The organism is Paraburkholderia sp. RL18-085-BIA-A, from assembly GCF_046027075.1.
GTDB lineage: Bacteria > Pseudomonadota > Gammaproteobacteria > Burkholderiales > Burkholderiaceae > Paraburkholderia.
Genome location: NZ_JARESU010000049.1, coordinates 1 through 57,671, shown reverse-complemented (window position 1 = coordinate 57,671; position 57,671 = coordinate 1). Strand labels below are relative to the sequence as shown.

The 57,671-nt window shown below is 64.8% G+C and carries 47 protein-coding genes; 25 read left to right on the top strand and 22 right to left on the bottom strand.

Annotated elements, in window-relative coordinates:
- The first annotated feature begins 384 nt into the window (after nucleotides 1-384).
- Together P0D89_RS27810 and tkt are read left to right on the top strand one after the other, a co-directional pair.
- Entirely contained in the window at nucleotides 385-930 is a 546-nt protein-coding gene (locus tag P0D89_RS27810; RefSeq protein ID WP_408357805.1) for a cupin, read from the top strand.
- Nucleotides 931-1,252: 322 nt separating this feature from the next.
- Complete coding sequence (gene tkt / locus P0D89_RS27805; protein ID WP_408377531.1) at nucleotides 1,253-3,334, top strand: transketolase; 2,082 nt, start codon at nucleotides 1,253-1,255, stop codon at nucleotides 3,332-3,334.
- A 98-nt stretch (nucleotides 3,335-3,432) separates the two neighbouring features.
- On the opposite strand, the gene P0D89_RS27800 is transcribed toward tkt, so the two are convergent.
- From P0D89_RS27800 to P0D89_RS27780, 5 genes are all read right to left on the bottom strand, one after another.
- The gene (locus tag P0D89_RS27800) at nucleotides 3,433-4,527 is read right to left on the bottom strand and encodes a hypothetical protein (protein WP_408357807.1); all 1,095 of its coding nucleotides are present in this window, start codon (nucleotides 4,525-4,527) and stop codon (nucleotides 3,433-3,435) included.
- Between the two features lie 242 nt (nucleotides 4,528-4,769).
- Nucleotides 4,770-5,861, bottom strand: coding sequence for a cell division protein ZapE (gene zapE, locus P0D89_RS27795; protein ID WP_408377529.1), 1,092 nt, complete (start codon nucleotides 5,859-5,861; stop codon nucleotides 4,770-4,772).
- A 137-nt stretch (nucleotides 5,862-5,998) separates the two neighbouring features.
- A complete protein-coding gene (locus P0D89_RS27790; RefSeq protein WP_408377528.1) occupies nucleotides 5,999-8,329 on the bottom strand; it encodes a hybrid sensor histidine kinase/response regulator in 2,331 nt (776 codons plus the stop codon).
- Between the two features lie 4 nt (nucleotides 8,330-8,333).
- Complete coding sequence (locus tag P0D89_RS27785) at nucleotides 8,334-9,137, bottom strand: alpha/beta fold hydrolase (protein WP_408377527.1); 804 nt, start codon at nucleotides 9,135-9,137, stop codon at nucleotides 8,334-8,336.
- A gap of 166 nt (nucleotides 9,138-9,303) precedes the next feature.
- Nucleotides 9,304-10,206: a YihY/virulence factor BrkB family protein gene (locus P0D89_RS27780; RefSeq protein ID WP_408357811.1), complete on the bottom strand. Its 903-nt coding sequence runs from the start codon at nucleotides 10,204-10,206 to the stop codon at nucleotides 9,304-9,306.
- A 285-nt stretch (nucleotides 10,207-10,491) separates the two neighbouring features.
- Between P0D89_RS27780 and P0D89_RS27775 the strand changes: the two genes are divergently transcribed.
- From P0D89_RS27775 to P0D89_RS27765, 3 genes are all read left to right on the top strand, one after another.
- The gene (locus P0D89_RS27775) at nucleotides 10,492-11,592 is read left to right on the top strand and encodes a ligase-associated DNA damage response exonuclease (protein ID WP_408377525.1); all 1,101 of its coding nucleotides are present in this window, start codon (nucleotides 10,492-10,494) and stop codon (nucleotides 11,590-11,592) included.
- Complete coding sequence (locus tag P0D89_RS27770) at nucleotides 11,589-13,277, top strand: ATP-dependent DNA ligase (RefSeq protein ID WP_408377524.1); 1,689 nt, start codon at nucleotides 11,589-11,591, stop codon at nucleotides 13,275-13,277. The genes P0D89_RS27775 and P0D89_RS27770 overlap by 4 nt, the downstream gene beginning before the upstream one ends.
- Nucleotides 13,278-13,733: 456 nt before the next feature.
- Complete coding sequence (locus tag P0D89_RS27765; RefSeq protein ID WP_408357814.1) at nucleotides 13,734-14,195, top strand: response regulator; 462 nt, start codon at nucleotides 13,734-13,736, stop codon at nucleotides 14,193-14,195.
- Between the two features lie 412 nt (nucleotides 14,196-14,607).
- Here the strand turns inward: P0D89_RS27765 and P0D89_RS27760 are convergent, their stop codons facing one another.
- The gene (locus P0D89_RS27760; RefSeq protein WP_408357815.1) at nucleotides 14,608-15,015 is read right to left on the bottom strand and encodes a PRC-barrel domain-containing protein; all 408 of its coding nucleotides are present in this window, start codon (nucleotides 15,013-15,015) and stop codon (nucleotides 14,608-14,610) included.
- Nucleotides 15,016-15,377: 362 nt separating this feature from the next.
- On the opposite strand from P0D89_RS27760, the gene glgX reads away from it, so the two are divergent.
- From glgX to P0D89_RS27745, 3 genes are all read left to right on the top strand, one after another.
- Nucleotides 15,378-17,594, top strand: a complete 2,217-nt coding sequence (gene glgX / locus P0D89_RS27755) for a glycogen debranching protein GlgX (RefSeq protein WP_408377523.1) — start codon at nucleotides 15,378-15,380, stop codon at nucleotides 17,592-17,594.
- 187 nt (nucleotides 17,595-17,781) lie between these two features.
- Nucleotides 17,782-17,961 (top strand): DUF2934 domain-containing protein, encoded by a 180-nt coding sequence (locus P0D89_RS27750; protein ID WP_408357817.1) that lies wholly within the window; start codon nucleotides 17,782-17,784, stop codon nucleotides 17,959-17,961.
- 302 nt (nucleotides 17,962-18,263) lie between these two features.
- Nucleotides 18,264-20,270 carry an AI-2E family transporter gene (locus tag P0D89_RS27745; protein WP_408377521.1) on the top strand — a complete coding sequence of 669 codons (2,007 nt, stop codon included), beginning with the start codon at nucleotides 18,264-18,266 and terminating at the stop codon, nucleotides 20,268-20,270.
- Nucleotides 20,271-20,376: 106 nt separating this feature from the next.
- Here P0D89_RS27745 and P0D89_RS27740 read toward each other — a convergent pair whose 3' ends face one another.
- Nucleotides 20,377-20,559, bottom strand: a complete 183-nt coding sequence (locus tag P0D89_RS27740) for a hypothetical protein (RefSeq protein ID WP_408357819.1) — start codon at nucleotides 20,557-20,559, stop codon at nucleotides 20,377-20,379.
- A 93-nt stretch (nucleotides 20,560-20,652) separates the two neighbouring features.
- Entirely contained in the window at nucleotides 20,653-22,227 is a 1,575-nt protein-coding gene (locus P0D89_RS27735; RefSeq protein ID WP_408377520.1) for an FAD-dependent oxidoreductase, read from the bottom strand.
- A 346-nt stretch (nucleotides 22,228-22,573) separates the two neighbouring features.
- On the opposite strand from P0D89_RS27735, the gene P0D89_RS27730 reads away from it, so the two are divergent.
- The 4 genes from P0D89_RS27730 to P0D89_RS27715 all read left to right on the top strand — a co-directional run bounded on the left by P0D89_RS27730 (nucleotide 22,574) and on the right by P0D89_RS27715 (nucleotide 30,948).
- The gene (locus tag P0D89_RS27730) at nucleotides 22,574-24,727 is read left to right on the top strand and encodes a hybrid sensor histidine kinase/response regulator family protein (RefSeq protein WP_408377537.1); all 2,154 of its coding nucleotides are present in this window, start codon (nucleotides 22,574-22,576) and stop codon (nucleotides 24,725-24,727) included.
- A gap of 162 nt (nucleotides 24,728-24,889) precedes the next feature.
- Nucleotides 24,890-25,174, top strand: a complete 285-nt coding sequence (locus tag P0D89_RS27725; protein WP_408357821.1) for a hypothetical protein — start codon at nucleotides 24,890-24,892, stop codon at nucleotides 25,172-25,174.
- Nucleotides 25,175-25,542: 368 nt separating this feature from the next.
- Nucleotides 25,543-29,751 (top strand): CheR family methyltransferase, encoded by a 4,209-nt coding sequence (locus P0D89_RS27720; RefSeq protein WP_408377519.1) that lies wholly within the window; start codon nucleotides 25,543-25,545, stop codon nucleotides 29,749-29,751.
- A 174-nt stretch (nucleotides 29,752-29,925) separates the two neighbouring features.
- Nucleotides 29,926-30,948: an alpha/beta hydrolase gene (locus P0D89_RS27715; protein WP_408357823.1), complete on the top strand. Its 1,023-nt coding sequence runs from the start codon at nucleotides 29,926-29,928 to the stop codon at nucleotides 30,946-30,948.
- Between the two features lie 94 nt (nucleotides 30,949-31,042).
- Here P0D89_RS27715 and P0D89_RS27710 read toward each other — a convergent pair whose 3' ends face one another.
- The 3 genes from P0D89_RS27710 to P0D89_RS27700 all read right to left on the bottom strand — a co-directional run bounded on the left by P0D89_RS27710 (nucleotide 31,043) and on the right by P0D89_RS27700 (nucleotide 33,078).
- Nucleotides 31,043-32,062, bottom strand: coding sequence for a class I fructose-bisphosphate aldolase (locus P0D89_RS27710; RefSeq protein WP_408357824.1), 1,020 nt, complete (start codon nucleotides 32,060-32,062; stop codon nucleotides 31,043-31,045).
- 127 nt (nucleotides 32,063-32,189) lie between these two features.
- Nucleotides 32,190-32,609 (bottom strand): secondary thiamine-phosphate synthase enzyme YjbQ, encoded by a 420-nt coding sequence (locus P0D89_RS27705; RefSeq protein WP_149669422.1) that lies wholly within the window; start codon nucleotides 32,607-32,609, stop codon nucleotides 32,190-32,192.
- A 148-nt stretch (nucleotides 32,610-32,757) separates the two neighbouring features.
- On the bottom strand, nucleotides 32,758-33,078 hold the full coding sequence (locus tag P0D89_RS27700; RefSeq protein ID WP_408377518.1) for a thioredoxin family protein: 321 nt from the start codon (nucleotides 33,076-33,078) through the stop codon (nucleotides 32,758-32,760).
- Nucleotides 33,079-33,306: 228 nt separating this feature from the next.
- Here P0D89_RS27700 and P0D89_RS27695 point away from each other — a divergent pair, with 228 nt between their 5' ends.
- From P0D89_RS27695 to P0D89_RS27675, 5 genes are all read left to right on the top strand, one after another.
- Nucleotides 33,307-33,603, top strand: a complete 297-nt coding sequence (locus tag P0D89_RS27695; RefSeq protein ID WP_408377517.1) for a DUF2628 domain-containing protein — start codon at nucleotides 33,307-33,309, stop codon at nucleotides 33,601-33,603.
- Between the two features lie 198 nt (nucleotides 33,604-33,801).
- A complete protein-coding gene (locus P0D89_RS27690) occupies nucleotides 33,802-34,284 on the top strand; it encodes a hypothetical protein (protein WP_408357852.1) in 483 nt (160 codons plus the stop codon).
- A 194-nt stretch (nucleotides 34,285-34,478) separates the two neighbouring features.
- Nucleotides 34,479-35,825: a sugar efflux transporter gene (locus P0D89_RS27685; protein ID WP_408357827.1), complete on the top strand. Its 1,347-nt coding sequence runs from the start codon at nucleotides 34,479-34,481 to the stop codon at nucleotides 35,823-35,825.
- Between the two features lie 488 nt (nucleotides 35,826-36,313).
- Entirely contained in the window at nucleotides 36,314-37,351 is a 1,038-nt protein-coding gene (gene gnd / locus P0D89_RS27680; protein WP_408357828.1) for a phosphogluconate dehydrogenase (NAD(+)-dependent, decarboxylating), read from the top strand.
- A 54-nt stretch (nucleotides 37,352-37,405) separates the two neighbouring features.
- A complete protein-coding gene (locus P0D89_RS27675; protein ID WP_408377515.1) occupies nucleotides 37,406-38,104 on the top strand; it encodes an HAD family hydrolase in 699 nt (232 codons plus the stop codon).
- A 102-nt stretch (nucleotides 38,105-38,206) separates the two neighbouring features.
- Here the strand turns inward: P0D89_RS27675 and P0D89_RS27670 are convergent, their stop codons facing one another.
- Entirely contained in the window at nucleotides 38,207-38,746 is a 540-nt protein-coding gene (locus P0D89_RS27670) for an ankyrin repeat domain-containing protein (RefSeq protein ID WP_408377513.1), read from the bottom strand.
- A gap of 99 nt (nucleotides 38,747-38,845) precedes the next feature.
- Entirely contained in the window at nucleotides 38,846-38,971 is a 126-nt protein-coding gene (locus tag P0D89_RS27665) for a hypothetical protein (protein WP_408357831.1), read from the bottom strand.
- A gap of 451 nt (nucleotides 38,972-39,422) precedes the next feature.
- Between P0D89_RS27665 and P0D89_RS27660 the strand changes: the two genes are divergently transcribed.
- Nucleotides 39,423-41,816: a phosphoketolase family protein gene (locus tag P0D89_RS27660; RefSeq protein ID WP_408357832.1), complete on the top strand. Its 2,394-nt coding sequence runs from the start codon at nucleotides 39,423-39,425 to the stop codon at nucleotides 41,814-41,816.
- Between the two features lie 76 nt (nucleotides 41,817-41,892).
- Here the strand turns inward: P0D89_RS27660 and P0D89_RS27655 are convergent, their stop codons facing one another.
- Nucleotides 41,893-42,180: a BON domain-containing protein gene (locus tag P0D89_RS27655; protein WP_408357833.1), complete on the bottom strand. Its 288-nt coding sequence runs from the start codon at nucleotides 42,178-42,180 to the stop codon at nucleotides 41,893-41,895.
- A 93-nt stretch (nucleotides 42,181-42,273) separates the two neighbouring features.
- Nucleotides 42,274-42,549, bottom strand: coding sequence for a hypothetical protein (locus tag P0D89_RS27650; protein ID WP_408357834.1), 276 nt, complete (start codon nucleotides 42,547-42,549; stop codon nucleotides 42,274-42,276).
- A 136-nt stretch (nucleotides 42,550-42,685) separates the two neighbouring features.
- On the opposite strand from P0D89_RS27650, the gene P0D89_RS27645 reads away from it, so the two are divergent.
- Complete coding sequence (locus tag P0D89_RS27645) at nucleotides 42,686-43,081, top strand: PaaI family thioesterase (RefSeq protein ID WP_149669432.1); 396 nt, start codon at nucleotides 42,686-42,688, stop codon at nucleotides 43,079-43,081.
- 365 nt (nucleotides 43,082-43,446) lie between these two features.
- Entirely contained in the window at nucleotides 43,447-44,139 is a 693-nt protein-coding gene (locus P0D89_RS27640; protein ID WP_408377511.1) for a YceH family protein, read from the top strand.
- A gap of 156 nt (nucleotides 44,140-44,295) precedes the next feature.
- On the opposite strand, the gene P0D89_RS27635 is transcribed toward P0D89_RS27640, so the two are convergent.
- From P0D89_RS27635 to P0D89_RS27615, 5 genes are all read right to left on the bottom strand, one after another.
- On the bottom strand, nucleotides 44,296-44,814 hold the full coding sequence (locus P0D89_RS27635; RefSeq protein ID WP_408357836.1) for an SLATT domain-containing protein: 519 nt from the start codon (nucleotides 44,812-44,814) through the stop codon (nucleotides 44,296-44,298).
- 202 nt (nucleotides 44,815-45,016) lie between these two features.
- Nucleotides 45,017-45,922 carry an ABC transporter permease gene (locus P0D89_RS27630; RefSeq protein WP_408377509.1) on the bottom strand — a complete coding sequence of 302 codons (906 nt, stop codon included), beginning with the start codon at nucleotides 45,920-45,922 and terminating at the stop codon, nucleotides 45,017-45,019.
- A gap of 2 nt (nucleotides 45,923-45,924) precedes the next feature.
- Entirely contained in the window at nucleotides 45,925-46,839 is a 915-nt protein-coding gene (locus P0D89_RS27625) for an ABC transporter permease (RefSeq protein ID WP_408377507.1), read from the bottom strand.
- Between the two features lie 133 nt (nucleotides 46,840-46,972).
- Nucleotides 46,973-48,268 carry an ABC transporter substrate-binding protein gene (locus P0D89_RS27620; protein WP_408377506.1) on the bottom strand — a complete coding sequence of 432 codons (1,296 nt, stop codon included), beginning with the start codon at nucleotides 48,266-48,268 and terminating at the stop codon, nucleotides 46,973-46,975.
- Nucleotides 48,269-48,329: 61 nt separating this feature from the next.
- Nucleotides 48,330-49,388, bottom strand: a complete 1,059-nt coding sequence (locus tag P0D89_RS27615; protein ID WP_408357840.1) for an ABC transporter ATP-binding protein — start codon at nucleotides 49,386-49,388, stop codon at nucleotides 48,330-48,332.
- A gap of 318 nt (nucleotides 49,389-49,706) precedes the next feature.
- On the opposite strand from P0D89_RS27615, the gene P0D89_RS27610 reads away from it, so the two are divergent.
- From P0D89_RS27610 to P0D89_RS27600, 3 genes are read left to right on the top strand one after another with little or no spacing between them, the layout of a single operon-like run.
- Complete coding sequence (locus tag P0D89_RS27610; RefSeq protein WP_408377504.1) at nucleotides 49,707-50,672, top strand: polysaccharide deacetylase family protein; 966 nt, start codon at nucleotides 49,707-49,709, stop codon at nucleotides 50,670-50,672.
- A complete protein-coding gene (locus P0D89_RS27605; RefSeq protein WP_408377502.1) occupies nucleotides 50,669-51,424 on the top strand; it encodes a GntR family transcriptional regulator in 756 nt (251 codons plus the stop codon). Before P0D89_RS27610 ends, P0D89_RS27605 begins: the two co-directional genes overlap by 4 nt.
- Nucleotides 51,414-52,004, top strand: coding sequence for a flavin reductase family protein (locus P0D89_RS27600; RefSeq protein WP_408357843.1), 591 nt, complete (start codon nucleotides 51,414-51,416; stop codon nucleotides 52,002-52,004). The genes P0D89_RS27605 and P0D89_RS27600 overlap by 11 nt, the downstream gene beginning before the upstream one ends.
- A 122-nt stretch (nucleotides 52,005-52,126) precedes the next feature.
- Here the strand turns inward: P0D89_RS27600 and P0D89_RS27595 are convergent, their stop codons facing one another.
- Both P0D89_RS27595 and P0D89_RS27590 read right to left on the bottom strand, forming a co-directional pair.
- Nucleotides 52,127-53,713: a gamma-glutamyltransferase family protein gene (locus P0D89_RS27595; RefSeq protein WP_408357844.1), complete on the bottom strand. Its 1,587-nt coding sequence runs from the start codon at nucleotides 53,711-53,713 to the stop codon at nucleotides 52,127-52,129.
- A gap of 287 nt (nucleotides 53,714-54,000) precedes the next feature.
- A complete protein-coding gene (locus tag P0D89_RS27590; RefSeq protein ID WP_408357845.1) occupies nucleotides 54,001-55,044 on the bottom strand; it encodes a rod shape-determining protein in 1,044 nt (347 codons plus the stop codon).
- Between the two features lie 354 nt (nucleotides 55,045-55,398).
- Between P0D89_RS27590 and P0D89_RS27585 the strand changes: the two genes are divergently transcribed.
- Nucleotides 55,399-56,076 carry a heavy metal response regulator transcription factor gene (locus P0D89_RS27585; protein ID WP_408357846.1) on the top strand — a complete coding sequence of 226 codons (678 nt, stop codon included), beginning with the start codon at nucleotides 55,399-55,401 and terminating at the stop codon, nucleotides 56,074-56,076.
- Nucleotides 56,076-57,536 carry a heavy metal sensor histidine kinase gene (locus tag P0D89_RS27580; RefSeq protein WP_408377500.1) on the top strand — a complete coding sequence of 487 codons (1,461 nt, stop codon included), beginning with the start codon at nucleotides 56,076-56,078 and terminating at the stop codon, nucleotides 57,534-57,536. The genes P0D89_RS27585 and P0D89_RS27580 overlap by 1 nt, the downstream gene beginning before the upstream one ends.
- Nucleotides 57,537-57,671 lie beyond the last annotated feature (135 nt).

Here is a 57,671-nt window from a genome sequence, read left to right as displayed (position 1 = left end):
ACGCGCGGATGGCGGCCGAGTGTAGCACGGGGAGTGCGGCTTTGGGTTAGCTGCGCGTTGCCCGACACACCAGGCCGCGCATCGTCTTCAACGAGTTGGTCAGCGCTGGCCTCTCGGCGATGTCGCTGGTGTCGCGTTCGCTCCTGCCCAGGCGCGCTTTATGCGAGCACTACCGCTTTATGCAAGCACTACTTCGGTTGCACGAATTTTTTGCGCAGGTGGCCTGCAGCGCCCCATGTATTTCGCAACGACTACGGGACTTGCAAGGATCGGGCTGTCTTTGCAGCGATGAATCTGCCGCGCGCCTCGCCGCCCGCCTTCGTCCTCGACTCGCTTCCGCCTCGTCGCACTTCCCGCGAGCCTCAGAACGCACAGGAGCCAATCATGTTCAACGATACGAAACACGGATTCGACGCGGCCAAAACCGAGTACGAAGCATTGATGCTGGAACCGCACGACTGGGTGCCGAACAACCGCAAGTTGCCAGTGTTGATTTACCGGCGCGCATTGATGCCTGAGAGCGACGATCTGGCAGTTGCGTTCGAAATCCTGTTCGAGCGCAACGCCTGGCCGGCGCAGTGGCGCAACGGCATTTTCGACTACCACCACTTCCACGCGACCGCGCACGAAGTGCTCGGCGTCTCGGGTGGCTCTGCGCAGGTGATCGTCGGCGGCCCGGGCGGCAAAGTGCTGACGATATCGGCCGGCGACGCGCTGTTGCTGCCCGCCGGCACCGGCCACTGTCTGCAATCGTTCGAGCGGCAATTTCAGGTGGTAGCCGGATATCCGGAGGGGCAGCAATGGGACATTCGCCGCGAAGCGCTGTCGCCGCAGGAGTTGCAGGCGATGAACGCGCTGCCGTTCCCGGCGCTGGACCCGATTGACGGCAAGCATGGGCCGCTCGTCGAATACTGGTTGCATGCGGCTTGAGGCGGTTTTGCTGCGTGCTTCGACATGACCTTGGGTATGACCTTGAGTCGACCTCGATATGACGCGAGGCCACGCGCCGACCACGCCCGTAAAAACGACTCCCCATCACAAGCACTCTGAAAGTTCATTCGCCGTTCCAGCCGTTGCCGGGCCCCCGTACGCAACGTACCGTGCAGAGTTTCGCGCATCGGCGCATCATCGGTGAGTCTTGCTGCGGTTCCCGATGCGTTGTTCCACGCCAACACGGTCCGCCGTCGCGTTCGCTCAGAGCGTCAAGAGTGCGTGCCGGTCATCTTCCCAATCGCCGATCAAGGAGCGCTCCATGCAAAACGATCCCGCCCTCGACCAGTTGTGCATCAATACGATTCGCACGCTGTCGATGGACGCTGTGCAGAAGGCCAATTCCGGGCACCCCGGCACGCCGATGGCACTGGCCCCGGTCGCCTATCATCTGTGGCAAAACCATTTGCGCTATGACCCCGACGAGCCGCTGTGGCCGAACCGCGACCGCTTCGTGCTGTCGGTCGGGCATGCATCGATGCTGCTGTATTCGCTGCTGCATCTGGCCAACGTCAAGGCCGTCGATCACGACGGCAAGCCGACCGGCTCGCCCGCCGTGTCGCTCGACGACATCGAACATTTCCGACAGATCGAGAGCAACACACCGGGCCACCCCGAGTACCGGCTGACGTCCGGCGTCGAAACCACCACCGGCCCGCTCGGCCAGGGGCTCGGCAACAGCGTCGGCATGGCGATGGCCGCGCGCTGGTATGAGAGCCGTTTCAACCAGCCGGACGCGCCGCTGTTCGATTACCGCGTCTACGCGTTGTGCGGCGACGGCGACATGATGGAAGGCATCTCGCACGAAGCGGCGTCGCTGGCCGGTCATCTGAAGCTGTCGAACCTGATCTGGATCTACGACAGCAACCGCGTGACGATTGAAGGCCACACCGACCTCGCGTACAGCGACGACGTGGAAAGCCGTTTTCGCGGCTACAACTGGCACACGCTGCACGTGGACGACGCGAACGACGCCGCGGCGTTCGAAGCGGCCCTCGTGGAAGCGAAAGGCGTCAAGGACAGGCCGACGCTGATCGTGGTCCATAGCATCATCGGCTGGGGCGCGCCGCACAAGCAGGACACGTCGTCGGCGCACGGCGAAGCGCTCGGCGTCGAGGAAGTGGCGCTCGCCAAGAAGGCCTACGGCTGGCCCGAGGACAAATTCTTCTATGTGCCGGACGGCGTGCACGAACGTTTCGCGGCGGGCATCGGGGCGCGCGGCAAGGCGGCGCGTGTCGACTGGCAAGCGCGTTTCGACGCGTACACCAAACAGTACCCGGACCTCGCGCGTGAATTCGCGCAGATGGAAGCGCATGAATTGCCGGCTGGCTGGGACAGTGGCATTCCCACTTTCGACGCGGACCCGAAAGGTGTCGCGTCACGCGATTCGTCGGGCAAGGTGCTCAACGCGATCGCCGCGCGCGTGCCATGGATGATCGGCGGCGCGGCGGATCTCTCGCCGTCCACCAAGACCAATCTGAAGTTCGAAGGCGCGGGCAGCTTCGAAGCCGACAACTACGCGGGCCGCAATCTGCATTTCGGCATTCGCGAACATGGGATGGGCGCGGTGGTCAACGGGCTCGCGTTGTCGAATCTGCGGCCGTACGGCTCGACTTTCCTGATCTTCAGCGACTACATGAAGCCGCCTATCCGCCTGTCGGCGATCATGGAAGTGCCGTCCATCTGGGTGTTCACGCACGATTCGATCGGCGTCGGCGAAGACGGTCCGACTCATCAGCCGATCGAGCAACTGGCATCGCTGCGCGGCGTGCCGGGGCTGACCGTGCTGCGTCCGGGCGACGCGAACGAAGTGGCCGAGGCATGGCGTGTGGCACTGGCCGACCCGCGGCGGCCGTCGTGCATCGTCCTGTCACGCCAGGCGTTGCCGACACTCGACCGCAGCCGCTATGCCGCCGCGAGCGGCGTGCAGAAGGGTGCCTATGTGCTCGCCGATGCACCGGCCGGAGAGAAGCCGCAGGTGATCCTGATGGCGACGGGCAGCGAGCTGTCCATCTGCGTGGACGTCTACGAGAAGCTCAAGGGCGAGGGCATTGCGGCGCGCGTGGTGTCGATGCCGTCGTGGGATGTGTTCGAGCGCCAGGACGACGCGTACCAGGACTCGGTGTTGCCCGCGGACGTGGATGCGCGGGTCGCCGTCGAGCAGGCCGCGACGCTCGGCTGGGACCGCTATGTGGGCCGGCTCGGCGCGCAGGTGGTGATGCATACGTTTGGGGCATCCGCGCCGCTGGCCGATCTGAAGAAGAAATTCGGCTTCACGCCCGAGCATGTGTACGAAGCGGCGAAGCAGCAGATCGCGCGGGTGCAGTCGAAACGCGGCGCCTGATGGCTTGACGAGTGCGATGAAACAACCGGCGGCATTCAAGCCGCCGGTTGCCGGATTGTCCATTTGCCCGAGCGCCTGATTGCCGCCGACGCTCAGCCTCAGTTCGCCGGAATCGTCACCACCGGCGCCTTGCTGCTCGTATCGGCCTCGGCCAGCGCCATCACATTCTGCACGACCGTGAACGCGTATTTCGAGTCGAAGTCGTTGCGCTCGACCCAATACATCGACGGACCATAAGCAATCGATACATACGCATTATCGGGCGCCCGCTGGCCGGAATGAATGATGATCGTCGGCCGCGTCTCGCCGCCGATCAGACCCACGGTGGGCGTGGTCGACCCGTCGCCGATCCGCTCGACCGGCACTTGCACCTGCGCGCCGAGGTCGGTCAATATGCCGAGCACCGAGCGCGTCACCAGCGGAATCTTGTCGCCCTTGCGCGATGTCGACGAAGGCCCATACACCAGCTCGTAGGTCCGCGTATTCGACGACAGATGCAGCAGCTTGCGCACACGCGCCACGTCGGCTGCCGTTTTCGGCGACTCGCCGCTGGTGGTCGCGCCCATCACCAGAAAGACGCCCATCGGGCTACTCTTGCCGTCCTTGCCTTGCGCCTCGCGCGACTCGACGTTCAGCTCGCCGGCCAGTTGCAGACGCCGCAATGCGCGCAGCAATTCGAAGAAGCCGGGCGCGCCCGCGCTGTTCTCGCCGCCGAGCGCATTGCCGTTCTGCAAACCGCCCACCGACTGCGCGGTGATGCGCAGCAGCAGGTCGATCGGAATGCCGCCTTCGGCAAGCGGCATCACCAGCGACGGCGCGAGCGGCCGGATATACGCGGACGCGAACGCCTCGCCGGTGGTCGGCGTGAAGGTGAAGGTCGGGTGGTTCGAATAGGACACGCTGCCGGTCGCGAGCGCGTAGTTCGGCATGCTGCCCGAGCCGGCATTGAGGGTGGCGCCGCCGGTCGTGTCGAAGGTGTACGCGGCGATGATGCTGCTGACGGTCAGAAACGCGGGCGCGTCGCCGTAGCGCAGGCCGATCACGGCGGCGAGTATCGCGCGTTTCTTCGCATCGCCGAGGGCGCGCGCGTAGTCGACCTGGTCGGCCTTGAGGCGGGACGGTCCGACATGCACGCAGGCGCAGGTGAGGCACGCGGCCCACAATGCGGCGGCGACGGAAGCTGTTCTGATCATGGCAACGGAAAACGCGGACGGCAATCCGCTGAAGAATGGGCCCGCAACGGCGGTAGCAGGTCGCATTCCCGCGCAGCCCGCATGCCATCCGATTGGTCCGTTTCAGCCGATTAGCAGGCGGTTTGCGCTTTCAGTCGGCGAGTGAGTCGTCGCGCAGGATTTGCCGCTGCATTGCAAGATTTGCACGAGCGCGCGCGGTGCTACGCGTCGCGGACGCATGCGTGAAGTGTGACGAAGGGCAATCACGACCCGACCGTGCGTTTTTCCACGGCGTGGCCGTGATCTTCGAGCGTGCTGCGATATGCGCGCGACTGCATTTCAGCCAGCCGGCTCAACGTTCTCGACAGGTCATGCGCACCTTCGAGGCCGATCAAGGCCGTATCCAGCGGTTGATCGGACGCGATGAAGAGCGCGCGCTTGCGGTCGTAGAAGATGTCGATCAGCCACACGAGGCGCTGCAGCGTATGCGCGTGCGTGAGCCGCGCGGTGTGCAGATTGTCGAGAATCAGGCCGTGCCATTGTTCGGCGAGATCGAGGTAGTCGAGATGTGAGCGGCTCGCGACGCAGAGGCTTTCGAAGTCCGCCCACAGCAGGGCCGAGCCCGCCGCACGCGCCGCGAGTGGCCTGCCTGCCGCGCTCAGCGTGAGCGGCTCGACGGTCCCGCTGCCTTCATGGCGCGTGAAAATGTGCCGCAGCGCGTCGCGGCTCGACGTGTCGAGCGGCGCAAAGAAACGCTGCACCTCGGCCAGTTCGCCGCCAAAACGGTAGTCGCGCGCGCCGTCGAAATGAATCACGGTGAAGCGGCGTTTGATCTGCTCGATGGTCGGCAGGAAGCGCTCGTGAAACTCGGGGTTCGCCAGCAGCCCGTCCGGCGCGTAGTTCGACGTCAGCACGATGCGTGTGCCGAGGCCGATCGCGGTGTCTAGAAAGCGGCCCATCAGAAATGCGTCGGCGATATCGTGCACGTGGAATTCGTCGAAGCACAGCAGCTCGACTCCGTCGAGCCATTCACGCGATACCGCGCCGAGCCGGTCATCGCCACGCGGCGCGCTGACCAGGCGCCGGTTCATCTCGCGCAGGAATTCGTGGAAGTGCAGACGCCGTTTGCGGCAGTTCGCCAGCTCGAACGCCGTATCGACGATGAGGCTCTTGCCGCGTCCTGGCAATCCGTAGCAATAGACGCCTTGTTGCGCGAATGCGGCGCCCGGCTTCGCGTGTCGCGATCCGTTTGCGCCGAGGAGCGCGACGAGCGCCACGATCGCGTCGCGCTGACGCGCATCGGGCACGATGCCTCGCGCGGCCAGCTTGCGGGTGATGCGGGCTTCGTCAAGCATGGGTGAGCGTGCCGGTGCACGGCGCGAAGAGCGGAGCGCAGCTTGCGGCGGAGCGTGAGGTCAATGCGGCGGCGAGGTCGTAGAACATGACATGACGGCTGGCGAATATCGCGCCATTTTAGCAGCCACGTCCCCCGTCAAACCCGCTGCTGGCTCAACACCCGTTGCAGCTCGCGAGGATCGACCGGCTTGGTGAAGTGATGATCGAAGCCTGCGTCGACGGCGGTCTGCTTGTCCTGCTGCTGACCCCAGCCGGTGACGGCGATCAGCAGAATGCCGGTGTCGTGATGGGCGCGCCGGATGCGCCGCGCCACTTCGTAGCCGTTCAATTGCGGCAAGCCGATGTCGAGAATCACCGCTTGCGGCGCGAATTCACCGATCAGCGCGAGACCGGCGAGGCCGTCGCCGGCGGTGCGCACTTCGTGGCCCTCGAGTTCGAGCACCATGGCGAGGCTGTCGGCGGCGTCGGCGTTGTCGTCGACGATCACGATGCGCATGCCGGCCGCGTGCGGCAGTTCCGGCATCGCGCTGTGTGCGGGCTCGCCTGTCGTCGCCGACAGCGGCAGGCGAATCATGAATTCGCTGCCCGTGCCCGGCCCGCCGCTGAATGCCGCGACCGAGCCGCCGTGCAATTCCGCGAGCCCGCGCACCAGCGCGAGGCCGATGCCGAGGCCGCCTTGCGAGCGGTCCAGCGCCGGCGCGAGTTGCGAGAACATTTCGAACACACTGCCCAGATGCTCGCGCGGAATGCCGATGCCGGAATCCCGCACGACGATCACTGCCTCGTTGCCTTCGCGCTCCGCCGCCAGCGAGATGTTGCCGCCGGCCGGCGTGTACTTGGCGGCGTTGTTCAGCAGGTTCAGGATCATCTGCGACAGGCGCGTCGGATCGGCGTCGAGATAAAGCGGCTCGCGCGGCAGCGTCACGCTCAGATGATGCGACGACGCCTGCACGGTGGGGCGCGCGGCTTCCATCGCCGACTGCATCGCGCGCGCGAGTTCGAGCCGCTGCTTGCGCAACTCGAGCTTGCCCTGCGTGATGCGCGACACTTCCAGCAGGTCGTCGACCAGATGCGTCATGTGCTGCAGTTGGCGGTCGAACACGTCGCGCGACCAGTTCAGTTGCGCGTCCGCGAATTCCTTCAGACGCAGAATCTCGAGCACGTTGCGCATCGGCGCGAGCGGATTGCGCAGTTCGTGCGCGAGCGTGGCGAGAAATTCGTCCTTGCGCCGGTCGGCTTTCGAGAGTTCGAGATTCAGCCGCTTGAGTTGCTGCTCGGCGCGCCGTCGTTCAGTAGTGTCGCGGCTCACGCACACCGCGCCGTAGATGTCGCCGCGTGCGTTCGCGAGCGGCTTGACGACGGTATCGCACACGCCGCGCGTGCCGTCGCGCCGCACGAAGGTCAGCTCGCCGCGCCACGTGCCGTCGGCGGCGAGCGCGGCGAGCGCTTCGCGGCGAATGCGCAGCGCGTCTTCCGGCGGATGGAGGATCGACACCGGCTTGCCGAGAATCTCGCGCGTGCGATAGCCCAGCATGCGTTCGCCGCCGACGTTGAAGTCGGTGATGTTGCCGCGCAGATCGGTGATCACGATCGCGTCGCTCAAATGCTCGAAGATCGCCGCCTGGCGCAGCAGCACCGTCTGCGCTTCCTTGCGCTCGGTGATGTCGAGGCCGAGGCCGTAGACCGTCAGCGGCTCGCCGTTGCTGTCGTAGGTGGCGCGGCCGCGGCCTTCCATCCAGCACCAGTCGCCGCTCGCATGCATGAAGCGGAATTCGGCGACATAGTCGTCGCCGCTCGCCACCGCGCGATCGACCGCTTCGTTCAGGCCGATCAGATCGCCCGGATGAATCAGTTCGAAAAAGCCGCCTGCGGTGTGCGCGAAACGACCTTCCGCATAGCCGGCGAGCGCCTCCAGTTCGCGGCTCCACCAGAATTTGCCCGATGCCGGATCGTACGACCACGCACCCATGCGCGCGCCGCGCATCGCGAGACTCAGCACGTCGCGGCTTTCCTGCAACGCTTTTTGCGCCAGCTTGTGCGCGGCCACCGACGCTTCCGCGTTGCGACGCGCGAGCAGTAGTTCCTGTTCGTACTTGTGGCGGTCGGCGACGATCAGCACCGCCACTTCGAAGTAGCTCGCGTCGCCGTGACGGCGGCACACCGCGTTGAGCAGCATCGGCACCATGTGGCCGTCGCGGTGGATCATGTTCAGCTTCACCTCGGCCACCGAGCCCTGCATTTGCAGCAACGGCGCCCAGTGCGTCTGATAGAACACCTTGCCGCCGGCGCTCAACAGATCCTGGATAAGCTTGCCGCCCATCAAATCGGCCGCGCCGTAGCCGAGCCAGCCGCAGAAGGTCGCGTTCACGCGCTGGATGCGGCCGTTGGCGTCGGTGACGAGCAGGCCGCACGCGGCGTGCTCGTACAACGCGTCGGCTGACGGCAGCGGGCGGTCGGTGGAGGACATCGCGTTACAGGCTCAACTGTCCGAGAAAGGCGTTGATTGCCGCCGAACTGGCGCTGGGCGAACTCAGGTGCGGACAATGGCCGACGTTCTCGATTACATGCAGCGTGCTGAGTGGCATCGTTCGCCGCAGGTATTCGCCAACCGCGCACGGCGCGATGATGTCGTCGCTGCTTTGCAGGATCAGCGCGGGCGTGGTGTTGCGCGGGAGTATCGCGCGATGGTCGGAAAGGAACGTGACGCGCGCGAATTGCCCGGCGATCTCGGGATCGGTGCGGCAAAAACTGTTGGTCAGTTCGATGCCGAGTTCGCGCTGCGTCGGCGCGCCCATGATGACCGGCGCCATCGTACTCGACCAGCCGAGATAATTGCTTTCGAGCGTGCGCAGCAGATCTTCGATGTCGTCGCGCGTGAAGCCGCCGGTGTAGTCGCCGTCGTTCACATAACAGGGTGACGGGCCGACCATCACCTGGGCGGCGAACAGATGCGGCGCCTTCAGACTCGCGATCAGCCCGATCATGCCGCTGACCGAATGGCCGACGAACACGACGGGCTCGTCGGCCACCGCGCGGACGATTTCGACGAGGTCGTCGGCGTAGCCTTGCAGCGAGTCGTATTTGACGGTGTCGTAAGCGGACAGGTCCGACGAGCCGCTGCCGACGTGATCGAACAGCACCGTGCGGAACCCGGGATGAAACGACGGCGCGAGGTAGCGCCACATGGTCTGATCGCAGCCAAAGCCATGCGCGAACACCATGGTCCGTTTGCCGCTGCCGGAGATCCGTATGCTGTTGCGCTGGGTAATGCTCATTGTCGAGTCCTGATGTCTGCGGAAGCGATGCGCGGAATGCGGCGGGCCGACGTCCGGGGGAATGTTACCGCAGTCTCGTCGCCAGAAGGGGCGTGACGCGATCGTCAAGCGGTGCGCGTTATGCGTTGTCGGTGGCGTTGGTCGTTGCTTCGCTCGTTGCACGAGGTCAATCGGTTTTGATTTCCGGCTGGGGCGCGTGAATGGGCTCCTGGCCGAATCGTTCGTATTGCGAAATCACCTGCGCGCCGAACAGCAGCAGCGTAGCCAGCCATTCGAGGCTGAGCAGGATCACAATCGCCATCGTCAGTGATCCATACACCACACTGACCTGCGATAGTGTCTCGAAGTACCAGACCAGCACATGGCGCGTGATCTCCCACAATACGGCGGCCACCACGCCGCCGAACAGCGCATGTTTGACCGACGGGCGCCCGACCGGCATGACCAGATAGATCGATGTCAACACGAAAATCTCCCCCGCGAGGCCCAGCAGATACAGCAGCACACGCGTAGGCCCTTCCAGCGAAACATGCAGGCCGAACAGGTCGACGCCCGCAGCTCCAATCGATTCGAGCGCGCTCGACACGCACGTGACGATCAGCAGCCCGACGCCGAGAAAAAGAATGTAGCAATAGGGCAGCAGCGCCGATAGCAGGAAGTGCCGCCGCCGGATCACCACGCGGTGCACGAAGATCAGCGACATCGCGTTTTCGAGCACCGTGAACGCGAGCGAGCTGAAGAAGATCATGGTCAGCAACAGCACCCAGCCGATCACCGCGCGATGTTCGAGAAAATTCGCCAGCTCCTGCACCAGCGCATTCGACTGGCCGGGCACCAGCCATCGGAGCAGATGGGCGAGCGCGGCGAGCAACACCTGTTGCGGCAGGAACCGCGACAGCACGATCACGATCAGGATCAGCAGCGGTACGATCGACAGCAAAGCGTAATACGCGACCGCGCCGGCGAGCAGCAAACCCTGGTTCGCACGAAATGCCTTCAGCGTTTGCAGGATGAACGGGCCGGGATGCTTCGCGATATACAACGCGTGCTGGTCGAAGAGGCTTTGCATGGGGTCTCGCGATGCGTATCGGGGACTGCCGGCTGGCAGCCAGTCTCGACATGCCTGCTTGCTTTATATACCGTAAGCAAGAACGCAGCCAAGCGTGGCCTCGGGTATGCGAAGAAGCAGGTGCGCCGTGTATTGGCCAGGAATGCTGTTTGCTTGGTGCTGTTTGCGTGGATGCATGTCGACATGATTCACCATGTATCGACACCGTTGAGGCACGCGCGTTCACGCATAGCGAGCCGGAATCGGCATCCTCTCACCACCGAGCCAGACTTCAGGAACTGCCCGATGGATCAGCCGGAACGTCAATTGAACATCGGGTCGGACAAACAGGACGAACACGACACGCGGGATCTCGTCGTCGCGCGGCCGGAAGGTCTGTATTGCCCGGCGGGCGATTTCTATATCGACCCGTGGCGTCCGGTCGAGCGCGCGGTGATCACGCATGCGCACTCCGATCACGCGCGCTTCGGACACCGGCACTACCTCGCTGCGCGTGCTGGCGCGAACGTGCTGCTGTCGCGTTTGCCCGGCATCACGTTGCAAACGCTCGCTTATGGCGAGCGGCTCGCGATCGGCGCCACGATCGTATCGCTGCATCCGGCCGGACATGTGCTGGGTTCATCGCAAGTGCGCATCGAGCGCGCGGGACGTGTGTGGGTGGCATCGGGCGATTACAAGCTCGACCCCGACCCGACCTGCGATCCGTTCGAACCGCTGCGTTGCGATGCTTTCATTACCGAATCGACCTTCGGCTTGCCGATCTATCGCTGGGACGCGCCGCAAGTCGTGTTCGAAGGAATCGACTCATGGTGGCGTCACAATGCCGCCGAAGGGCGCGCGTCCGTGCTGTTCTGCTATTCGTTCGGCAAGGCGCAGCGCGTGATGGCGAGCGTCGACGCGGCGATTGGCCCGATCTTCTGTCACGGCGCGGTCGAGCCGCTCAATCGCGCGTATCGCGAGGCCGGCGTGCGCTTGCCGCCGGTCGGCCTGGTGGGTGAAATCCCGGCTAAAGACAAGGCGGCGTTCAGGCAGGCGTTGATCGTGGCGCCGCCCTCCGCGCAGGGCAGCGCATGGCTCAGGCGCTTCGGCGACTATAGCGATGCCTTCGCGTCGGGCTGGATGCGTCTGCGTGGCGCGCGCCGCCGACGCGGCGTCGATCGCGGCTTCGTGCTGTCGGATCACGCGGACTGGCCGAGTCTGCAAAGCGCGATACACGCTACCGGCGCCGCGCGTGTGATCGTCACGCACGGTTCGGTCGAGCCGATGGTGCGATGGCTGCGCGAGCAGGGCCTCGAAGCAGGCGCATTTGAAACGCAGTATGGCGACGACACCGTCGAAGCCGATGCCGCGGGCGGCGTCGAACCGGCAGCGGCGAGTCACGCATGAAACGCTTCGCCGCCCTCTATACCGCGCTCGATGCAACCACGTCCACGCACGACAAACTCGAAGCGCTCACCAGCTATTTCGCCGCGGCCGAGCCGGAGGATGCCGCGTGGGCGTCGTACTTCCTCGCCGGCGGCAAGCCGCGTCAATCGGTGCCTACGCGTCTGTTGAGCGAGATCGCCCGCGAGCGTGCCGGCTTGCCGCCATGGCTGTTCGAGGAGTCGTATCACGCGGTAGGCGATCTCGCTGAGACCATCGCGCATATCTTGCCGCCCGCGCAGCGCACGTCGGAGTTGGGTCTCACGCAATGGATCGAGCAGCGCGTGCTGACTTTGCGCGGCGTGCCGCCCGAGGAATTGCGCACGCGTTTACTCAGCTATTGGGACGAGCTTGATTGGGGCGGCCGCTTTTTGCTGACCAAACTGATCGGCGGCGGCTTCCGGGTCGGCGTCGCGCGTCAGCTGGTGGTCAGGGCGTTGGCGGAAGTGGCGGGCGTCGATCATAAACGGATTGCGCAACGCATGGTCGGCTGGACCGATTCGCATCAGAAGCCGGACGCGGCGCGCTATCTGCGTTTGATCGCGCCTGAAGTGACGGGCGAAGGCGCTCAAACGGGCGAGCATGCGCATGAACAACAGGGCGACGGCGATCCCGGCTTACCGTATCCATTCTTTCTCGCGCATCCGTTGCAGAGCGATCCGGCGACGCTTGGCGACCCCTCGCAGTGGTTGATCGAATGGAAGTGGGACGGCATTCGCGCGCAACTCGTCAAACGCGGCGGCCGTGTGTGGTTGTGGTCGCGCGGCGAGGATCTGATCACCGACCGCTTTCCCGAAGTGGCTGCATTGGGCGACGCGTTGCCCGACGGCTATGTGATCGATGGCGAGATTCTCGCGTGGGAGCCGGGCGCCGTTGCGCCTTTGCCGTTCGCGCGTCTGCAACCGCGCATTGCTCGTAAAACGCTGACGAAAAAAGTGCTCGCCGATTCACCCGCCGCGCTGCTTGCTTACGACCTGCTCGAAGCCCAAGGCCAGGATCTGCGCATGACGCCGCTCGTCGAACGGCGCGCGCGTCTCGACGAGTTGGCTGCGGCTGTCGACGGCACGTTGGCGCGCGATCTGTTGCGCGTGTCGCCGCTGGTTAGCGCGCCCGATTGGCAGGCGCTTGCGGCGTTGCGCGAAGAGAGCCGTGCGCGCGGCGTGGAAGGACTGATGCTGAAGCAGCGCGAATCGTTGTATGGCGTGGGCCGCACCAAGGCTTCGGGCACGTGGTGGAAATGGAAGATCGACCCTTATGCGGTAGATGCCGTGCTGGTTTACGCGCAACGTGGTCACGGCCGCCGTGCGAGCCTCTATACCGACTTCACGTTTGCAGTGTGGGATGAAGCGAATGGCGTGCGCACGCTTGTGCCATTTGCGAAGGCCTATTCCGGTCTCACCGATGAAGAGATGCGTCAGGTGGATGCGATCGTGCGCAAAACCACCGTTGAAAAGTTCGGCCCCGTGCGTAGCGTCACGCCCACACAGGTGTTTGAAATCGGCTTTGAAGGGATTCAGCCAAGTCCGCGCCACAAGTCGGGCGTCGCAGTGCGTTTTCCACGCATGCTGCGTTGGCGTACCGATAAACAGATCGACGATGCCGATACGTTAGCAATGCTCAAGGGCTTCATCGACGATCGTGCGGGATAACCCGCTGCGCGCAAACCCCTAAAACGTTGACGCTATTTCGGCAAGCTTCCTCGCTTATTCTGTGAGTGTGTCGACGCTACCGATTGCGCCGTGAACACACGTCAAATTTTCGTCTTCGCTGCAACGATTCGCGCAGCCGGACGGACCGCAGCAAGCGCTTCACGCGATGCACGCGGCAAGGGCGAAGTGCACGGCAGAAGTGCGTTTTCGCATCAGCGATGCACGTGGGCATCGTGCGATTTTGCATTGAATCGGCTGGATTGATGGGTAGATGGCGGCTTGCTTCGCAAACCGTGGGTGCGGCGTAAGCCGTATGCAGCGGTGCTGTGATAGCGCTGCGACGTCATTCGAAGCTATCGCGTGGCGAGCGATGAGCTTTGCCCCCGGAGTGGGAGCGAATCTTGCGCCCGCGTCCCGGGGTGCCCGGCGGCGGCACACGCAAAAGCCAAGGAGAAGATGGTGACGTTCGATGAAAGGATGGATGAAAACGACGACGTCGTGGTGTGGCGGCCAATTCAGTATGCAATGGTCTCGCATCGTCGCGTGCTGGTGGTGGACGACTATCGGGAAGCGGCGGACGCATTGCAGATGCTGCTGACTGCCGATGGCTTCGATTGCCGTGCGCTCGACGATCCGTTCGCCGTTTGTGCCATGGCTTGCGAATGGCAGCCGTTCGCAGTGGTGCTGGACATCAAGATGCCGGGACTGGATGGACTCGAGTTGGCGCGTCGGCTGCGCGCTAATCCGTCGACTGCGCAGATGCTGCTGGTTGCGTGTACCGCTTTCGCTTCGAGGGACGACCGCGCACGCGCGCGGGCGGCGGGCTTCGATGCGCATTGCGCCAAGCCGTTGACCCCGGAGCGTCTCTTGCGTGTGCTTGAGTCGGCAGCGGCGCTGCATGTCGTCGGACCGCCGTGAGGGTGGCGGACATTTTGCGCGTGTTCGCAATGCGTTGCGCATTGCGTGTTGTTGAAAATGATTCCGCAGCCATTGTCATAAAACGGCTAGAAAGCTCTGCAAAAGTGCGTCATGTCCAGAGGCGTGGATTCAGCGAAATCACCGGACTGACCATCGTTCTTCACATTCCTGCTTGCAGAATGCTTGCTTCGGATGTAACCGCGTATAGCCGGCTATATCCCCGTTATATTCCGTGATGACTATCGGGTGAAATACCGGGTGAAATGCATTAGTCAAGTTAGTTAGGGTTATTGACTATGTTGGACGGGCTTATTGTTTGCCGGCCGTTTGCAGCAGATCGTGGGCGCCTTTGGGCGCTCACGCCGTATCAGTCAACAACGCTTTTCAGGCTGTCCACGATTACTTCAGTCACTTAATCGGGCGCGTACTTGAATTCAGGTAGCGCTTCAAGGGACTTCTTCGTGGCTTCGGGCAGCATTACGCGCCGGTTTTCTATCTGCAAGTCGTTGAACGGAACGGCGACCAGGTGTTTGCCCATCCCCAGAAAGCCGCCCACCGAAAGGATTGCGTAGGTGCCGCGATCGCCGCTCGGCGAGACGATAAGATCGTCCAGCGTGCCGATGTTGTCCTTGCTCCGGTTGTACACGTCGGCGCCGCTGAGCTTCGACGCGCGATAGCCACTCGCGAGTTGAACCACATCCGTGCGTTTTTCGGTAATCGCCTGAGGAGCGCCTTGGGCGTATGTATTACCGTAAGAAGAGGCGAGCGCCGTAAAAAGCATTGCGCTGGCGACAAGCGGCTTGATCTGTATTTTGCGCATGATAAATGTTCTCCCTGTGGTGTTCGGCGCGCTCCGGCAGCATGTGTGCGGCGGCCTTCACGGATGGCTTTCATTTTGTTGGCTGCAAAAGCTGTGCCGCGGGTGTGCCGCGAAGTGGGACGTGACGCCGCCGATTCGTCATCGTCCACGCCGCACCGCCCCAGGTCTGGAACTTGCTCATCCAGCGGGCCCGCTGTTTGGTGCGCCAACGCATACTCGCCGGAACCGGCGCCAGGCCGGGCGACCCGCGCAATCCGCGAGTTTTGAAGGAGTGCCACCGGCCTGGAATTGCCTGCATCGACTGAACCACCGCCTACATCCGAACACGCGCGCAAGCGCCTCTTGTTTCCACAGGAACCCCTATGTCATCCCAGGCCAATTACTCGACGCGCATCTCTGAAGGCACGCCTTTTCCGCTTGGCGCGACATGGAACGGAAGCGGTGTCAACTTCGCGCTGTTCTCGGCGCACTCGACCAGGGTCGAACTGTGCCTGTTCGACGAGTCCGGCCAGAACGAAATCGAACGTATCGAGCTGCCCGAGTACACCGACGAGGTCTGGCACGTGTTCGTGCCGAATCTGAAACCGGGCGCGGTCTACGGCTACCGCGTGCACGGCCCGTACGAACCGGAAAAAGGTCATCGTTTCAATCCGAACAAGCTGCTGCTCGACCCCTACGCGAAAGCACACATCGGCGAGTTGAAATGGGCGCCGGAAATTTTCGGCTATACGCTCGATTCGGAAGAGGGCGACCTGTCGTTCGACGAGCGCGACAGCGCGCCCTTCGTGCCGAAGTGCAAGGTGGTCGACGCCAATTTCTCGTGGAGCCATCCCGAACGCAACGCGCTGCCGTGGGAGCGCGTGATTTTTTACGAAACCCATGTGCGCGGTTTTACCAGGCGTCATCCGGAGGTGCCGGAGAAATTGCGCGGCACTTTTGCAGGACTGGGACAGCAGGTCGTGCTCGACCACATCCGCAACCTCGGGGTGACGTCGGTCGAATTGATGCCGATCCAGACTTTCGTCAACGACAGCTATCTGCTCGACAAAGGTCTTACGAACTACTGGGGCTACAACACGATCGGTTTTTTCGCGGCCGATCCGCGTTTCTTCGCGTCGCTGACCGACTCGGTGGCCGAGTTCAAGGAGATGGTGGACCGATTTCATCAGGCCGATCTCGAAGTCATTCTCGACGTGGTCTACAACCACACCGCCGAAGGCAACGAGCGCGGCCCGACGATCTCGTTCAAAGGCATCGACAACGCGTCGTACTATCGTCTGATGCCCGACGAGCCGCGCTACTACATCAACGACACGGGCACCGGCAACACGCTGAACCTGTCGCATCCACGCGTGCTGCAGATGGTCACCGACAGCCTGCGCTACTGGGTGACTGAAATGAAAGTAGACGGCTTCCGTTTCGACCTCGCGACGATACTCGGGCGCGAGACCCATGGCTTCGACGAAGGCGGCGGCTTTCTCGATAGCTGCCGGCAAGACCCGGTGCTCTCCAGCGTGCGGCTGGTTGCCGAGCCATGGGACTGCGGTCCCGGCGGCTACCAGGTGGGCGGCTTTCCGCCTGGCTGGGCCGAGTGGAACGACCGCTTTCGCGACACGGTGCGCGAATACTGGAAGGGCGACGAAGGCAAGGTCGCTGATCTCGCCACGCGTCTTACCGGCTCGGGCGACAAGTTCAATCATCGCGGCCGGCGTCCGTGGGCGAGCGTCAACTTCATCGCCGCGCACGACGGCTTCACGCTGAACGATCTCGTGTCGTACAACGACAAGCACAACGAGGCCAACGGCGAGGACAACAACGACGGCCACTCCGACAACAAGTCCTGGAACATGGGGGTGGAAGGACCGACCGACGACGCCGAGATTCGCGCGCAACGCGAGCGTCAGAAACGCAACCTGCTGGCTACGCTGCTGCTGTCGCAAGGCTCGCCGATGCTTCTCGCGGGCGACGAATTCGGCCGCACGCAGAAGGGCAATAACAACGCGTATTGCCAGGACAACGAGATCAGCTGGGTCGATTGGGAAGCGATCGACGACGATGGCCGCGCGCTCACCGAGTTCGTCAGGAATCTGACCACGCTGCGTCACCGTCTGCCGGTGTTGCGGCGCGGGCGCTTTCTCACCGGCGAATACAACGAGGCGCTCGACGTGACGGATGCCCGCTGGCTTTCGCCGGACGGCACCGATATCTCCGCGGAGCAATGGGACGATCCGTCGATGCGCTGCTTCGGGCTGGTGATCGATGGACGCGCGCAGGCGAGCGGCATCCGTCGGCTCGCATCCGATGCGACCTTGCTGCTGGTGCTGAACGCGCATCACGACGTCGTCAATTTCACGCTGCCTGATATTCCGGAAGGCGACACGTGGACCTGCCTGCTCGACACCAACATGCCGGTGCGGCCCGAGCTGCCGCAGTTCAGCGCAGGCGACGCTTACCAGGTGACTGGGCGCTCGCTGCTGCTGTTGGCGCTCGAAGCGCCGAGCCGCGCGACCCAGCGCGTGTTCGACCGGCTTGAAGAGCAACTCACTTCCGATGAAGGCGAAGCGTCGGCCGGTTCGTGATGGCTAGTCCCCCGAAGTGCGGCGTTGCGCGCGCGGGGTCGAGAGTGCAGGCGAGTTCGGTTGAGTCCGGACGGCGTCCAGGTATAGGGCTTGCTCGATCGCCGATGACAGTTCGCTCGCCGCAATGGCGGCGAGCGCGCGTCGCAGCCGATGTCGGTCTTCGCGAGGTCCACCCAGAGGTGATCAAATGGAACAGGAACAAACCGCTCAAGAGGAGCAGATTCGCACGCGCGCCTATTACCTGTGGGAACAGGCCGCGGACCCCAAGGGCACGCCTGACGAATACTGGGAGCAGGCGCGCGCGGAGATAGAGAAGGAAGCGCCGCCGATAGAAAGCGGGCCGATTGCCGAGGAGCCGGTGAAGTAAGCGCGCGTCGCAATGCAGGCAGACGATGAGCAATGGCGTGTGGATGCAAAACGAGGTGTAGGGGATGTAAAACGCGGCTCTTCTGACCTGACGTGTAAAGCGTAACGCGCGTGCCATCGAAACTCATCGAATCAGCGGCATTGAACGGAGGCATTGAACGAATCACGGCAGTGCGCAGCGAGTTGCAACGCCGGCGCTCGCGCGGCATCGACGCCGCGACGCCATCGGCGTGGGCGGCTCGCATGCTCCACCACGCATCCCGCGCCATAGAACAGAAAACCGGACATCCAATACATCGCACCATGAAGGACTTACCCGATTCACGCGGCGCGAGACCCGCCGCGCGCATCCAGGCGTCCGCCGCATTCGGCATCGACGGGCTGGTCGCGCTCGGCGTGGGCGTCACCGTGGTGGCCTGCCTGTACTTCGCGAGCGCGGTGCTGATCCCGATTACGCTCGCGATTCTGCTCAGCTTTCTGGTGGCGCCGCTGGTCGATGCATTGGCGCGGCTGAAGCTCGGCCATGTCGCTTCGGTATTCGCGGCGGTGGTGATTTCGGTGTCGGTCATCGCCATGCTCGGCGCGGTGATCGCCACGCAACTGACCGATCTCGCCGCGGGCATGCCGCGCTATCAGGCGACCATCGAACGCAAGCTGGAGACCGTGCACAGTCTGACGATCGGCAAGCTGACCCAGCTTGCCGGTGCGGCCGGCCAGGCGCTGCAACGCGCGACTGTGGAGCCGCCGCAACCGGCGACGCCGCGCGGCGCGTCGGCGGCGGGCAGCGCGCATGCGCCGGCCGCCGTGCCGGTCGAAGTGCGCGAACCGGTGCCCACGCCGTTCGAGCTCGCGAGGCGCGTGCTGTCGCCGGCCATCAGTCCGCTCGAAACGGCGTTCATCGTGTTCGTCGTGATGGTGGTGATCCTGTTGCAACGCGACGACCTGCGTGACCGCGCGATCCGTCTGTTCGGATCGCGCGACCTGCACCGCACGACCATGGTGATGGATGAAGCGGCGCGGCGTCTGAGCCGCTACTTCGTTTCGCAACTCGGACTGAATGCGGGCGTGGGCCTCGTGATCGGCGCGGGGCTGTTTCTGATCGGCGTGCCCAGTCCGATCCTGTGGGGCATTCTCGCCGCGTTGCTGCGGCTCGTGCCGTACGTCGGCATCTGGATCTCGGCCACGCTCGCCACCGCGCTCGCCGCTGCGGTGAGTCCCGGCTGGGCGATGGCGATCTGGTCGCTGGCGTTGTTCGTCACTGTGGAATTGCTGGTGGGACAGGTGGTCGAGCCGCTGCTGTACGGTCGCAGCACGGGACTGTCGCCGTTCTCGGTGGTGGTCGCGGCGATCTTCTGGAGCTGGATCTGGGGGCCGATAGGCTTGATCCTGTCGACGCCGCTGACGCTGTGCCTGCTGGTGCTCGGCCGGCATGTCCGGCGGCTGGAATTTCTCGACGTGCTGCTCGGCGATCAGCCCGCGTTGACGCCGATCGAAAACTTCTACCAGCGCGCACTCGCCGGCGACCCCGACGAAGCGATCGAGCAAGCGGAGATATTGCTGCGCGAGCGTTCGTTGTCGGCCTACTACGACGAGGTGGCGATCAAGGGCTTGCAGCTCGCGGCGAACGACGTGGTGCGCGGCAGCGTGACCGCAGCGCAGCTCGCGCGCATCGAGGCGACAACCAACGACCTGGTGGACGGACTCGACGGCCATGAGGATCGTCAGCCGGCTTCGCTCGCGGTGGAGGAGAACTGGAGCGCGGTCGCGCCGGTCGCGCCAGCGGCGGACGAACTCGCGCAGGATGGCCAATTGCATGCGCTTGCCGTGCCGCACATAGCGAGAAGCGCGGCGGACCACGAAGCCGCCGCGACATCTCAAGCAGCACATAGCCGGGTGTTGTGCATTCCTGGGCGCGGCGCGCTCGATCCGCTCGCGACGACAATCCTGTTGCAGTTGCTGGGCAAGCACGGTTTTGCGGCACGCTCGGTGCCGCACGAGGCTGCGTCGCGCGCGTCGATCGATAGTCTGGAAGCGGATGATGTCGGCATCGTCTGCATTTTCTATTTGCAGATTGACGGGATTCCTTCACATCTGCGCTATCTGGTTAGGCGCATTCGCGCGCGCTTGCCGAAGGTATCGATCGTGGTCGGCTTGTGGGCGCAGGAAGACACGGACAAATGGAGCGCTGAGTTGCAAAGCGCGATGGGTGCGGAGTGTTATGCGACGTCGTTGCAGGAAGTGCTGGCGGCCTGCCGCAGAATGGATTCGGTGAAGAAGGCCGAGCGCAACGAGGTGGCTGTGGTCGAGTGATGATTGTGCACTTCGCGAGCAGAGCGGGTCGCGACGCGGACAATGCGGCGAGCGCGCACTTCAGACGGTACGTTGGACGCTTACGCGCCCAGCGTGCTCGATACCTCTAACGGCCGGCCGGTTTGTGAGCAGTCGACTTATCGTTCGACTTCGCATCCTTGTCGGGAACGATCTTCGTGGTGCCGCCGGTCGACGGCGGATCGCTGGCGGGGAAGCTGTCTTCAACCTGTTTGTCGATCTGCTTCTCGCTCTTGTTACTGTGCGGATGCTTTTCCTTGTGTGCTGTCATAGCGGTCTCTCCTTCAGGGAATCAGTGAAACGTGGTGCGGTGAGCCACGCGCGTTGCGCAAGACCCGGCCGAGGTACAGGTGCTCCTAATGCGCTAACGCGCGCGCCGCGTTTCATCCTCGATGATCGCCAACGCGTGCGCGCGCGACAGTCCATCTCCCATCGCATCGAGCAATCGCGCGGTATGCGCTTCGCGTTCGCACGCGAGCACGGCGGCGACCTTGCCGTCCTGCAGATACAGTGCGACGAACGACTGGCGTTCGAGTTCGCCATCCATCACGATTTCGTCCCACTCGTTCGCATGCCCGAGATACTCGAAGCGCTTGCCGAAGTGATACGTCCAGAAATACGGCACCCCGACATAGCGGTTGCGCGCGCCGCACATGTTCTGCGCGGCGATGCGCGCGTGTTGCTGCGCGACGCGCCAATGCTCGATGCGCAACGGCTCCTGATTCTCGCGCAGCGAAAACATCGCGATATCGCCCGCCGCATAGAGCCCCGGCGCGGCCTGCATGCCCGCATTGACGATCACGCCGCCGTCCTTCTGCAGCGGCAAGCCTTCGACAAACCCGGTAGCCGGAGCAACGCCCGTGCCCAGCAGCACCACGTCGGCCGCGATGGGCTTGCCGCTTTCGAGCATCACCTGATGCACGTTGCCTTCCTCGCCCTCGAGCGACGCGACCTGCGCGCCGAGATGGAACGTCACGCCATTGCGTTCATGCAACGCGCGGAACATCTCGCCCGCGCGCTCGCCGAACTGTTTGGCGAACGGCACTTTGTCGGGCCCAATCACGGTCACTGGCGCGCCGCGCTTGCGCAGCGCGGAAGCCGTTTCGAGCCCGATGAAGCTGCTGCCGAGAATGGCCACTCGCGTTTGCGGGGCGTCGTCGCCGAGCGCGTCGAGCAGCGCGGCGGCGTCGTCGAGATTGCGCAGCACGTGCACGCCGCCGAGTTCGCAACCGGGGATCGCGGGGAGCTTCGGCACGCTGCCGGTGGCGAGCAACGCGCTGTCGTAGGTGATCCGTGTCGGCGTGGCGGCGCTCTCGAAGTGCAGCGTACGCGCCGGCACGTCGAGGCGCGCGACCTTCGCGACGATCCGCTCGATGCCGTGCTGCTCCAGCCAGTGCGGCGCGAGCAGTGGGGGCACGTCATCCGGCGTCATCTCGCCCGACGGGACGAATTTGCTGAGCACAGTGCGATCGTAGGGCGCATGCGGCTCGTCGCCGATCAGCGTGATGCGACCGCCGAAGCCGCATTCGCGTAACGCTGCGCACGCAGCGGCGCCTGCCGCGCCCGCGCCGATCACCACGAAATGCGGCTCTTGCGCGTGCACGCGACGAACCGGTTGCGGGATTCGTTGCGGCGTCACCATTACGTCATCTCCGCTCACGACCACCGGGTAGCGGTCGAGCGCAATCAACGCGGGCGGTTCGAGCAAGTTGCCGGTGGCGGCGTCGAACGTCCCCTTGTGCCACGGACAAATAATCTTGCCGCTGCACAGCGCGCCTTTCTCCAGCGGCGCGCCCGCATGCGGACAATCGGCGGCATACGCGTGAACCGTATCGCCGTCGCGCACCAGCAGGATGTTCTCGTTGTCCACCACCACGCGTTCGGCGCGGTCCGCCCGCAGTTGCGATAGCTGGGCGACGCGGCGGGCAGTCGTTGGCATGATCGGTCTCTCGCGAACCAGTGGGTTTGGGCAAGTGAAGCAGCGAATGAAGCAGCGAATGAAGCAGCAAAACTCGAGCGGCCGCATTGAATACGACACCCAACGAGCAGCCGCATCCCGCGCTGCATCGCGATACAAGTCGGCCCGCGCGGAGTGTCTACTGATTAGCAATCCACGTGCCCGCCCCGATGCGTGCCGCTGAACGGCGGCCCCTCGTTCAGCATGCTTTGGAAGAACGGCGGAAGTGCGGTAAATTCGGCCAAGGGAATTAGCGCACGACCACATGCGTGGCACGTCACGTGCAACACTGTTCCTGACAATCTTTATTTTCCAGGAGATCGTGACCGTGCAGCGTGCTGAGCGTGTCGCAGTCGATTTCCCCATGCCGTCGCGCAACTTCGCGGCGACGCGGCGCATGCTGCTCATCGTGCTCGCCGTGTCGATCCTGTTTCCGCTCGCCTGCCTCGCGGGCTATGGCTATTTCGATTACCAGCGCCGGATTGCCGATTCGAACGACATGATCGACCGGCTCGCGCGCGTTACCGAAGAGCAGGCCGCCAAGGTGCTGGACCTCAACCAGCAGATGGCCTCGCGCATCGTCGAATTGCTGGGCAACACGGACGATGCGCACATTCGCGCGCGCGAAGCTGAGTTGCACGACCGGCTGCGCGGGATCGGCGGCGACTTTCCGCAGGTGTCGTCGATCAATCTGCTCGGCGCGAACGGCGACCTGCTCGTGTCGAGTCTCGCGTATCCCGCGCCGGTCATCTCGGTCGGTCAGCGCGAGGACTTCCTCGCTGCGAAAGCGATGCGCCCACAGGCGTATTTCTCGCTGCCGATGTACGGGACAGTGTCCAGAACCAAAGTGTTCAACACCGCGATCGGCCGCTCGGGCGCCGATGACCAGTTCCTCGGCGTGGTGTCGGTGGCGCTGCGCAACGAATACTTTTCGCGCTTTTATCGCGAGCTGACCAACGGCGACTCGTCGCTCGTACTGGGCCTGTATCGCCAGGACGGCAATCTGCTGGTGCGCTATCCGGCCAGACCGCCGCCGGACGCCAGGCCGAGCACGCAAAGCGCGTTCACCGAGGCCTTGCGCGACAGGCAGCTGTTCGGGCGCGTGCGTCTGCATTCGACGGTGGATGGCGTCGAGCGCCTGTTGGCGTTTCGCCGCGTCGGCGACTATCCCCTCTACGTGGTGAGCGCGTACGCGACCGCGTCGATCGCCGACGCCTGGCGCCGCCACTTCCTGATGATCGCGGCGCTCACGGCCGTACCGTGTATCGCGATCTGGCTGCTTGTGTTCTACTCGCTGCGTCAGCTGGCGGGCGAGCGCCGCGCGTGGGAACGCTGGCAGGGCGAAGTGGCGATGCGGCTGTCGGCCGAGGCGTCGACCCGGCAATTGCAGCGCATGGGCGCGCTCGGCAACCTGGTGGCGAACGTCGCGCACGACTTCAACAACCTGCTGATGGTGGCGTCCGCGAACATCGAGCTCGCACGGCTCAAGGGCTACCACAACGTCGAGAAGGAAGTGCTCGCGGTGGAGCGCGCGACCGCCACCGCCGAATCGCTGACACGGCGCCTGTTGAGCGTCGCGCGCAAGCAGCCGCTCAAACAGGAGCGCGTCGACCTGGCCCGCTGGTTTCCCGCGGCGGCGCCGCTGATCGACGCCGCGCTCGGTGACACGATCGAATTCGCGCTGAACATGGTCGACGATGTATGGCCGGTGCTGTCCGATCCGACCGACCTCGAATTCGCGACCGTGAACCTGGCGGTCAACGCGCGCGACGCGATGCCGCGTGGCGGGCGCTTCGTGATCCGCTGTCAGAACAACCGGCTGGTCGGCAGCGAGACCTTGCTGCCCGACGGCGAATACGTGCTGATCTCCTGTACCGACGACGGCGAGGGGATGCCCGAGGCGGTCGCGCGCCGTGCATTCGAGCCGCTCTTCACCACCAAGCTGCGCGGTTCGGGCACCGGCCTTGGGCTCGCGCAGGTGCTGTCGATGTGCGAGCAGGCGGGCGGCACCGCGAAGATCGAGAGCGTGCCTGGCAGCGGCACCACGGTGCGGATGTATCTGCCGCGTCATCGCGAGCGCAAAGCGGCGGCCGCGGATGTCGAGACGCTGCGGCAGCCCGTGCCGACGCCGGCCGGCGTCGTGCTGCTGGTGGAGGATAACGAGGACGTGGCGGCCGGCGTGGCGGCCGTGCTGGAGACCTTTGGCTGCGAAGTACGGCATGAGCCCACCGCGGACCAGGCGCTCGACGTGCTGAGCGGCGGCGCGCGTTTCGAACTCGTGCTGTCGGATATCCAGATGCCGGGCAAGCTCAACGGCATCGACCTGGCGGAAAAAGTCCGCAGCGCGTGGCCGTCGCAGAAGATCGTGCTGATGACCGGCTACGCCGACGAACTCGAACGCGCGCGCCGCCTGGGTGTGGCGATTCTCGCGAAGCCCTTCGATATCGACGAACTGCACGCGCTGGTGGCGTGCGGACCGTAACGCGTGGTCCGGCGCGCGTGGCGCCCTTTCCTGAGCACTTCAAATGCTGTCCAGACGCGCCATCGTGCGCGGCATAGCCCTTGCTGAAAGGAATTCGAGGCATGCGTTTTCCGGCTGGCACAGCCGGCGCATCCCACTTCTTTTCCTGACAGGAGAACAGCTATGAAGATCAGATATGCACTGCTGGTTTCCACATTCTTCGCCGCTTCGTCGCTTGCGATGGCGCAAGGCGCCGGCGGTGGCGGTGGTGGTGGCGGCCCAGCGGGCAATGACCCGAGCGGTGGCACCACGGCCGGTTCGTCGCGCGAAGGCGGCGACATGCCGGCGTCCGGCGCGATGGCTCATCCGAAGAAGCATTACGCGAAGCAGTCGAAGGCGACCAAGCCAGCCACCGACACCACCAACATGCCGGGGGCCAACGCCAGCAGCGACACGAAGGGGCAGTGAGACAGGCCACAAGCAAACGGGCGGTAAAACCGGCGCGGGGCGCCGGTCCTCGGAGGCCGCGCTACGTGACGGCGAGCGCGAGCGCGGCGGGCGAGGGGTGGTGCGCAACGGCTCGATCCACATGGATCGCCGTGCCGCCCCCGGGAACCCGGCGATCGACCCGGATTCGTTGCAGCCGGTGCGGCGCCTGAGGGCACTGGCCGATCGGCGCCAGCGCCATCGATGCAAGAGAGCCCCCCAGGCACGCCACGGGAAGCCGGACTTTGCAATGCGACGCCACACACGCGACAATATTGGACGGTACGAACGCTCCTCGCCATCATCGGACGAGGCCGGCGCAGACGCGACGCATCGCACAAGGGATGAGTATGAGTGGCAGTGAAGCAGGTGCGTCTCGAACAAACGCGCGGAGTTCCGCGCAGGCGAGTTCGCCAGCAGGCGCACAGACGACTCCCAACCCCGCCGCCAGCGCGGCGGGCAGCGCCGCGCATGGCGCAGGCGCACTCGACTTTCCAGTGGTCGGCATCGGCGCGTCCGCGGGCGGCGTGCAGGCGCTGCTGCGATTTTTCGAGAACACCCCGGCGGATATGGACATGGCCTTCGTGGTCGTGCTGCATCTGTCGCCCGACCATTCGAGCAGCGCCGACCAGGTGTTGCAGCACGCCACCGGGATGCCGGTGCATCAGGTGCAGCACACGCTCCAGGTGGAAAAGAACCATGTGTACGTCATTTCGCCGTCGCACGATCTCGCGCTCGACGACGGCCACCTGACGTCCATCGAAACCGACCGGCCGCGCGGCCGCCCGATCGCCATCGACCTGTTCTTCCGCAGCCTCGCCGACACCCACCGCGAACGCGCGATCGCGATCGTGCTGTCGGGCACCGGCGCGGACGGCGCGACCGGCATCGGCAGGGTCAAGGAGCAGGGGGGCGTGACGATCGCGCAGGCGCCGACGGACGCCGATTACCCGGAGATGCCGCAGAACGCAATCGCCACCGGCATGATCGACCTCGCGCTGCCGGTCGCGGACATGCCGCGCAAGCTGCGCGAGCTGGCCGACAATGCACGCGCGATCCGCCTGCCGGTCGCGGACGAGGAGCCCGGAACGCTCGCGCTCGAGCCGCCCGATTCGGCCTCGACCGCCGAGCGGGCCCTGCTCGGCGTGCTCGCCACGTTGCGCGCGCGCACCGGCCACGACTTCCGCCATTACAAGCGCGCCACCATTCTGCGGCGCATCGAGCGGCGCTTGCAGGTCAACGGTATTCCCGATCTGCAAGCCTACCAGGATTACGTGCTCACGCATCCCGAGGAAACGCCGGCGCTGCTCAAGGACATGCTGATCGGCGTGACCAATTTCTTCCGCGATCGCGAGACCTTCGAGGTCGTCGAGCGCGAGATCGTGGCGAAGCTGTTCCAGAAAAAATGCGCGGACGACCCGGTGCGCGCGTGGGTAGCCGGTTGCGCGACCGGCGAGGAAGCGTACTCGCTGGCGATGCTGCTCGCCGAACATCCGGAGCGGCACGAAGGCATTCCGGTGCAGCTATTCGCGACCGACATCGACGAGCGCGCGATTGCCTTCGCGCGCGTGGGCCTCTATCCCGAGTCGATCACCGCGGACGTCTCCGCCCGGCGTCTGCGCCAGTTCTTCACCGCCGAGCGGGCGCACTTTCGCGTCGCCAAGGCGATCCGCGAACGGGTGCTGTTCGCGGTGCACAACGTGCTGCGAGACCCGCCGTTTTCGCGCGTCGACCTGGTGTCGTGCCGCAATCTGCTGATCTACCTGGATCGCAACGTGCAGACCCAGGTGCTGCAGATGTTCCACTTCGCGCTGCAACCGGGCGGTTTTCTGCTGCTCGGCAGTTCCGAATCCGCCGAGGCCGCCGGCGATCTGTTCACGGCGGTCGACAAGAAGAACCGCATCTATCGCGCGAACGTGGTGACGAGCACGGTGCGTCCGCCGATCAGCGTGCCGGTGCTGCAGCACGGCGGCGCGGCCGCCGTCGCGAGTGCCGGGCCTACGCCGCCGCTGCGGCAGGCGCTGCCGTTTGCAGCCCTGCATCATCGGATCCTGGAGTTGTACGCGCCGCCCAGCGTCGTGGTCGACATCGATGCGAACATCCTGCATATGTCCGAGCACGCCGGCCGTTTTCTGCGCTTCGCGCGCGGTGAGCCGTCCTACAACCTGATCATGCTGGTGCAGCCGGCGTTGCGGCTGCAATTGCGCGCGACCCTGTTCCAGGCGCTGCGCGGCCACCAGGAAGTGTCGACGCCGCCAATCGACTTCCCGCCGCAAGCGCGCGTGCGGATCATCGTGCGGCCTTACCGGGGTACGGAAAACGCGCCCGAATTCGCGCTGGTGATTTTCGAGGAGATCGCGGCCGACACCGCCGCGGCGCCGCGCGAGACGCCGGGCCCGGCTTCGCAGGACTCGCTGCTGGTGCATCTGGAAGACGAACTGCATCGCACCAGACAGGAATTGCGCTCGACGGTCGAGCAGTCGGAGGCGTCCACCGAGGAACTGAAGGCGTCGAACGAAGAATTGCAGGCGATCAACGAGGAATTGCGCGCGGCCACCGAGGAACTCGAGACCAGCAAGGAAGAATTGCAATCGTTGAATGAGGAACTGTTCACCGTCAACGCCGAGTTGCAGGCCAAGATCGAAGAGACCGGCAAGGCCAAGGACGACCTGCAGAACGTGATCGCGTCGACCGGCATCGCGACGCTGTTCGTCGACCGCGAGATGCACATCAAGCGCTATACGCCGGCCGCGACGGAGCTGTTCAACGTGATTCCGTCCGACGTGGGCCGTCCGCTGCACGACATCACGCACCGGCTCGACTACCCGCAACTGGCCGACGACACCGCCGCCGTGTTCGAATCGCTGCAATTGATCGAGCGCGAGATTCGCGGCACCGGCGGGCGCTGTTTCCTCGCGCGGCTGTCGCCGTATCGCACCACCGACGACCGCATCGACGGCGCGGTGCTGACCATCGTCGACATCAGCGCGTTGCGGCGCGCGGAACAACTGGTGCGCACCAGCGAAGAGCGGTTGCATCTCGCCGCGCAAAGCACCAACGACTTCGCGATCATCGTGCAGGACACGGACGGCCGCGTGGTGACGTGGAACAAGGGCGCGGAACGCATCTTCGGCTATAGCGAGAGCGAGATGGTCGGGCAGATGCTCGACCCGCTCTATCTGCCGGAAGAGCGCGAGGCCAACGAGCCTTCGATCGAACGGCAGCGCGCGGCGAGAGACGGCCGCGCCGAAGACGAGCGCTGGTATGTGCACAAAAACGGCACGCGGCTCTATTGCAGCGGGGTGATCACGCCGGTGTCGTCTGACAGCTTCAGCGGCTTCGCGAAGATCGTGCGCGATCTGACGCAGCGCAAAGGCACCGAGGCGCTCGAACAGCGCAAGATCTCGCTGGAACGCTCGGTGCGGCAGAAGGTCGAGGCGGCCAGCCGGCTGAAGGACGAGTTCCTCGCGGTGCTGTCGCACGAACTGAAGAATCCGCTGAACCTGATTCACGTGAAAGCGGACATGCTGGACCGCGCGCCGTCCACCCAGGGGCTGCCGGTCGTGCACGATGTTGCCGATGCGATCCGCCGCTCGGTGGTCAGCCTCGCGAAGATCATCGACGATCTGCTGGACCTGTCGCGCGTGCGCACCGGCAAGCTGGCGCTGGAGCGCTCGCGGGTGGACATCGCGGCGATCACCGCGGTAGTGAGTAGTGCGATCGAGCCCGACGCGCTCGCCAACCAGGTGAGCGTGCACGTGGCGGGCGCGGCCGAGCCGTTCTTCATCGAGGCCGACCCGGTACGCTTCGAACAGATATTGTGGAACCTCGTCAGCAATGCGGTGAAGTTCACGCAGCCTGGCGGCAGCGTGACGATCAAGCTTTCGCAGGAAAGCGGCCATGCATGCATCGAAGTGCGCGACACCGGGCGCGGCATCGAACCGACGTTCCTGCCGCACGTGTTCGACATGTTCAGCCAGGCCGAGGGTTCGCACCGGCGGCATAGCGGCGGTCTCGGCATCGGCCTCGCGCTCGTCAAGCAACTGACCGAGATGCATGGCGGACACGTGCAGGCGGAGTCGGCGGGGCTTGGCAAGGGCGCGCGGTTTCGTGTGTGGCTGCCGGCCGGCAGCGCCGAGGTGCCCGGCGAAAGCCGTGAAATGCCCGGCGACGCCAGCCTGCTCAAGGGCGTGCGGATTCTGCTGCTGGACGACGCAGTCGAAAGCCTGCAGGCGTTCCAGACCCTGCTCGAAATGGAAGGCGCGCAGGTGTGGCCGCAAACCACTGGCGCGGCCGCGCTGGCCGTGGCCCAGCATCAGACGTTCGACCTGATCCTGTCGGATATCGGCATGCCGGGCATGGATGGCTATGAACTGATCGCCGCGTTGCGCCAACTGCCGGGCACGGCGTCGGTTCCGGCGCTCGCGCTGACCGGCTTCGGGCGCGCGCAGGACGCCACGCGGGCAATCCGCGCGGGCTACGACGGTCATCTCGGCAAGCCGGTGTCGCTGCAGGCGCTGGTCGACAAGATCGCGCGCGCGACGATTGGCAGCCGCTGACGGGGAAGCACCGGTTTTTGTCTGTGCAATGGAGGCGCCGGGGGCGCGCAGACGGCGCGCGCCGCGTTCGTTCGACGGGAATAGCGCTTGCTGAAAACGACCGTATGACGGGTCGTCGGGCGCGGCGCTGAATGCCTTGATGGGTCCGTGGGTTCATCCATCAGGAGCATTGCCATGACACTCGGTGACACCATCAAAGGCATGGTCGGGCTGGACCCGACCGGGCATGCCGATCCCGACATGAAAGCCGTGCTCGACGCGCTCAAAAGTCTGAACCCGAAGCCGATCGAGGAATGCACGGTCGACGAGGCCCGCCAGCAGCCCACGCCCGCCGACGCCGTCAAACAGTTGATGAACGATCCCGCGTTCAGCGCGCGGCCGTCGCCGGAACTGCAAGCGGTGCGCACCGAGGACATCGCGATTGCCGGCGCGGCGGGCAGCAATCCGGCGCGCGTGTACACGCCGCAAGGCGAGGGGCCGTTCCCGCTGATCCTGTATTTTCACGGCGGCGGCTGGGTGATCGCCGATCTCGATACCTACGACGCCACGCCGCGCTCGATGGCCGCGCAGAGTAAGGCCATCGTCGTGTCGGCGCACTATCGCCAGGCACCCGAGCACCGCTTGCCGGCCGCGCACGACGATGCGTTCGCGGCGTGGCGCTGGCTGCTCGACAATGCGGCGAGCCTCGGCGGCGACCCGGACAAGGTCGCGGTGATGGGCGAGAGCGCGGGCGGCAATCTGGCTATCAACGTGGCGATCCGCGCGCGCGACACCGGCACGCGGATGCCGCTTCACCAGGCGCTGATCTATCCGGTGGCGAGCAACAACATCGTGTCGATTTCCTACGAGGAGAATCGCAACGCGAGGCCGCTGAACAAATCGATGATGCTGTGGTTCATTCATAACCTGATCAACAGCGAGGTCGATCTGACCAGCCCGCTGATCGATGTGCTGAGCGTCGATCTGTCCGGCCTGCCGCCGGCCGCGATCGTGACGGCGGGCATCGATCCGCTGCGCTCCGAGGGTGAAAAGCTCGCGCAAAGGCTGAGAGGCGCGGGCGTGGCGGTCGAGCATCGCAACTATCGCGGTGCGACGCACGAGTTCTTCGGGATGGCCGCCGTGGTGCAGGCGGCGCGCGATGCGCAAGCGTTCGTGTCGCTGGCGCAGCGGCAAGCGTTCGGCGGCGCGCCGCTGTAGCGGGCATGGGCGTTCGGGCGTGATGGCGCTCTGGCGTTACGCTGCCGCGCGAGGCTGAAGCTCGGCGCACGGCGCAACGCCAACCAGCACCCGCCTAACCCTTTTCCTGCGCCGCGTCGTACTTGCCGAGCGCGGCCGCGCCGTTCAGGCGCGCGCGTTTGAGCAGCGCCTGCTGGGCCGCCGCGAGATTGCCCGCCTGGCCGCGCCATGCCTGCAACGGCGGCTCCTGCAACGCGCGTCCATACGAGAAGCTCAGATTCCACGGCAGCGTGCCGAGCCGGTTCATCGCGTCGAGATTCGCGGTGGCTTCCTCCGGCGATTGCCCGCCCGACAGAAACACGACGCCTGGCACCGCCGACGGCACCGTGCGCTTGAGCACCCGCACCGTATAAGCGGCAATGTCGGCGCTCGACGACTGCTGCGCATGCTCGGAGCCGGCGAGCACCATGCTCGGCTTCAGCAGAATGTGTTCGAGCACCACGCGATGCCGGTGCAGCGCGTTGAACACCTCGTGCAACACCGCCTCGGTGACGTCCGCGCTGCGCTCGATCGTGTGATCGCCGTCCATCAGCACTTCCGGTTCGACGATCGGCACGATGCCCGCTTCCTGGCAGATCGCCGCATAGCGCGCGAGCGAGTCGGCGTTCGCTTCGATCGCGAGGCGGCTCGGCAGGCTCGCGGTGATGTTGTAGACCGCGCGCCACTTGGCGAAGCGCGCCCCTTGCCGCTTGTAATCGACGAAGCGTTTGGCGAGGCCGTCGAGTCCTTCGGTGATCTCGTCGCCGGGCGCGAGCGCGAGCGGCACCTTGCCGAGATCCACCTTGATGCCGGGCACGATGCCGTTGCGGGCGGCGAGCTGCGGAAACGGCGTGCCGTCGTCCGCTTTCTGGCCGAGCGTCTCTTCGTAGAGAATCACGCCGCTCACGAACTCGCCGAGCCCCGGCGTGCCGAGCAGCAGATTGCGATAGGCGCGGCGATTCTCCTCGGTCGAATCGAGGCCGATCGTCTTGAAGCGTTTGGCGATGGTCGGGCCGCTTTCGTCGGCGGCGAGTAGGCCCTTGCCGGGTTGAACCATTGCTTTGACGGTGGCTTGCAGCTCGCTACGGGTGTCCATGAAATGCCTCCCTTTGCTCCGGTTTGCGGATCAGATGCCGTGACAGTCCTTCGATCAATTCAAGTGCAAAAAACGGCGGCTCGCGACTGGCGACTGACGATTGCGGCTCGATCGCGCCACGCCCGCTTCATTCGCCGAGCAGATGCAGCACGATGTCGCGATGCTGCGTATGCCGGCGATGTTCGAACAGATACAAGCCTTGCCATGTGCCGAGCACCATCCGCCCATGCTCGACCGGCACCGACAGCTGCACCTGGGTGAGCGCGGTGCGCAGATGGGCCGGCATGTCGTCGAGGCCTTCGGCGTCGTGCTCGTAACGCTCGGCGTCTTCGGGCGCGAGGCTCGCGAAGTAGCGCTCCAGATCGCGCTGCACCGAAGGGTCGGCGTTCTCCTGGATCAGCAGCGATGCTGACGTGTGGCGGCAGAACAGCGTCAGCAGGCCGGTGCTGATTCCCTGGCCGGCGACGAAGCCGCGCGCTTCGTCGGTAAACTCGACGAGGCCGCGGGTGCGGGCCTTGACGCTCAGATGGTGGATGGCTTGTCGCATGATAGGTGATCGAGGTGGATAGCGTGGCGCGGAGTGGGTACGGTGTTGCGGTGGTGGCGGCTGTCGCGCCGTGGTCCGGTGCGCACCGGGCGCATGTGCCGTATGCCCGGGCTTGCCTGACAGCGTCGCCCCGAGAGCAGCACGCGAATCAGACCGACGCCAGCGCTTGCGCGATTTCCTCTGTGCCCCGCGGCCGAACCACGCGCGCCATCTCAATGCCGTCGCGCACGACCACCAGCGTCGGCCAGAGCTTGACCTTGAACGAGCGGCCAAGCGGCCGGCCGGGGCCGTCTTCGATTTTCAGGTGCCTCAGGCCGCCATGCGGCGCGAGCGCGCTGGCAATCGACGCTTGCGCACCCTGGCAGTAGCCGCACCAGTCGGTGCCGAATTCGACGACGGTGACGCCGGAGAGCGCGTCGAGTTCAGCGCGTGATGGGGCCTTTGACGAGTAGGCTGTCTGGGTTGCCATGCGTGCTCCGATGGTGTTCAAACTTTGCAGGCAGGCTGCCCTGCTGTGGATTTGCCAAGAGTAGCAGCTATGCTGCCGATCGTCACAGAGCGGCTCGATGCGAGAGGAAGCGGAGCCGGCGAGCGCTTCGTTCGGATTGCGCGCGAACTCGCCCGTTTGCGCCGCCGCGTGTTAAACATCGTGCCTGCGCCGCAAGAGGGCGGCGCGCCAATGCGTTCAGGAAGGAAAATGGAAGCAAAGATCTATCTGCACTACCCCGGCAACGACGAAGCCGTCGCAGTCGGGAGCGGCTTCAGTTGGGGAGCATGCCTGTTGGGTTTCATCTGGGCGTTGTCGAAGAAAATGTGGTTCGCCGCGTTCGTCATGCTGGCGGTCAATCTCATTCTGTTCGGCATGGGTTTGTGGGGCGAGACGGCCGACCTGATCGGAATGGTGCTGTCCATTGTGTTCGCCGTTGCGTGCGGCGCTTATGGCAACCGATGGCATCGCTGGACGCTCGAACAGCGCGGCTACGTCCTGGTATAGTGCGCGTGGGCCGGGGTCTCGCGGCAGCGGATCTTGCCGATGTCACGCCGCCGCGAGGCTGACGGCCCCCGCCCCGGCTGCATCGTGCGCGGCGGCGTGGCCGAGGCGCACGCGGAAGATGTTGCTCAACCCTTCATGGAGGCATTCATGCCCATTGCATTTGCAATCGCTACAAGCCGGTCTGTCAGATATGCCGCGATGCCCGGGCGTCGCACGTTGCGCGCGGCGCTGGCCGCGTCGTTTGTGGCGTGGTTCGCTGCGTCGTTTGCCGTTGCGCCGCTTGCCTATGGCGCCGAGCCCGCCGCGACAACCGCCACACCAGGCACTCCCGCGATTGCGGCCACCGCTTCAGCGCCGCTCGCCGCATCCGCGTCGGACGACACCTTCCTGCTCACCATCTTCCTGCGCCACGACGAGTCCAAACCGCTGCCGAAGATCAACGACCAGTTGCGCGCGCAAGGCTTCTTCAAGACCTTTCCGCCGCCCGGCATCGAAGTCGTGTCCTGGTACGTGATGATGGGCGTTGGCCAGGTGGTCACGCTGCGCGTGCCGGCGAGCCGGCTGCGCGAAGTCAACCGGGCGATCGAGTCGACCGCATGGGGCGGTTACCGCACCGAGTTTTATCCGACCTACGACTACAAGGCGCAAGCGCAGCAAATGCGTGCAAACGACGGCAAGTAGCCGTCAGCGTGCGCCCAGTTGGGCGTCATCGCGCCGTTATCGCGCAGAGCACGCGGCGCCGTGCGAATTTGGGACAGCGCGGCGCGGGTTTACGCGCCCACAAGCTAGGTCGATAATGCCCCGGTCGTTCCGGCCCCGAACCTCCGGCGCGCATCGCGCTTATCAGGCTCGCTCCACCTGACCCACAGCCCCTCGTGTTGAAAACCTCACGTTTTTTCGACCTGCTGCGCATCCCTGGCTTCAAGCCGCTGGCCGCCGCCACCCTCATGCTAGGTGTGGCGATGTCGTTCACCGCTCCGTATCTATCGCTGTTCGGCGTCGAGCGCGCCGGCATGACGCCGTTCCGGCTCGGCGTGTTCATGACGCTGATCGCCGCGAGCGGGGTGCTCGCCAGCACGCTCGCGGGCCGCTGGACCGACGCCAGCGGACGGCATCGGCCGCTCTTGCTGGCGGCGCTGGTGGCCGCCGCGCTCGGCTATTTATGCTTATGCGTCGTGCGCGATTACCGGCTGCTGCTGTTGGTCGGCATCGTTTTCATCGGCGCGGGCGGCTCGGCCATTTCGATGGTGTTCGCGTTCAGCCGCGCGGCGCTGCCGGTGCCGGACCCGGAGGAGCGCGTGTTCGCGAGCGCGACGCTGCGGACCATCCTGTCGGCGGCGTGGGTGTTCGGGCCGTCGGTGGGCGCACTGGTGCTCGCGGCCACCAGCTTCTATGGACTCTTTCTGTTCGCGGCGGCCAGCTTCGCAACCTGCGCGATGATCGTGTGGCGCATGCGCGAGCCGCAAGGCCATCTCGGCGATCACACGGTCGAGGACACCGCGTCCGAGCCGTCGGCGTCGATCACCGTGCCGCCGCTGACCGCGCCTGGCGAGGACGCGCACGAGGACCTGCCCGGCGTCGCGTCGGCCAACGACATCGGCCGCGCGGTGGCCGCGCTGACGCTGCTCGGCCTCGCCGCGAACGCGACGATGATCGTGCTGCCGCTTTACATCGTGCATGGGCTGAACGGCTCGCATCTGGACGTGTCGGTGATGCTCGGCCTCGGCGCGTTGATGGAGATCCCGATGATGCTCGCGCTCGGCGCGAAGGCGGCGTCGCTGCACAAGCCGAACTGGCTGGCCGCGTGCGCGGCGGTGCATGCGGTGTACTTCGTCGGGATGTCGCTGGCGGGCAATGTCAACGTGCTGATTCCGATGCAGATGCTCAATGCGTTCGTGGTCGCCGTGACCTCGTGCCTGGGCATGACCTACGTGCAGGACCTGATGCCGCATTCGCCGGGCCGCGCCACCGCGTTGTTCTTCAATGCGGCGCGGGTCGGCTCGATTCTGTCGGGCGTGCTGTCGGGCCTGCTGGTGCAGGCGTTCAGCTATCGCGGCACGTTCCTGTTCTGCGGCTTGCTGGCGCTGTGCGCGCTGGTGCTGTTCGCGGTGCCGGGTTACCGCTATCCACTGATGTGGCGGGCGGTGAAGCGGTTCGTGGGCGAGCAGTACGCGAAGATTCTGGCGAAGCGGCGGCAGCAGGTGGCTGGGCGCGGCGAGTAACGTCGCGCCGAAGCGGGGCTGGTGTGTAAGGTGGTAGCTGGGCTCAAGCTCGGGCGAGCGCGGCGCAGACGTCTACGCATACGTAGGTCCCCATGCGCGCGCACGCTCGCGCCGATACCGATGCCCCATATAGAGGCGCACGGACGACCGCACGCGCACATCCAAACATGCACAGACACCCACACCAGGAACTTTATGCCGCGCCACGCCTCTGCAAAGAGGCGTATCGTCTTTAGACGCGCGCGGCGATACGCGCTTTGCTGCACGAATCAGCCGGGGCGGCTACCGTGTGTCCGGCGTTCGCGCACCGACGCGGCTACAGTGTTCAGCATAAGCGCGTGAGGCCGCTCGCTTCGCCATTGAATTCGCTACTGAATTCACCACTGAATTCACACCGAAGCAGCCGCCGCAACCCCGCAACCACCGCCTCGCGGCCACCAGCCGAACCCAGATCGAGCAGCGCAACGAGCCACCTTCCGGAGCGAGATATGCAGCTAGGCATGATTGGATTGGGACGTATGGGCGCCGACATGGTCCGGCGCCTGACTAAGGGCGGTCAGCAATGCATCGCTTACGACGTGCAGCCGGCGGCGGTCGAGAGGCTCAAGCAGGAGGGAGTGGCGGGCGCGGCGTCGTTGCAGGACCTTGTCACGCAACTCGGCAAGCCGCGCGCCGTGTGGCTGATGGTGCCCGCCGCGGTGGTCGACGCGACGCTCGAAAAACTCGTGCCCTTGCTGGAGCCCGGCGACATCGTGATCGACGGCGGCAACTCCTACTACCACGACGACATCCGCCGCAGTCACGAACTTGCCGCGCGCCAGCTTCACTATGTGGATGTCGGCACGAGCGGCGGTGTCGCGGGGCGCGAGCGCGGCTACTGCCTGATGATCGGCGGCGAGCCCGAGGTCGTGAAGCGGCTCGAACCGATTTTCGCGACACTCGCGCCGGGCGCTGCCGCGGCGCCGCCCACGCCGGGGCGCACCGCGAGCGCGAGCACCGCCGACCAGGGCTTTCTGCATTGCGGACCGCAAGGCGCGGGGCACTTCGTGAAGATGGTCCACAACGGCATCGAATACGGAATGATGGCCGCGTATGCGGAAGGCCTGAACATTCTGCGCCACGCCGACGCCGGCAAGCACGCACGCGAAGCCGACGCGGAAACGTCGCCGCTACGGCGCCCCGATCTGTACCAGTACGACCTGAATCTCGCCGACGTCAGCGAGGTCTGGCGGCGCGGCAGCGTGATCGGCTCGTGGCTGCTGGATCTGATCGCTGGGTCGCTCGTCGGCGACGCCGATCTGCAGAACTACGCGGGACGCGTATCGGATTCGGGCGAGGGGCGCTGGACGGTGGCGGCGGCGATCGACGAAGGGGTGCCCACGCCGGTGCTGAGCGCGGCGCTGTTCGCGCGCTTCAGCTCGCGCGGCGAAGCGGACTTCGCGAACCGGGTATTGTCGGCGATGCGGCATGATTTCGGCGGCCACGTCGAGAAAGCGGCGCAGCCGGACCCAGGACCGAAGAGCTAGGCGCAAAGTCCAGGCGCATATACCGACAAGCCAACGCCACGCAAGGAAGCCGCGATGCAAGCCACCACCTCCACGCCGCATGACGTCGTGTTTCTGTTCGACTGCGATAACACCCTGCTCGACAACGATCACGTGCTGTCCGATTTGCGCTCGCACATGATGCGCGAGTTCGGCGCGGAGAATAACGCGCGGTATTGGGACATCTTCGAGGACTTGCGCGCCGAGCTGGGCTATGCCGACTACCTGGGCGCGTTGCAGCGTTACCGGCGCGAGCATCCGCGCGACACGCGGCTCCTGTTGATGGCGTCGTTCCTGATCGAGTATCCGTTTGCGAACCGGCTGTATCCGGGCGCGCTGGATGCGCTGCGGCATGTCGGCGAGCGCGGGCCCACGGTGATCCTGTCCGATGGCGACGTGGTGTTCCAGCCGCGCAAGATTTCCCGTTCTGGCCTATGGGACGAGGTGGAGGGACGGGTGCTGATCTACATCCATAAGGAGCTGATGCTCGATCAGGTGATGGAATGCTATCCGGCTCGCCACTACGTGATGGTCGACGACAAGCTGCGCATTCTCACCGCGATGAAACATGCGTGGGGCGGCACTTTGACGACGGTGTTTCCGCGCCAGGGCCACTATGCTTTCGATCCGAAAGAGATCGCGAACAACCCGCCAGCGGATGTGAGCATCGAGCGGATTGGCGAGTTGGCGGACTTCGATGTGGATGCGCTGATGGGCGGAAAGCGCGGTTTGTGACAAGTGCGGGGCTTAAAGCACAAATGCATGTGCGAACCCACGCGCTTCATCCACACCATCCAACGCTAAAACAAAGCCACCCCGCCCACACCGCTCACCGCATCAAGACCCGCCGAGTTCTTTCAGGCGCGCCTGCGCATCACCCGCGCCCATGCGCGCGGCCGCATCGCCTGCCGTCACGCCGTTGGCGTCGCGTGCATTCGGATTCGCGCCGTGCGCAATCAGCAGCTCCATGATCGCGGTGCGATTGAACATCGCGGCCACCATCAACGCGGTGCGGCCATCCGGCGATGCCCCTTCGACGTCCGCGCCGTGCGCGAGCAAGGTCTCGATCACCTCGTCGAAACCCTTGAAGGCCGCGCCCGCAATCGGCGTCTGGCCGTTGTCGTTGCGCAGGTTCGGATCGGCGCCGCGTTCGAGCAGCGTGCGAACCGCATCCGCGTGACCGTGGTAGCTCGCGAGCATCACCAGGCTGTCACCCCGGTCGTTGCGCAGATTGGGCGGCACGCCTTTTTCGATTACCGCGGCGAGCATCGTGGCATCGCCGCACCGCGCGAGATCGAACACCTCTTGCGCGACCGCCTGCAAATGGGGATCGATTTGCGGTCTGGAAGGCGGGGAAGTATCGGCGGGGTCCATCATGGAATCTCCTTGCGGTCGAACGGGGCAACAGGGCGCCGCAACGGCGCCGGAACAACGCTGAGAATACACAGTTTGCGCCGACGACGCCCCGGCGGCGCGCTACTCGACGCCGAATAGCTTGACCAGCAGCCCGAACACGCCGATCAGAACGCCGACGCCCACGCACACCACCACGAGCGAGAGAACGATGATCGCGAACACTTTGGCTGGGCTGGGTGTGGACATGGCGGCGGTTGAAGTTAGAGAGAGGAGAAGGCGCGACGCGTCGATGGCGCGCTGCCGCTGCGCATCGCATTCGGGTGATCAGCAGCCCGGTTTGAGCAGCTTAATACATTGCGCCGGGGCGCACCGGAAGTCTAGTGCAAGATCGAACTCGCGCAATCCGTCGAACGATGCACGTCAGGCTTTGGACGATTGCGTCGAACCATGACGCGCGCGGCCTGTCACATCCCCTGACGATCGCAGCCGGCACCGGGGAAAGCCGCCGGCATCGGGCCGTGGGTCAATACGCCCCTGGTTGTGTCACGAGCATGACAGAACAACCTCGCTACGCGCTGTGATCTTGCCGCTGCTTTGAAGCCTTGGTTGCCGCCGTTTCACGCAACGCCACCCACATCACGAACACCCGCCGCCGCATCCGCCAACCTGCCTGACAGTCCTTTTCGAGGAGTGAGCCATGGCCGAAGCCGTTTCGCATCCTGCCCCGCCGCAAACCCTGGACCCCGACACGCTGCGCAAGATGGACCGCTACTGGCGCGCGTGCAACTACCTGTCGGTCGGCATGATCTATCTGCGCGACAACCCGCTGCTGCGTGAACCGCTCAAACCCGAACACATCAAGAACCGCCTGCTCGGCCACTGGGGCTCGGACCCGGGCCAAAGCTTCGTGCTGGTGCATCTGAACCGGATGATCCGCAAGCTCGATCTGGACATGATCTATCTGTCGGGTCCCGGTCATGGCGCGCCGGCCAGTCTCGCGCATTGCTATCTCGAAGGACATTACTCGGAGATCTACCCGGACCGCAGCGAGGACGCAGCCGGCATGCGGCGCTTCTTCCGCCAGTTCTCGTTTCCGGGCGGCATCGGTTCGCATTGCACGCCCGAGACGCCCGGCTCGATTCACGAAGGCGGCGAACTCGGCTATAGCCTGTCGCACGGGTACGGCGCCGCGTTCGACAACCCCGATCTGATCGTCACGGTGATGATCGGCGACGGCGAAGCGGAAACCGGCCCGCTTGCCACCTCGTGGCACTCGAACAAATTCCTCAACCCGATCCGCGACGGCGCCGTGCTGCCGGTGCTCCACCTGAACGGCTACAAGATTGCCAATCCGACGATCCTCGCGCGGATTCCCCGCGAGGAACTCGAAGCGCTGTTGACAGGCTATGGCCACAAACCGTATTTCGTCGAAGGCGACGATCCCGACACGATGCATCAGCTGATGGCGGCGGCGCTCGAACAATGCATCGGCGAAATCCGCGCGATCCAGCAGCATGCGCGCGCGAACCGCGACACGTTGCGCCCGCGCTGGCCGATGATCGTGCTGCGTTCGCCGAAGGGCTGGACCGGGCCGAAGGAAGTGGACGGCCACAAGGTGGAAGGCTCGTGGCGCGCGCACCAGGTGCCGGTGCTCGATCCGGCCACCAACGGCAAGAGCCTGAAACTGGTGGAAAGCTGGCTGCGCAGCTATGGACCCGACACGCTGTTCGACGAAGCCGGGCGTCTCGTCGAAGAACTGCGCGAACTCGCGCCCGAAGGTACGCGCCGCATCAGCGCGAATCCGCATGCGAACGGCGGGCTGCTGTGCAAGATGCTCGACATGCCGCCGTTTCGCGACTATGCGGTGACGGTAAAGAAACCCGCCGGGTCGTACACGTCGCCGACCGGCGTGCTAGGCACGTTCCTGCGCGACGTGATGCGCAGGAACATGACGAACTTCCGCGTGTTCGGCCCCGACGAAACCGCGAGCAACAAGCTCAACGCGGTCTATGAAGCCTCGCCGAAAACCTGGCTCGCCGACACCGAGCCGGGCGACGCGGACGGCGGCGAACTCGCGCCCGACGGCCGCGTGATGGAGATGCTCAGTGAACATACGCTCGAAGGCTGGTTCGAAGGCTACGTGCTGACCGGCCGCCACGGTCTGTTCGCCACTTACGAAGCGTTCGTCCACGTGATCGACTCGATGTTCAACCAGCACGCCAAGTGGCTGGAAAAAGCCAAGCGCGACCTGGGCTGGCGCCAGCCGGTGCCGTCGATCAACCTGCTGATCACGTCGCTCGTATGGCGTCAGGATCACAACGGCTTCACGCACCAGGACCCCGGCTTTCTCGACGTGGTCACCAACAAGAGCCCGGACGTGGTGCGCATCTATCTGCCGCCGGACGCGAACTGCCTGCTGAGCGTTGCCGATCATTGTCTGCGTTCGCGCGACTACGTGAACGTGATCGTGTCCGACAAGCAGCCGCATCTGCAGTATCTCGACATGAACGCGGCCGTCACGCATTGCACCAAGGGCATCGGCATTTGGGACTGGGCGTCGACCGATCAGGGCGTCGATCCGGACGTGGTGGTCGCCTGCGCCGGCGACATCGCGACGATGGAAGCGCTCGCCGCCGTGCAGATTCTGAAGGAGCGTTTTACCGGTCTGAAGATCCGCTTCGTCAACGTGGTCGATCTGTTCCGGCTGATGCCCGAGCATGCGCATCCGCACGGGCTGTCCGATCGCGATTTCGACTCCCTGTTCACCACCAGCAAGCCGGTGATCTTCAACTTCCATTCGTATGCGTCGCTCGTGCACAAGCTCACCTACAACCGCACGAATCACGAAAACCTGCACGTGCATGGCTACTACGAAAAGGGCAACATCAACACGCCGCTCGAACTGGCGATCGTCAATCAGGTGGACCGTTTCTCGCTGGCGATCGACGTGATCAATCGCGTGCCATCGCTGCGCGGCGTCGGCGATCACGCGAAGGAATGGCTGCGCGGGCAGATCATCGAGCATCTCGCTTACGCGCATGCCGAGGGCATCGACAGGGAAGAGATCCGCAACTGGACGTGGAAATCCTGAACCGCCGCGCGCGGCGCAACTCGCGTTGCCGCGATGTGTTCGCGAGTGCGGTGCACAAGACGATCGGCGGCTGACGCTAGCCCGACTTGACGACCGTGCGATCCAACACACCCGTCACGCCGAACAGGCGCGTAACGTCTTCGAGCGCGGCGGCTTTGTGCTGCTCGCGTTGCAGTTCGCCGTGCAGCGTGATGCGGCCGCGCGAGACTTTCACCTGGATTGTGTGTTCGGGCACGGCGGCGTCCCACGCGAGGCGGCGGATTGCTTCCGCTGCGATCTGCGCGTCGCTCAGGCGCGTAGTGGCGTCGGTCATTCTGCCGGCGCTGCGCGCTGGCTCGTGCTTCGCTAGTCGGGCGGCTGGCATGAGCGCTCCACGGAAAGAGTCTGGTCAGACAACACTAGCAGATGTGACGGAATTTGCCGGCGAGACAGTGGTGCGCCGCCGCAACGCTCGCCGTCACCGCGCGGCGCGCGAACCGCTGAACGCCCATCCATTGAACACCGTGCCGCCGAGCATCAAGCCGCTCGTGATCAGAAACACCGCCTGCATGCCGAAATGCGCGGCGACGAAGCGGCCCGCGAGCGGCCCCGTTAGCTGTCCCGCGTAATTCGCCGAAGTCGCATAGTCGAGGATGTAAGCGGCGGACCGGTCGGCACGCTGTGGCGAATCACGCTGATGATCGACGGCGGCAGGCCGGGCAGCGCGAGGAGCGAAACCGGGATTGTGCCTCACAGCGTGGGATCGGCCTGTTGAGGTGGGCGCCCGGCTCGGCGCTGCCGGAGAGCGAACGCTAGTATGCTGACTGTTCATCATTGGCCGCGCGCTTCGCGCCTTCCTCATCCGATTGAAAAACAGCAAAGGCTTGAACATGTCCGACTTTCCCATCGACAACCCGTTTCTCGAATCGCTCGGCGTCCGTTTGACGCAATGGCGCGACGGCTACGCGGAACTGCTCATGCCGATCGACCCGAGCAAGCTGAATCGCCAGGGTGTGCTGCAAGGCGGTGCGATCGCGACCCTGCTCGATGCGGCGGCGGGATACGCGGGCCTCTATGCGCCAATGGGTCAACCGGCGCGGCATGCGTTCACGTTGTCGTTGACCACCAACTATCTCGACAAAGGACTTGGCGAATCGGTGACGGCAAAGGGCTTTCTGGAGCGCCAGGGCCGCTCGATTTTCTTTTCGCGCGGCGAAGCGTGGGTGGACGGCAAGCTGCTGATCGCGAGCGCGCAGGGGACGTTCAAGTATTCGAAGACGGCGTGAGGAAGTCGCGGTGCCGAGCGGTGCGTGCGATCGCCGCGCGCGAGGAAAAGCGCTCGCAGGCGCCGGGCACGCACACCGTGCCGGGCAGGAGCGAGATCGCGCACAATCGCCGGGCGGCGGGCGGCGGGCGGCGGGCGGCGGGCGGGCATTGGGTCACGTATCGAGTCGCTCCGTGAAATGGGCTTCGAGCCGGAACTATCGCCCGCAGCGCGCCGTGTGCCCGGCCGGCGCCGGATGCCGGGATTCGTACCCCGCGACGCCCGGGCCGTCTATCATAGTGCCCACAAACCACAACGCGCCGCCTGCTGTGCAACGGTAACGCGCATCATCCACGAGACCCGGCGGCTCATGCCGCGACATCATCTATGAACTCCACCCCCGACGCTTCCTCCCGTCCTTCGATCCGTGCGTTGACGTTGCTTGAAGGACGCGTGCTCGGCGTGCTCGTCGAAAAGCAGCACACCGTGCCCGACAGTTACCCGCTTTCGCTGAACGCGCTGACGCTTGGCTGCAACCAGAAAACCGGCCGCGCGCCGGTGATGAACGCGACCGAGGCCGAGGTGCTGACCGCCGTCGACGGCCTGAAGCGGCTGAGCCTCGTGATGGAAGGCAGCAGCAGCCGCGTGCCGCGCTTCGAGCACAACATGAATCGCGTGCTCGGTTTGCCGAGCCAGTCGGCGGCGTTGCTGACCACGTTGCTGCTACGCGGTCCGCAGACCGCCGCCGAATTGCGGCTGAACAGCGCGCGTTTGCATGGCTTTGCCGATATTTCGTCGGTCGAGGCGTTTCTGGAGGAACTGGCGGTCAACGATCCGCCACGTGTCGTGAAGCTGGCACGCACGCCGGGCGAGCGCGAGAACCGCTGGACGCATCTGCTGTGCGGCGAAGTGAGCGCGAGCGAGCTTGCGCAGCCGGGCGCCGAGGATGATGCGGTGCCGTTGTCCGCTTTCGAGGCGGTGAAGGCCGAGCAGAAGCGCCTGGCCGACGAGGTGAGCCGGCTGCAAACGGTGGTGCGGCGCATGGCGGCGGAGTTGGGGATCAGCGTCGACGATCTTTGAAGCGGTGACGGATGGCAGGCGCGTTCCAGTCGTTATCGAACGTGCGTTGTTGGACACTACGATTCGATTGGCTACTTGATTGGCAAAAGCCTTCACTCGCGCGCCGCGTAAAGACTCTTACCGCGCCATGCGCAACCACTCTTCACAGCCCACCGCTCACGCATCGCGACTGCGTGGCGTGTCCCTCGATAGCGTGCGCTGCGTGCGGTAGAAGATGTGCGGCGGCACGTTCGGCGAATCTTCCGCGAGCCGGTCGAGTTCGTCGCGAATCGCGGTGAGGTAGTGGCCGTCGCGCGCGTCGGGGTCGCCGGCAAAGACCGCTTCGAGTCTACGACGCACAGCGCCATAGCGCGCGCCCGCCGCGCGGTGCTTCTCCGCACGCTCCGCATAGCGCAGGAAGGTCTGCAACGCGGCCGACACGACGGCCGTGACGCTCACGATCCCCACAAAGACCCGCATTTCCATCGAGATCGCAGTCAACGTCAGCGACGCGAACGCCGCCGTGCCCACGAACGCGGTCAACGCGGTCACCAGCCAGCCGATCCAGCGGTCGCGCGCCGACAGCAGGTCGGCCATGTCGTAGTGGCTCATCTGGGATTCGCGTGCGCGGCGGATCCACTTCAGCAGCAGCTCGTTTTCGTCGACCGGAGGCTCGTAGGCGGGCAGTGTCGTCATGTCGCTCATGGGGCTGTACGGTGGCGTACGCGTCGTGCGCGCGCCTGGCGATACTGTGCCACATGATTCAGACCGTCGATGCATTGCGCGCGATGCCGAAGCGCTCGTGATGCGCATTGCCGTTCCGATAGAAGCCACCGATCGCGGCTCGCGCATGATCGCAGGAGTACAAGGCCTGCCGCGAGCAAGCAAGCGCAAGCCTCTATTGCAACCCCGCCGCCGCGCGCCGGCGCGCCAGCAACCTCACCGCGAGCAGACACGCGCCCATCACGGTCAGCGACAACACCGTCGTCATCGTGCCGAGCGCGTAAATGACCGGCGTCGTCACCGACGTGGTGAGTCCCTGAAGTTCGAGCGGCAAGGTGTTCTGATCGCCGATCGCCTGGGAGGTACGAGCGATCTCGTCCCATGACAGCGTGAAGCCGAACATCGCGACGCCGACTACCGACGGTCCGATGATCGGCAGCACGACATGCCGGAAACTCTGCCACGGCGTCGCGCCCAGATCGCGCGACGCTTCTTCGTAAGCCGGATTGAAACGGTTGAATACCGCGAACATCACCAGCAAACCGAACGGCAGCGTCCACGTCAGATGCGCGCCGAGCGCCGACGTGAAGAGGCCCATCGAGGTCGTATAGTTATCGGCGAATGATTGATATCCCCATGCCGACGCGAGGAACTTCACGCCGTTATCCAGCAGCCGGAAGGTCAGGCCGATGCCGAGCGACACGATGATGGACGGCATGATCAGACTCGCTACGGACACGTAAAACACTGCCGTGTCGCCGCGAAATTTTCGACGGAAGGCAAGGCCCGCGGCCACCGAAAACAGCACGGTCAGCACCGTGACCGCCAGCGCGAGCCGGACCGACCGCCCGAACGCGGCCCATATGTCGACATCGCCGACGCCGTCGCGCAGCACCGCGAACCAGTGCAGCGAAACGCCGCGCATCGGAAACGTCAGGCCGCCCTCGGGGCCCTGAAACGACAGGATGAAAATCGTGATCACCGGTCCGTACAGAAACAGCACGAACAGGCCGAACAGCAACGCGAGCCAGTAGAAGCTTGCCGGACGGTGTTCCCGACGTTTGACGCGAATGGCCTGCATTTTCACAGCTCCTTGCGGATATCGACGACCCGCGTCAGACCCCACACGATCATCAGCACCACGGCGAGCAGGATGATTGCGTTGGCCGCCGCGGCGGGAAACTGCAGGTAGCCGGTCTGCACCTGAATGATCTTGCCGACCGATGCGATCTGCTGGCCGCCCATCACACCGACGGTCAGGAAGTCGCCCATCACGATCGTGATCACGAAGATCGAGCCGATCACGATGCCCGTCTTCGACAGCGGCAACACTACGTCGCGCACCACCTGCCAGCCGCTCGCGCCCGCGTCGCGCGCGGCTTCGAGCAGCGAGCGGTCGATGCGCATCATCGCGTTGAAGATCGGCACGATCATGAAGAATGTGTACAGATGCACGAACGCGAGCACCACCGAGAAGTTCGAATACAGCAGCCATTCGAGCGGCTGATCGATCAGATGCGCGCCGAGCAGCGCCTGATTGACGAGGCCGTTGCGGCCCAGGAGCGGCATCCACGAAATCATCCGGATCACGTTGGACGTCCAGAACGGAATCGTGCAGACGAGGAACAGCACGGTTTGCATGCTCGTCGTGCGCACGTGAAACGCGAGGAAGTACGCGATCGAAAAGCCCAGCAGCAGCGTCACGGCCCACACGATCGCGCAGAACTTCAGCGTGGACCAGTAGGTCTTGAAGCTCACGCAGACGTCGGTCATCGACGAACAGCCGTTGAAGATCGCCGCGTAGTTCTTCAGCGTGAAGGCGGGAATGATCTGGTATTCGTTGAAGTCCCAGAAGCTGACGATCAGCGTGATGACCAGCGGCACGATGAAAAACAGCAGGAAGGTCAGCGACAGCGGCGTCGCCTGCAACCATGCCGGCGCGCGGCGGTGTTTGACGGGCGCGACCTGCGCGTGCGAGGGAAGATCGATCGTTGCCATGGGCGCGTGTCTACCGGATGACTGGCGCGGCGAGACCGCCGCGCGGGGAATGGGCTGCGCTGGACTACGCGGCGAAAAAAGCCGCTGCCGGCGCGTTATGCGCCGGCAAATACATCGCACGGCGCTGCACAGATCAGGCCGCGATGAACTCGTTCCACTTCTGAACCATATAGATGTTCTCGTCCATCACCGCGTTCCAGCACGCAATCGCGCTCATGCGCTGGGTGTACGAACCGCCGTCGCGCACGGCGCCGGCCTTTTCGAGCAACTGGCCGTCCGGCGCCTTGATGTCCTGCGCGGCCGGTTTGCCTTCGATCCAGTAGTCCCATTCATACGGCTGCATGTGCGTCTTCGCGGTCTCGATCACGCCGGGGTAGTAGCCCTGGCGCATCAGGTAGGCGCCCGCCCAGCCGTCCTGGAACCAGTTGACGAACTCGTACGCGGCGTCGAGCTTCTTGCCTTGCAGCGAACGCGGAAAGCCGAAGCCCGACGCCCACGAGCGATAGCCCTCCTTGAGCGGCTGGAATTTGCACGCGACCCCCATCGTGCGCACCTTCGTCACCGCTGGCGACCACATCGACTGGATCACGACTTCGCCCGACGCCATCAGGTTCACGCTCTCGTTGAAGTCCTTCCAGAACGCGCGGAACTGGCCCGCGTGCTTGGCCTCGATCAGGACCCTGATGGTCTGATCGATCTCGGCCTTGGTCATGTTGCCTTTGTCGCCGTATTTCATGTGGCCCATTGCCTCGATCGCCATCGCCGAATCCATGATGCCGATCGCGGGAATGTTCAGCAGCGCCGCCTTGCCCTTGAACTGCGGATTGAGCAGTTCCGCCCAGCTGTCGATCGGGCGCTTGATCAGGTCGGGACGAATGCCGAGCGTGTCCGCGTTGTAGGTGGTCGGGATCAACGTCATCCATTCGGTGGGCGTCGCGGAGAATTCGGTCGAGCGCGGACCGGTCAGGAACATCACCTTCTTCGGCGCGGTGCCCTGGTCGCCGATCTTCTTGCCGTTCACTTCGCCGCGCGTCAGCACGGGCGTGATCTTGTCGGCGAGCTTGATGCGTTTGGTGTCCATGCCCGCGAGCGTGCCCGCCGGAATCAGCTTCTTGAGCGCGAAGTATTCGGTGTCGACGATATCGAACGAATTGGGCTGCGTGATGATGCGCTTGGCGACGTCGTCGGTGGTCACCGGTACGTATTGAATCTCGATGCCGGTGTCTTCCTTGAATTTCTTCGCGATGTCGGCACTCTGATTAACGGCCGTGCCGAGGTAGCGCAACGTGATCTTTTCCTGCGCATGCACGTACGGAAAGCCGGCAATGCCGGCCGCGGCCACCGCGCCCTTGATGAACGTGCGGCGCGACAGGCCTTTTTCCTTCACATCGGTTACGGCCGCTGCCGGGCTCTCGTTCGTTTCGTTCATTGCTTTCTCTCCTCAGTTGACGTTGTATTCACCGCGACGCGATCCGCTGCAACGCAGGCACTCACGCTGCCAGCGGATGCGCATCCTGTTCGTTCCACCAGACCACCACACGCGCGTCGGGGCCGAAGCGCGTCGCTTCGTAGTCGCGGTCGCTCACGAGCGAGATCAATTCGGGCGAACCGTCGAGCGGGTCGAGCGTCATGCGCAGATGCGTGCCCTGGTACTCGGCTTCGCGAACCTTGCAGGGCACGCCGCCGATGCGCGTGAGGCCGCTCTCGCCGCTGGCGTTCTGCACCGGCGTGACGCCGTGCGGCACCACCCGCAGATGGTCAGCGCGCACGGTGAAAAGGCGCCCATTCGTATTGAAGACGTTATGTCCGCCGAGAAAGCGCGCGACGAATTCGGTGCGCGGACGATTGAACACTTCGTGCGGCGTGCCGCTCTGTTCGATACGGCCGTGGCTCATCACCACGACGAGATCGGCGAGCGCCATCGCTTCTTCCTGCGAGTGCGTGACGTGCACGAAGGTAATGCCGAGTTCTTTCTGCCAGCGCTTGAGTTCGGCGCGCATCTGCACGCGCAGGAACGGGTCGAGCGCGGACAGCGGTTCGTCGAGCAGCAGGCAGCCGGGCTGATTCAACAACGCGCGCGCGAGCGCCACGCGCTGCTGCTGGCCGCCGGACAACTGCGCGGGTTTGCGCTCCGCATACGCGGACATCGCGACCAGTTCGAGCAGTTCGGCCGCGCGCTTGCGCCGCACGTCCTTGGCGACGCCGCGCATCTTCAGGCTGAACGCGACATTGTCGAGCGCGCTCAGATGCGGGAACAGCGCATAGTTCTGAAACACCATCGCCGTGCCGCGCGCCGCGGGTTCGGCGCGCGTGACGTTGCGGCCCGCGATCAGAATGTCACCTTCGGTGACCGATTCATGCCCGGCGATCATGCGCAAGGTCGAGGTCTTGCCGCACCCCGACGGTCCGAGCAGACAGCAGTACTGACCGCCGTCGATACGCAGGTCGATCGCGTCGACGGCCAGCGACTCGCCGTATTGCTTCGACACGTGCACCAGTTCGATGTCGGCGGCTTGGGTTTCGAGCACCGTTGAAGCAGGCTGAATCATGAAGAGGTGTCCTCGTGAACGGCGAACTGTGGAGCATGCGCGGCCATAGACTCGCCGCCGATGCGAAGCCATGCAAATGCAAGACATGTGCCATTCGCTGCATTGCGGCGCTCGCCGATCGCCGACGCACCGTTGTGCTTAACGTCTACGAGTTGGCTCACATATTGCAAACGATCCGCAGCGTCGATCGTCAGCGATCAGCAGGCTCATTTCGCGCGATCACGGTGCGTATCCGGTCCGTCTCGGGGCATGACCCGATCCAATCCGGTTCATCCATGACGTGCCCCGGCGCTTTTCGTCATCCACGGCTTCTTGCAAATGAACGACATACGGAACATGCCAGCAGCAGCAAACCGCGCGCGTCAAGCGCTCACCACGCATGGCCGCTTCGCATACCGGCCGATCACCGACAGCGACGCTTTTCGCTGGCCCGGGGAGACGGGACTCGCGGTCTATCTCGGCTTCAACATCGAGCACTTTGCATTCGGGGAAGGCCTCGGTGCGGCACTCGGTCCGCTGTCGCCGCAACCGGATGTGCTGAACCATAGCTGGCGCGAGTACGGCAATCGCGTCGGCGCATGGCGTTGCATCGAACTGTTCGATCAGCTCGCGCTGCCCGCCGGCACGCTGATCAACACCGCGCTCTACGATCACTGCCCGGAGTTGATCGCGGCATGCGTCGCACGTGGTGACGAGCTGATCGGTCATGGGCACACGAACGCGCATCGGCAGAGCGAGCTCGACGAGCGCGGCGAGCGCGAGTTGCTTCTGCATTGCCGTGAACGGATCGCGGAAGAATCGGGCAGGCCGCCGCACGGCTGGCTGTCGCCGTGGATCTCGGAGTCGCATTTGACGCCCGATCTGCTGGCCGAGACCGGCTATCGCTACACGCTGAACTGGTGTCACGACGACCGCCCCGTGCGCATGACCACGCGCGGCGCGCCGCTCTGGTCGATTCCGTATCCGCAGGAACTCAACGATCTGCCGATGATGGTGGGCCGTCACATGGACGGCCGCGCATTCGCGGACATGATCATCGATCAGTTCGACGAGATGCTCGAACAGGCCAATCGCGGCACGCAACCCCAGGCGCTGGTGATGGGCATCGCGCTGCATCCGTACCTGGTCGGCCAGCCTTACCGGTTGCGGCAGCTGCGCCGCGCGCTCGAACACATCGCGGCCGCGCGTGCGCGAGGCGACGTGTGGATCACCACGCCGGGTGCGATCGCGAGTCATATGGACGATCTGGAGCGGGACGGCATCGTGCGTCCGGTCGCGGCATGAGTGCCAAAGCGGTCGCGGCCACCGCGAAAAAAGCCGCCGCCGACGAAGCGGACATCGACGCGCGCATCTATCAGTCGATCTTCGACGGTGTGCTGAATCATCGGCTGACGCCGGGCACCAAGCTGCCGGAGCCCGAGCTGTGCCAGCTGTTCGGCGTGGGCCGCGCGGTCGTGCGGCGCGTGCTGGAGAAGCTCGCGTATGACGGCATCGTCGTGTTGCGGCCGAACAAGGGCGCGGTGATCGCCGAGCCGACCCCTGAGGAAACCCGCGAGATTTTCGAAGCACGGCGCTCCGTCGAACGGATGCTGGTCGAGCTTGCCGTGCAGCGCGCGAACACGACCGACATCGAGGCGCTGCGTGAGCAACTGGCGAGCGAGCACGACGCCATGCATCGCTTCGATCAACCTTCGTGGGCGACGCTCGCCAGCGGCTTTCATATGCGCATCGCCGCACTGGCCGGCAATTCGATCCTGCAAAACTATCTGAAGGAACTGGTGTCGCGCTGCTCGCTGATCGTCGGCGTATACGAGCCGCCGGGGCACGCGCCGTGCGAGCACGCGGAGCATGCAGCGATCGTCGATTGCATCGAGGCGCGCGATGCGGCGGGCGCGATCGCGCATATGGAAGCGCATCTGCGCGATCTGGAAGAACGCATCGAAACGTCGCGAATGCGCGGCGAGAAAAGCCTCGGTCAGCTACTCGGCATCATTGGACAGGCGACGACCCGCCAGGCGGCCCGACATGGAAATTGATTTCGACGCGATCACCGAATACCAGCGTTACAAGCTGATGGCGAGCCTGATCGTGCCGCGTCCGATTGCGCTCGTCACCACGCTCGGCGCCGACGGTACGATCAATGCCGCGCCGTTCTCGATGTTCAACATGCTCGGCGAAGAACCGCCGATCGTGATGATCAGCATCAATCGGGTGGCGGACGGCACGCTCAAGGACACGGCGGTCAATATCACGCGGACCGGCGAGTTCGTCGTGCATCTCGCCGACGAAGCGATCGCCGAGAAGATGCATCGCTGCGGCGCAAGACTGCCGCCCAATGTGAGCGAACTTGCCGAAGTCGGCTTGACGCCGTTGCCGAGTTCGCACGTCGCGCCGCCGCGTATCGCGGAAGCGCCGGTTGCGTTCGAATGCACGATCTGGGAGACGCTGGAGACGTGCAGCCGGCAGATTTTCATTGGGCGCGTGCATCGGCTGCATGCGCGCGACGGGTTGATCGACATCGAAACGTGGCGCGTGCGTTTGCAGCACTACTTTCCGGTAGGCCGCTTTGGCGCGAGCGACTATGTGACGACGCGTGATCGTTTTACGTTGGGTTGACGATGGTGGGGGCGGTGCGTTGCCCGCACGCGTTCGTCAGTGCGGTGGTTAGCATCAGCCAGGAAGCCGGCGGTGGCGTTCGCAGTGAAGCTGTTCACGCGCGAGAGCAGCGGCGCAGTTCGTCAAATGCCTAGCGCGCGGCCATCGCTGCGCGGATCGTGCGCGCCTGAAACCGCGCCGTTCGCTGCGATGCGGATCACGCCGGGGAGGCCCGCCAAAGGACTCTGCGCAGGAATCGCGCTGACCTCGTGACCGCGCGCGGCGAGCGCGGCGAATACATCGGCGCCGGCGTCCTGTTCGAGCTTTAACGCATCACGCGTATCGGAGAACGTCTTGCCGAGCAGAAAGCGCGGGCGCGCGAGTGCGGCAAGCGGGTCCATGCCGTAGTCGATCAGCCGCGTGAGAATGGCGGCCAGCGTTTGCGGCTGCCCGTCGGCGCCCTGCGTGCCGAACAGCAGGCGCGGGCGGCCGTGTTGCAGATACATGCCGGGGTTCAGCGTATGAAATGGGCGCTTGCCCGGGCGCACGACATTGTGGTGCGCAGGCTGAGTGCTGAACGACGCGCCGCGGTTGTGCCACAGAATGCCGGTGTCGCCCGCCACCACGCCGCTGCCCCAATCGAAGTAGACCGTTTGCAGCACACTGACGCTGCGGCCCAGGCTATCCGTCGCGGCGATGTACACGGTGTCGCCTGGACGGAAAACCTGCGGCCATGCCCGTGCTCGATGCAGGTTGATGGAGCGCGCATGGGCATCGAGCGTCGCGGGTGACAGCATCTGATCAACCGGCACGTCGTTGAATTCGGGGTCGGCTACGAAACGGTCCCGATCGACGAACGCGCACTTCACCGCTTCCACCAGCAGATGATAGTAATCGGCGCTGCCTTCGCGAATCGCGCCGATGTCGAAGCGCTCCAGCGTGCCCATGATTTGCAGGGTCGTTACACCTTGCGTGGGCGGACGCAGGCTCACCAGTTCGCCGCCGCGATACGCGACTCGCAGCGGCGCTTCGTCGCGTGCCCGGGTGCTGGCGAGATCGCTTGATGTAAGCGGCGAGCCGGCCTGCCGCAAACCGCGCGCGATGCGTTCGGCGAGTTCGCCGTCATAAAATTCGCGCGCACCGAAGCGGGCAATCCGTTCAATGCTGTTCGCCAACGCGGGTTGCGCGAAACGTTCGCCGATCTCGGGAATCCTGCCGTGGGGAGCGAAGGCCGCCGCGAAGCCTGGCAATGCACCCAGTTCCTCGGCTCGCAGGTTTTGCCAGAAATGTTGGGACGGCGTGACCGGAAAACCGTTGCTTGCATAGTCGAGCGCACGATCGAACAGCGACGACCACGGCTGCGTGCCGCCCCATGCGCTTTTGCTGATCTGATACGCGTGATGCCAGGTGTCGACGGTCGCGGCGGTAGTGAGCGCGGACGCCGGGCCGCGCATCGGAATCGTACTGTCGAACGCGGGCAGTTGCGCCGCAGCCTGGCCGATGCCCGAGAGCGTGCGCAACATGCCGTTACGGTCGGCGATCATCCAGAAGGCGTCGCCGCCGAGTCCCGTGAAATGCGGATACGTCACGCACAGCGCCGCGCCGATCGCGATAGCTGCTTCGATCGCATTGCCGCCCGCGCGCAACACGTCGCGGCCGGCTTCGCTCGCCAACACATGAGGGCTGGTGACCATGCCGCTCGGCGTGCCGGCGAGTCGTTTGTCGTGCATGGTTGCTCCGCTACGGGTTGCGGCGAGCCGTGGGTGGGCGCGCCGATGTACGGAGTATAAGTTCGCGCGTTGCGCGAAAAAAATCTGGCGGGGGGTTGTTGCGGGCTGGTGGTGCGAGGCGTGGCGCTAATTCGCGCAAGGCGTGGTGCTTGTTCGCGCAAGGCGTGCAAGCTGCGTGATCGGCGTAGCGAGAACTTTCAACTTCAAATGATCGCGCTACCGCCAATGGGAACGATGCTGTGCGTGCGTGACGAAGTGACCAAACGCGCCCGCTTCTTCCCGCTCGCTCAATCGTACGAAAATGCGCCCCCGAACTTCTCGATCCGCTCGAGCGCCATCCCCGACCCACGCACCACGCAAGTCAGCGGTGCTTCGGCCACGAACACCGGCAGCCCCGTCTCTTCCGCGAGCAGCCGGTCGAGGTCGCGCAGCAGCGCGCCGCCGCCCGCCAGCATGATGCCGCGCTCCGCGATGTCAGCGCCGAGTTCCGGCGGCGTTTGTTCTAGCGCGATCTTCACCGCGGAGACGATCTGGTTGAGCGGATCGGTCAACGCTTCCAGAATCTCGTTGCTGGACACCGTGAAGCTGCGCGGAATGCCCTCCGACATATTGCGGCCCTTGACTTCCATCTCCTTGACTTCGGAGCCCGGAAACGCGGAGCCGATTTCCTTCTTGATCGCTTCGGCCGTCTGCTCGCCGATCAGCATCCCGTAGTTGCGGCGGATGTAATTGACGATCGCGTCGTCGAACTTGTCGCCGCCCACGCGCACCGAGCCCTTGTACACGATGCCGCCGAGCGAGATCACGCCGACTTCGGTCGTGCCGCCGCCGATGTCGACCACCATCGAGCCCGTCGCGTCCGACACCGGCAGCCCCGCGCCGGTTGCGGCGGCCATCGGCTCCTCGATCAGATAGACCTGCGAGGCGCCCGCGCTATGCGCGGCTTCCTTGATCGCACGCCGCTCGACCTGAGTGGAGCCGCAGGGCACGCAGATGATGATGCGCGGCGACGGCGCGAACATCCGCGACTCGTGCGCCATCTGAATGAAGCGCTTGATCATCTGCTGGGTGATGTTGAAGTCGGCGATCACGCCGTCTTTCATCGGACGGATCGCCTCGATGTTGCCCGGCACTTTGCCGAGCATCTGTTTTGCTTCCCTGCCGACGGCCAGAATGATCTTCTTGCCATTCGGGCCGCCTTCCTGACGAATCGAGACTACCGAGGGTTCGTCCAGCACGATGCCTTTGCCACGCATGTAGATCAGCGTATTCGACGTGCCGAGGTCGATTGCCAGGTCGTTGGAGAAATAACCGCGCAGAAAGCCGAACATGCAAATTCCTGTGTCTCGGAGGTGGCCGCGCGAGCGCCGCCGGGGAGTGCCGCCCGTTGGCGGCTGGCGACCAGGTGATGGTCGAAGGAGAGGGAAGAATAACAGTTTCGGATGCGGCGGCGGGAGCGGCAACCGCATTGGCAGCGGGGCACTCGCGTCCGGGCGCGCGCCGTGCGGACCCAGAGGGTGCTGGGCTGGGCGGCGCGGCCGGACAAAGCCCAGCGCGGCGGCCAGCCGTGCCTCGTCATAAGCCGCGTAGCCGGGTCGCTGGGCGCACGTTCATTACCGGATCGTAATCATCGACCAGGGCACTTGACGGTATGATTTCACAGTCAACGCAAAGCGGAGCAACCGATGCGAATCCTGGTGATCGAGGACGAGCTGAAAACAGCCGCCTATCTGAAGAAAGGCCTGGAAGAATCCGGCTACGCGGTCGACGTGGCGAACGACGGCCCGCAAGGTCTGCTGCTCGCGCAGGAAGAGGAGTACGACGTGATCGTGCTCGACGTGATGCTGCCCGGCATGGACGGCTGGACCGTCGTCAAGACCTTGCGCAGCACCCGCACCACGCCCGTGCTGTTCCTCACCGCGCGCGACGACGTCGACGACCGCGTGCGCGGCCTCGAACTCGGCGCCGACGACTACCTGGTCAAGCCGTTCGCGTTCGTCGAAATGCTGGCGCGCGTGCGTACGCTCGCGCGCCGTGGGCCGCCGCGCGAAAGCGAGCTGATCAAGGTGGGCGACCTCGAAATGGACGTGAACCGCCGGCGCGTCAAACGGGGCGGCATGCGCATCGATCTGACGCCGCGTGAATTTTCGCTGCTGCAACTCCTCGCGCGCCGCCAGGGCGAAGTGCTGAGCCGCACGCAGATCGCGTCGTATGTGTGGGACATGAATTTCGACAGCGACACCAACGTCGTCGAGGTCGCGATCCGCCGGCTGCGCACCAAGATCGACGACAACTTCCCCGTCAAACTGATTCACACCGTGCGCGGCGTCGGCTATGTGCTCGAACTGAAAGGCGCCGCCTGATGCGCGGCCGTTCGCTCGCCGCGACGCTCGCGCTTGCATTCGGTTTCACCACGCTGGCGGTGTTCGTGCTAGTCGGCAGTTTTCTGTACCTCGCGCTCGATAAGCAGATCAAGGCGCAGGACGATCTCGACATCGTGCTCGCTGCGCGCCACGCACGGCGGCTGATGCAGGAACTGGAGTCGGCGCAGGGAATTCGCGAGCATGGCGAGCGGTTGATCAGCATCGTGCTCGGCAATGCCGCGATGTCGATGGAAGTGTTCGGCCCGGACGGCAGCCGCGCGCTCGCACACAACATCGCCGAGACGCTCGCGCCCCCGGACGGGGCCAGCGGCGCGGCAAGCATTGCCGCGTTGCCGCCGCTCGCGCGGGTGGCCGCCACGGCGCGCATCACCGACGCCGACATCGGCGACTGGCACGGCCGCGCTGGCGCGCCGATTCGCGGCATCCTCACCGACGTGCGACTGCACAACGGCGACACGGCGAGCGTGCTGGTGGCGCGCAACATGAGCGACCGCTGGCTGCTGCTGGACCGTTACCGCGACAAGCTCCACGTGGCCGGCATGGCCGGCGTGCTGCTGGCAATGCTGCTGGGCTATCTGCTGATTCGAGCCGCGCTGCGGCCCTTGCGCGATATCGCGGCGAGCGCGAGCCTTGTCACGGTCAATCGTCTCCATACGCGAATCGAGGTCGCGCGCGTGCCGAGCGAACTGGAAGCGCTGGTGGCATCGCTGAATGCGATGCTCGAACGCGTCGAGCAGGGCTTCCAGCGGCTGTCGCGTTTCACCGCCGATCTCGCGCACGACATGCGCACGCCGCTTGGCAACATGCGCGGCGCCACCGAAGTCGCGCTGGCCAGGCCGCGCACCGTCGACGAATACGAGTCGGTGCTGGCGTCGAATCTGGAAGAGTGCGACCGCCTGACGAGGATGATCGAAAACGTGCTGTTTCTTGCGCGAGCCGAACATCCGCAGTTCGTCAAACACATGCGCGAGTTCGACGCGGCGTGGGAGTTGACGCATATCGCCGACTACTTCGAAGGGATTGCGGAAGAAGCCAACGTGCGCGTGAGCGTGAGCGGCGGGGCGAGCCTGACGGCCGATCTCGAACTGTTTCGCCGCGCCGTCAGCAATCTGCTCGCCAATGCGATCCGCTATACGCCCCCGGGCGGCGAGATCGTGCTGGACGCGAGCGGCTCGGTCGACACGGTGCGCGTCACCGTGTCGAACCAGGGGCAGCCGATCCCCGCCGGGCATCTCGAACGGATTTTCGACCGTTTCTATCGCGTCGATCCGTCGCGCAGTGCGCTGCCTTCGTCGGGGTTGTCGCAAGGGTCCACGGGTTCGACGGGGCTAGGGCTTGCGATCGTGCGCACGATCATGGATCTGCATGGCGGCTCCGTGCATGCCGAAAGCGATGCGCGCAGCACGCGCTTCGTGCTGACGTTCAGGCGGGCCGGATGACGGCTCGCCAGTAACGGTAACGCGAGTGGTTCATCAGCACTTTATCCAGGCGTCGGCGTCGTCGCTTTCGCCGTGGCCGTGGCCGCGGCCGGGTTCAGCGACCGGTCATTCCACGTGCCGCCCAACGCCTTCAGC

Excerpts from the sequence above, each read along its gene's own strand:
- P0D89_RS27725 (WP_408357821.1), top strand. The coding sequence starts at position 24,890 with ATGAAGATCAGATATGCACTGCTGGTTTCCACATTCTTCGCCGCTTCG.
- zapE (WP_408377529.1), bottom strand. The coding sequence starts at position 5,861 with ATGCTTGACGAAGCCCGCATCACCCGCAAGCTGGCCGCGCGAGGCATC.
- P0D89_RS27810 (WP_408357805.1), top strand. The coding sequence starts at position 385 with ATGTTCAACGATACGAAACACGGATTCGACGCGGCCAAAACCGAGTAC.
- P0D89_RS27765 (WP_408357814.1), top strand. The coding sequence starts at position 13,734 with ATGGTGACGTTCGATGAAAGGATGGATGAAAACGACGACGTCGTGGTG.
- P0D89_RS27600 (WP_408357843.1), top strand. The coding sequence starts at position 51,414 with ATGGAAATTGATTTCGACGCGATCACCGAATACCAGCGTTACAAGCTG.
- P0D89_RS27590 (WP_408357845.1), bottom strand. The coding sequence starts at position 55,044 with ATGTTCGGCTTTCTGCGCGGTTATTTCTCCAACGACCTGGCAATCGAC.
- P0D89_RS27670 (WP_408377513.1), bottom strand. The coding sequence starts at position 38,746 with ATGATGGACCCCGCCGATACTTCCCCGCCTTCCAGACCGCAAATCGAT.
- P0D89_RS27690 (WP_408357852.1), top strand. The coding sequence starts at position 33,802 with ATGCCCGGGCGTCGCACGTTGCGCGCGGCGCTGGCCGCGTCGTTTGTG.
- tkt (WP_408377531.1), top strand. The coding sequence starts at position 1,253 with ATGCAAAACGATCCCGCCCTCGACCAGTTGTGCATCAATACGATTCGC.
- P0D89_RS27785 (WP_408377527.1), bottom strand. The coding sequence starts at position 9,137 with ATGAGCATTACCCAGCGCAACAGCATACGGATCTCCGGCAGCGGCAAA.
- P0D89_RS27605 (WP_408377502.1), top strand. The coding sequence starts at position 50,669 with ATGAGTGCCAAAGCGGTCGCGGCCACCGCGAAAAAAGCCGCCGCCGAC.
- P0D89_RS27770 (WP_408377524.1), top strand. The coding sequence starts at position 11,589 with ATGAAACGCTTCGCCGCCCTCTATACCGCGCTCGATGCAACCACGTCC.
- P0D89_RS27700 (WP_408377518.1), bottom strand. The coding sequence starts at position 33,078 with ATGGCAACCCAGACAGCCTACTCGTCAAAGGCCCCATCACGCGCTGAA.
- P0D89_RS27585 (WP_408357846.1), top strand. The coding sequence starts at position 55,399 with ATGCGAATCCTGGTGATCGAGGACGAGCTGAAAACAGCCGCCTATCTG.
- P0D89_RS27800 (WP_408357807.1), bottom strand. The coding sequence starts at position 4,527 with ATGATCAGAACAGCTTCCGTCGCCGCCGCATTGTGGGCCGCGTGCCTC.
- P0D89_RS27640 (WP_408377511.1), top strand. The coding sequence starts at position 43,447 with ATGAACTCCACCCCCGACGCTTCCTCCCGTCCTTCGATCCGTGCGTTG.
- P0D89_RS27645 (WP_149669432.1), top strand. The coding sequence starts at position 42,686 with ATGTCCGACTTTCCCATCGACAACCCGTTTCTCGAATCGCTCGGCGTC.
- P0D89_RS27620 (WP_408377506.1), bottom strand. The coding sequence starts at position 48,268 with ATGAACGAAACGAACGAGAGCCCGGCAGCGGCCGTAACCGATGTGAAG.
- P0D89_RS27610 (WP_408377504.1), top strand. The coding sequence starts at position 49,707 with ATGAACGACATACGGAACATGCCAGCAGCAGCAAACCGCGCGCGTCAA.
- P0D89_RS27675 (WP_408377515.1), top strand. The coding sequence starts at position 37,406 with ATGCAAGCCACCACCTCCACGCCGCATGACGTCGTGTTTCTGTTCGAC.
- P0D89_RS27665 (WP_408357831.1), bottom strand. The coding sequence starts at position 38,971 with ATGTCCACACCCAGCCCAGCCAAAGTGTTCGCGATCATCGTTCTCTCG.
- P0D89_RS27780 (WP_408357811.1), bottom strand. The coding sequence starts at position 10,206 with ATGCAAAGCCTCTTCGACCAGCACGCGTTGTATATCGCGAAGCATCCC.
- P0D89_RS27710 (WP_408357824.1), bottom strand. The coding sequence starts at position 32,062 with ATGGACACCCGTAGCGAGCTGCAAGCCACCGTCAAAGCAATGGTTCAA.
- P0D89_RS27695 (WP_408377517.1), top strand. The coding sequence starts at position 33,307 with ATGGAAGCAAAGATCTATCTGCACTACCCCGGCAACGACGAAGCCGTC.
- P0D89_RS27750 (WP_408357817.1), top strand. The coding sequence starts at position 17,782 with ATGGAACAGGAACAAACCGCTCAAGAGGAGCAGATTCGCACGCGCGCC.
- P0D89_RS27775 (WP_408377525.1), top strand. The coding sequence starts at position 10,492 with ATGGATCAGCCGGAACGTCAATTGAACATCGGGTCGGACAAACAGGAC.
- P0D89_RS27580 (WP_408377500.1), top strand. The coding sequence starts at position 56,076 with ATGCGCGGCCGTTCGCTCGCCGCGACGCTCGCGCTTGCATTCGGTTTC.
- P0D89_RS27720 (WP_408377519.1), top strand. The coding sequence starts at position 25,543 with ATGAGTGGCAGTGAAGCAGGTGCGTCTCGAACAAACGCGCGGAGTTCC.
- P0D89_RS27635 (WP_408357836.1), bottom strand. The coding sequence starts at position 44,814 with ATGACGACACTGCCCGCCTACGAGCCTCCGGTCGACGAAAACGAGCTG.
- P0D89_RS27655 (WP_408357833.1), bottom strand. The coding sequence starts at position 42,180 with ATGCCAGCCGCCCGACTAGCGAAGCACGAGCCAGCGCGCAGCGCCGGC.
- P0D89_RS27705 (WP_149669422.1), bottom strand. The coding sequence starts at position 32,609 with ATGCGACAAGCCATCCACCATCTGAGCGTCAAGGCCCGCACCCGCGGC.
- P0D89_RS27660 (WP_408357832.1), top strand. The coding sequence starts at position 39,423 with ATGGCCGAAGCCGTTTCGCATCCTGCCCCGCCGCAAACCCTGGACCCC.
- P0D89_RS27615 (WP_408357840.1), bottom strand. The coding sequence starts at position 49,388 with ATGATTCAGCCTGCTTCAACGGTGCTCGAAACCCAAGCCGCCGACATC.
- P0D89_RS27625 (WP_408377507.1), bottom strand. The coding sequence starts at position 46,839 with ATGGCAACGATCGATCTTCCCTCGCACGCGCAGGTCGCGCCCGTCAAA.
- P0D89_RS27790 (WP_408377528.1), bottom strand. The coding sequence starts at position 8,329 with ATGTCCTCCACCGACCGCCCGCTGCCGTCAGCCGACGCGTTGTACGAG.
- glgX (WP_408377523.1), top strand. The coding sequence starts at position 15,378 with ATGTCATCCCAGGCCAATTACTCGACGCGCATCTCTGAAGGCACGCCT.
- gnd (WP_408357828.1), top strand. The coding sequence starts at position 36,314 with ATGCAGCTAGGCATGATTGGATTGGGACGTATGGGCGCCGACATGGTC.
- P0D89_RS27735 (WP_408377520.1), bottom strand. The coding sequence starts at position 22,227 with ATGCCAACGACTGCCCGCCGCGTCGCCCAGCTATCGCAACTGCGGGCG.
- P0D89_RS27760 (WP_408357815.1), bottom strand. The coding sequence starts at position 15,015 with ATGCGCAAAATACAGATCAAGCCGCTTGTCGCCAGCGCAATGCTTTTT.
- P0D89_RS27630 (WP_408377509.1), bottom strand. The coding sequence starts at position 45,922 with ATGCAGGCCATTCGCGTCAAACGTCGGGAACACCGTCCGGCAAGCTTC.
- P0D89_RS27595 (WP_408357844.1), bottom strand. The coding sequence starts at position 53,713 with ATGCACGACAAACGACTCGCCGGCACGCCGAGCGGCATGGTCACCAGC.
- P0D89_RS27740 (WP_408357819.1), bottom strand. The coding sequence starts at position 20,559 with ATGACAGCACACAAGGAAAAGCATCCGCACAGTAACAAGAGCGAGAAG.
- P0D89_RS27715 (WP_408357823.1), top strand. The coding sequence starts at position 29,926 with ATGACACTCGGTGACACCATCAAAGGCATGGTCGGGCTGGACCCGACC.
- P0D89_RS27745 (WP_408377521.1), top strand. The coding sequence starts at position 18,264 with ATGAAGGACTTACCCGATTCACGCGGCGCGAGACCCGCCGCGCGCATC.